The organism is Helicobacter pylori (assembly GCF_002832345.1).
Taxonomy (GTDB): domain Bacteria; phylum Campylobacterota; class Campylobacteria; order Campylobacterales; family Helicobacteraceae; genus Helicobacter; species Helicobacter pylori_CP.
On record NZ_PHLZ01000018.1, the window covers coordinates 1 to 43082 of the forward strand.

Annotated in this window: 41 protein-coding genes; 31 read left to right on the top strand and 10 right to left on the bottom strand. The window is 36.5% G+C overall.

The window, feature by feature from the left end; all coding sequences use genetic code 11:
* Nucleotides 1-376: 376 nt before the first annotated feature.
* From CXY28_RS05845 to CXY28_RS05860, 3 genes are all read right to left on the bottom strand, one after another.
* Complete coding sequence (locus CXY28_RS05845) at nt 377-1513, bottom strand: potassium channel family protein (RefSeq protein WP_100979916.1); 1137 nt, start codon at nt 1511-1513, stop codon at nt 377-379.
* Nucleotides 1514-1694: 181 nt separating this feature from the next.
* Entirely contained in the window at nt 1695-1883 is a 189-nt protein-coding gene (gene rpmB / locus CXY28_RS05855; protein WP_001119005.1) for a 50S ribosomal protein L28, read from the bottom strand.
* Between the two features lie 98 nt (nt 1884-1981).
* The gene (locus CXY28_RS05860) at nt 1982-2818 is read right to left on the bottom strand and encodes an HpaA family protein (RefSeq protein ID WP_100979918.1); all 837 of its coding nucleotides are present in this window, start codon (nt 2816-2818) and stop codon (nt 1982-1984) included.
* Nucleotides 2819-2937: 119 nt separating this feature from the next.
* Between CXY28_RS05860 and mraY the strand changes: the two genes are divergently transcribed.
* Nucleotides 2938-3999, top strand: coding sequence for a phospho-N-acetylmuramoyl-pentapeptide-transferase (gene mraY / locus CXY28_RS05865; protein ID WP_100979920.1), 1062 nt, complete (start codon nt 2938-2940; stop codon nt 3997-3999).
* Nucleotide 4000: 1 nt separating this feature from the next.
* Nucleotides 4001-5269: a UDP-N-acetylmuramoyl-L-alanine--D-glutamate ligase gene (gene murD / locus CXY28_RS05870; protein WP_100979922.1), complete on the top strand. Its 1269-nt coding sequence runs from the start codon at nt 4001-4003 to the stop codon at nt 5267-5269.
* On the opposite strand, the gene CXY28_RS05875 is transcribed toward murD, so the two are convergent.
* Both CXY28_RS05875 and ybgC read right to left on the bottom strand, forming a co-directional pair.
* Entirely contained in the window at nt 5266-5526 is a 261-nt protein-coding gene (locus CXY28_RS05875; protein WP_100972641.1) for an HP0495 family protein, read from the bottom strand. The two genes, murD and CXY28_RS05875, sit on opposite strands and share 4 nt — an antisense overlap.
* Nucleotides 5516-5917: an acyl-CoA thioesterase YbgC gene (gene ybgC, locus CXY28_RS05880; RefSeq protein WP_001203794.1), complete on the bottom strand. Its 402-nt coding sequence runs from the start codon at nt 5915-5917 to the stop codon at nt 5516-5518. The genes CXY28_RS05875 and ybgC overlap by 11 nt, the downstream gene beginning before the upstream one ends.
* Nucleotides 5918-6147: 230 nt before the next feature.
* On the opposite strand from ybgC, the gene CXY28_RS05885 reads away from it, so the two are divergent.
* The 18 genes from CXY28_RS05885 (at nt 6148) to cagG (ending at nt 26843) form a co-directional block, all read left to right on the top strand.
* Nucleotides 6148-7476 (top strand): sodium-dependent transporter, encoded by a 1329-nt coding sequence (locus tag CXY28_RS05885; protein ID WP_078269663.1) that lies wholly within the window; start codon nt 6148-6150, stop codon nt 7474-7476.
* A gap of 10 nt (nt 7477-7486) precedes the next feature.
* Nucleotides 7487-8815 carry a sodium-dependent transporter gene (locus tag CXY28_RS05890; protein ID WP_100972647.1) on the top strand — a complete coding sequence of 443 codons (1329 nt, stop codon included), beginning with the start codon at nt 7487-7489 and terminating at the stop codon, nt 8813-8815.
* Between the two features lie 14 nt (nt 8816-8829).
* Nucleotides 8830-9897, top strand: a complete 1068-nt coding sequence (locus CXY28_RS05895; RefSeq protein WP_100979923.1) for a phospholipase A — start codon at nt 8830-8832, stop codon at nt 9895-9897.
* 56 nt (nt 9898-9953) lie between these two features.
* Nucleotides 9954-11078, top strand: coding sequence for a DNA polymerase III subunit beta (dnaN, locus tag CXY28_RS05900; RefSeq protein ID WP_100979925.1), 1125 nt, complete (start codon nt 9954-9956; stop codon nt 11076-11078).
* Between the two features lie 12 nt (nt 11079-11090).
* Complete coding sequence (gene gyrB, locus CXY28_RS05905) at nt 11091-13412, top strand: DNA topoisomerase (ATP-hydrolyzing) subunit B (RefSeq protein ID WP_100979927.1); 2322 nt, start codon at nt 11091-11093, stop codon at nt 13410-13412.
* Nucleotides 13413-13457: 45 nt separating this feature from the next.
* Nucleotides 13458-14450, top strand: a complete 993-nt coding sequence (locus tag CXY28_RS05910; protein WP_100979929.1) for an adenine methyltransferase — start codon at nt 13458-13460, stop codon at nt 14448-14450.
* On the top strand, nt 14437-15192 hold the full coding sequence (locus CXY28_RS05915; RefSeq protein ID WP_100979931.1) for a R.Pab1 family restriction endonuclease: 756 nt from the start codon (nt 14437-14439) through the stop codon (nt 15190-15192). The genes CXY28_RS05910 and CXY28_RS05915 overlap by 14 nt, the downstream gene beginning before the upstream one ends.
* A gap of 207 nt (nt 15193-15399) precedes the next feature.
* Complete coding sequence (csd3, locus tag CXY28_RS05920) at nt 15400-16611, top strand: peptidoglycan DD-metalloendopeptidase Csd3 (protein ID WP_100979933.1); 1212 nt, start codon at nt 15400-15402, stop codon at nt 16609-16611.
* The gene (locus CXY28_RS05925; protein WP_078250544.1) at nt 16611-17249 is read left to right on the top strand and encodes an NUDIX hydrolase; all 639 of its coding nucleotides are present in this window, start codon (nt 16611-16613) and stop codon (nt 17247-17249) included. Before csd3 ends, CXY28_RS05925 begins: the two co-directional genes overlap by 1 nt.
* Nucleotides 17250-17259: 10 nt before the next feature.
* Entirely contained in the window at nt 17260-18609 is a 1350-nt protein-coding gene (gene pgbA, locus CXY28_RS05930; RefSeq protein WP_100979935.1) for a plasminogen-binding protein PgbA, read from the top strand.
* 1 nt (nt 18610) lies between these two features.
* A complete protein-coding gene (glcD, locus tag CXY28_RS05935; RefSeq protein WP_100979937.1) occupies nt 18611-19990 on the top strand; it encodes a glycolate oxidase subunit GlcD in 1380 nt (459 codons plus the stop codon).
* A 22-nt stretch (nt 19991-20012) separates the two neighbouring features.
* Entirely contained in the window at nt 20013-20777 is a 765-nt protein-coding gene (gene dapB, locus CXY28_RS05940; RefSeq protein ID WP_100979939.1) for a 4-hydroxy-tetrahydrodipicolinate reductase, read from the top strand.
* Nucleotides 20778-21246: 469 nt separating this feature from the next.
* Nucleotides 21247-21474: a cag pathogenicity island protein B gene (cagB, locus tag CXY28_RS05945; RefSeq protein WP_000428889.1), complete on the top strand. Its 228-nt coding sequence runs from the start codon at nt 21247-21249 to the stop codon at nt 21472-21474.
* Between the two features lie 142 nt (nt 21475-21616).
* Nucleotides 21617-21964 carry a cag pathogenicity island type IV secretion system protein CagC gene (cagC, locus tag CXY28_RS05950; RefSeq protein ID WP_100979941.1) on the top strand — a complete coding sequence of 116 codons (348 nt, stop codon included), beginning with the start codon at nt 21617-21619 and terminating at the stop codon, nt 21962-21964.
* A gap of 4 nt (nt 21965-21968) precedes the next feature.
* Nucleotides 21969-22592, top strand: coding sequence for a cag pathogenicity island type IV secretion system protein CagD (gene cagD, locus CXY28_RS05955; RefSeq protein ID WP_100979963.1), 624 nt, complete (start codon nt 21969-21971; stop codon nt 22590-22592).
* 8 nt (nt 22593-22600) lie between these two features.
* A complete protein-coding gene (cagE, locus tag CXY28_RS05960; RefSeq protein WP_100979943.1) occupies nt 22601-25552 on the top strand; it encodes a cag pathogenicity island type IV secretion system ATPase CagE in 2952 nt (983 codons plus the stop codon).
* Between the two features lies 1 nt (nt 25553).
* Complete coding sequence (cagF, locus tag CXY28_RS05965) at nt 25554-26360, top strand: type IV secretion system chaperone CagF (protein WP_100979945.1); 807 nt, start codon at nt 25554-25556, stop codon at nt 26358-26360.
* Nucleotides 26361-26414: 54 nt separating this feature from the next.
* Nucleotides 26415-26843, top strand: a complete 429-nt coding sequence (gene cagG, locus CXY28_RS05970) for a cag pathogenicity island type IV secretion system translocation protein CagG (RefSeq protein WP_000855883.1) — start codon at nt 26415-26417, stop codon at nt 26841-26843.
* Here the strand turns inward: cagG and CXY28_RS08815 are convergent.
* Entirely contained in the window at nt 26840-27040 is a 201-nt protein-coding gene (locus tag CXY28_RS08815) for a hypothetical protein (RefSeq protein WP_000562355.1), read from the bottom strand. The genes cagG and CXY28_RS08815 overlap by 4 nt on opposite strands.
* Here CXY28_RS08815 and CXY28_RS05975 point away from each other — a divergent pair.
* The 3 genes from CXY28_RS05975 to cagL are packed head-to-tail and all read left to right on the top strand — an operon-like array spanning nt 27027 to nt 29837.
* On the top strand, nt 27027-27971 hold the full coding sequence (locus tag CXY28_RS05975; RefSeq protein WP_001891399.1) for a hypothetical protein: 945 nt from the start codon (nt 27027-27029) through the stop codon (nt 27969-27971). The two genes, CXY28_RS08815 and CXY28_RS05975, sit on opposite strands and share 14 nt — an antisense overlap.
* Before the next feature lie 10 nt (nt 27972-27981).
* Complete coding sequence (gene cagI, locus CXY28_RS05980) at nt 27982-29127, top strand: cag pathogenicity island type IV secretion system translocation protein CagI (protein ID WP_100979947.1); 1146 nt, start codon at nt 27982-27984, stop codon at nt 29125-29127.
* Entirely contained in the window at nt 29124-29837 is a 714-nt protein-coding gene (gene cagL / locus CXY28_RS05985; protein ID WP_100979949.1) for a cag pathogenicity island VirB5 family T4SS-associated adhesin CagL, read from the top strand. The genes cagI and cagL overlap by 4 nt, the downstream gene beginning before the upstream one ends.
* A 65-nt stretch (nt 29838-29902) precedes the next feature.
* On the opposite strand, the gene cagN is transcribed toward cagL, so the two are convergent.
* Together cagN and cagM are read right to left on the bottom strand one after the other, a co-directional pair.
* Nucleotides 29903-30838, bottom strand: coding sequence for a cag pathogenicity island type IV secretion system protein CagN (cagN, locus tag CXY28_RS05990; RefSeq protein ID WP_100979951.1), 936 nt, complete (start codon nt 30836-30838; stop codon nt 29903-29905).
* A 14-nt stretch (nt 30839-30852) separates the two neighbouring features.
* Nucleotides 30853-31983 carry a type IV secretion system apparatus protein CagM gene (gene cagM / locus CXY28_RS05995; protein ID WP_000879901.1) on the bottom strand — a complete coding sequence of 377 codons (1131 nt, stop codon included), beginning with the start codon at nt 31981-31983 and terminating at the stop codon, nt 30853-30855.
* A gap of 425 nt (nt 31984-32408) precedes the next feature.
* Here cagM and cagP point away from each other — a divergent pair, with 425 nt between their 5' ends.
* From cagP to cagS, 4 genes are all read left to right on the top strand, one after another.
* On the top strand, nt 32409-32762 hold the full coding sequence (cagP, locus tag CXY28_RS06005; RefSeq protein WP_000828388.1) for a cag pathogenicity island protein CagP: 354 nt from the start codon (nt 32409-32411) through the stop codon (nt 32760-32762).
* Nucleotides 32763-33082: 320 nt separating this feature from the next.
* Entirely contained in the window at nt 33083-33262 is a 180-nt protein-coding gene (locus tag CXY28_RS08820) for a hypothetical protein (RefSeq protein ID WP_100973721.1), read from the top strand.
* Entirely contained in the window at nt 33199-33579 is a 381-nt protein-coding gene (gene cagQ / locus CXY28_RS06015; RefSeq protein WP_100979953.1) for a cag pathogenicity island type IV secretion system protein CagQ, read from the top strand. Before CXY28_RS08820 ends, cagQ begins: the two co-directional genes overlap by 64 nt.
* Before the next feature lie 436 nt (nt 33580-34015).
* Nucleotides 34016-34615: a cag pathogenicity island protein CagS gene (cagS, locus tag CXY28_RS06025; RefSeq protein WP_100977659.1), complete on the top strand. Its 600-nt coding sequence runs from the start codon at nt 34016-34018 to the stop codon at nt 34613-34615.
* Nucleotides 34616-34816: 201 nt separating this feature from the next.
* Here cagS and cagT read toward each other — a convergent pair whose 3' ends face one another.
* Complete coding sequence (cagT, locus tag CXY28_RS06030; protein WP_000776470.1) at nt 34817-35659, bottom strand: type IV secretion system apparatus protein CagT; 843 nt, start codon at nt 35657-35659, stop codon at nt 34817-34819.
* A 12-nt stretch (nt 35660-35671) separates the two neighbouring features.
* Complete coding sequence (gene cagU, locus CXY28_RS06035) at nt 35672-36322, bottom strand: cag pathogenicity island translocation protein CagU (protein ID WP_100979955.1); 651 nt, start codon at nt 36320-36322, stop codon at nt 35672-35674.
* Nucleotides 36323-36566: 244 nt separating this feature from the next.
* On the opposite strand from cagU, the gene cagV reads away from it, so the two are divergent.
* From cagV to CXY28_RS06055, 4 genes are all read left to right on the top strand, one after another.
* Nucleotides 36567-37325 carry a cag pathogenicity island type IV secretion system protein CagV gene (gene cagV / locus CXY28_RS06040; RefSeq protein ID WP_000900791.1) on the top strand — a complete coding sequence of 253 codons (759 nt, stop codon included), beginning with the start codon at nt 36567-36569 and terminating at the stop codon, nt 37323-37325.
* Between the two features lie 4 nt (nt 37326-37329).
* Nucleotides 37330-38937, top strand: a complete 1608-nt coding sequence (gene cagW, locus CXY28_RS06045) for a cag pathogenicity island VirB6 family T4SS protein CagW (protein ID WP_100979957.1) — start codon at nt 37330-37332, stop codon at nt 38935-38937.
* 52 nt (nt 38938-38989) lie between these two features.
* Nucleotides 38990-40558 carry a type IV secretion system apparatus protein CagX gene (gene cagX, locus CXY28_RS06050; RefSeq protein ID WP_100979959.1) on the top strand — a complete coding sequence of 523 codons (1569 nt, stop codon included), beginning with the start codon at nt 38990-38992 and terminating at the stop codon, nt 40556-40558.
* A gap of 14 nt (nt 40559-40572) precedes the next feature.
* Nucleotides 40573-43082 (top strand): CagY family CD-EC repeat-containing protein (locus CXY28_RS06055; protein WP_100979961.1); only part of this gene is annotated, 2510 nt, incomplete at its 3' end.

The window sequence follows — 43082 nt, forward strand, 5'->3', positions numbered from 1 at the left end:
TCACGCATAAATATGTATCGCAAATTTATTATAAAAAACTTTTAGTGGAAAACGCGAGCGGTATTTTGAGCTTGTATCATGGGTATTTTTACGGGAATATCAATTATTTTAATGAAGCGATTATAACGATCATATCAACAAAGAAGGCTTTAAAAGGGTTATAATTAACTCTCATTGAGCGTATGGGTGTGAGAAAAATAAGCCTCAAATCCGTTTAAATCTTGGATCGGTTCTCATCAAACATGAATGGCTAAAACTTTTTGACTAACGCCAAGCTCTTTGCTATTAATTATAAAAAATGTTTTTAGCATTTTAGATTTTATTATCCATATTTGATGAGAGCCAAGCTTTTTTTATTTAAAAAGGGCTGTATCAATCACAATGAAATGTAATCCACTTCTTTGGGTCTTTGATGGTTAGCGATGAGTTGCTTACAGGTCGCAACGCCTTCTGAAGTGCCAACCATTAATAGCTTGGCTTCGCTTGCAATGATCGTTTCTCCATCGGGCATGGGGATGTATTTGCCATCTTTTTGAGTGATGCCAATCACAAACGCTTTAGCGATCTCTTTAAAATGGGCTTCTTTTAATTTCCTTAACACAAGCCAGCTGGTTTTAGGGACAATCACTTCCTCTAAGTCTAAAAGCGTGTCTTTTTTATTGATAAAGCGCTCTAAGATGTTTTCCATATCCGGACGCACCGCCATAGCACTCACTCTCTGCGCCATGAGCTTTGTAGGGGAGACCACCATATCAGCCCCTAATTTTTTTAATTTTTCTAAGCCTTCATCGCTATGCGCGCTCGCAATGATGTAGTAAGGTTTGCGCTTCAATTCCTTTTCAAACAAGCGCACGCTCACCATTAACGCCACATTCACCGGTAAAATCTTAGACAACGCCACAACGCCCCTAGCGCTGCTTAAGTGGGTTTTTAGCATGGCTAAATTGGTGTGCGGATCGCCTATGATGTAGTAGGGGTATTTGTGCTTAATGGCTTCTTCTTCAAAACTAGGGTCATTATCCACGACCACAAAAGGGATTTGAGCGGAGCGGAACTGCTTGCTCAATTCAATGGTGTATTCATTGTGGTAACAAATCACATAATGATCCTTAAGGCGTGCGATTTTATAAATCATACCTTTCTCCTTAATCAATCTGGTAAGCGTGCCTTTATTAACCACGCTAACTAAAATAGCCACGCTAAAGGCAATAATTCCTGCCCCAAAAAACATTAAAATGGAAGTTAAAAAAATACTTATAGGCCCGAACTGGCTTTCATTTAAAGCACCAAACCCTGTAGCTGTCATGGTGTAAGTCGTTTGAAAGAAAGCTTGCATAAGGCTATAATTTTCTAGGGCGAAATATCCTAGAGTGCCTAAAAGCACAAGCAATTGGATTAAAATAAGCGGGAGTCTAAAGACCTTAAATTGCTCATAGATTTCAGAATTTAAATTGACTTCTGGCTGATTTTCATCGTCTTTTTTGATTTTAAAAAATTTCAACTTTTCAAACAAAACCAATTCCTAGATCAAAATAAATTCTTTTGAAAGCGTTTACCTCTAAATTTAATCAAAACGCTAAACCTAAGCTGTGTTTTAATCCCAAAAAGAAGTTTAGATTTAAGGGGAGTTTTAAAAAGGTTATCAAAAACACCAAAACCACCCCTACAATCAAAACGGACAGAAATTCTAAAAACTAAGCCCCTTTACGCATGGTTCTTAAAGTGGAAGCAGCCACTTTAATGCGTTTAGTCGTGCCGTCGTCTAATTGGATCTTAATCGATCGCAAGTTAGGGAGTAAACGGCGTTTGTTTTTGTTGTTCGCATGACTGACATGGTTGCCTATCATAGGCCCTTTAAAAGTTAAAGTGCATCTTTTTGCCATTGTGTATCCTTAATATTGAAATAAACTTTGCATTATACTTAAAATAGCCTTTAAAAAGACTGATTTTAAGGCTAATTTTTAAATGGTTCGTTTAAGAACTACTTTTTTTGAGGCATAGAACTTTTAAAGCCTTTCATTCTATCAATAGCGTCTCGGTATTTGGTAATATTTTCTCCTGTAAGTTCTGTTACAGCTTTTTTCATGACAACCGCATACATTCTGTTTAAGATCTTATGTATCGCATCTTCTTTATTCTTTTCCAAATCTTCATGGATAATGCTGTCTGAAGAATCAAACCCTCCAGAATTACTGTGTTTGTAAGTATAGGTCATTGCCTGAAAAGTCCCTACTTCCACAGCAAAATCATGGACTACACGATTGCTTTCTGGCTCATAAAAATTAAACCACACAGAGCCTGAGCTTTGATCCACTAGCGTGTCTAAATTAGGATTATTGGGATCTTTTACATTCATTTTCAAATCTTCTAAGATTCCTACCCACCCTTTCAAATCCAAAACAGAAAAAATCTTTTTCTTATCTTGCGCATTTAAAGCTTTTTCATCTTGAAAACGCAACACTTGATAGCCTCTTTTTTCAAAAATAGTTTGGATTTGATTGGCCAAAGCGTCTTGAAACTTATCAATATAGGGTTTTAGATTATCGCTCACTTGAATGCGTGGCGCTAAAATACCTACAACATGGTGGTTTTGTGGGGCTTGAGCAATATGTATCGGATAATTAAAATCTAGCGGCGTAACATGTTCAGAGCTTGTTTGTATTCTTTCATGAGTTTGAACTTGATTTTTGGCGTCATTTGGTGTTTTTGTTTCAGCGCTTGGATTCACCGCACAACCGATCAACACGCTTGAAAGCCCTAAAGCAACTAACATTTTAGAATAAATTCTAACTTTTTTAAAAATAAGCGAACGCTCCATAAAAAACTCCTAAAAATTAAAACAAGCTCCCATTTTACTCTATTCATGCTATTTTTAAGTAAATCAATTTGCGCTACAATTTTTTCTAAATTTCAAGCATGGCGGTTTTAGGGGATTTTATGCTCTATTCTTTACTATATGGCTATTTTAATATCAATCTTTTCCAGTATTTGACCTTTAGAGCAGGGTTAGGGTTTTTCATAGCCTTTTTCCTCACGCTTTTTTTAATGCCTAAATTCATTCTATGGGCCAAGGCTAAAAAGGCTAATCAGCCCATTTCAAGCTTTGTGCCAAGCCACCAGAATAAAAAGGATACCCCTACGATGGGGGGGATTGTGTTTGTTTTTGCAACCATTGTTGCGAGCGTGTTGTGCGCGTCTTTGGGTAATCTTTATGTGTTGTTAGGGATAATCGTGTTAGTGGGCTTTAGTTTTGTGGGTTTTAGAGACGATTACACTAAAATCAACCAGCAAAATAACGCCGGAATGAGTGCGAAAATGAAATTTGGCATGCTGTTTGTCCTTTCGCTTGTGGTGTCTGTTTTATTGAGCCTTAAAGGGTTAGACACTTTTTTATACGCGCCTTTTTTGAAAAACCCCTTGTTTGAAATGCCCACGATGTTAGCGGTTGGTTTTTGGGTGTTGGTTTTTTTATCCACGAGCAATGCGGTGAATTTAACCGACGGGTTAGACGGCTTAGCGAGCGTGCCTAGCATTTTCACCCTTTTAAGCTTTTCTGTCTTTGTGTATGTGGCAGGGAATGCGGAATTTTCTAAATACTTGCTCTATCCTAAAGTCATAGATGTGGGGGAATTGTTTGTTGTCTCGTTGGCGTTAGTGGGATCGCTCTTTGGCTTTTTGTGGTATAACTGCAACCCGGCAAGCGTGTTTATGGGCGATAGCGGGAGTTTGGCTTTGGGGGGGTTTATCGCTTATAACGCTATTGTTTCGCATAATGAAATCTTACTCGTTTTAATGGGATCTATTTTTGTGGTAGAAACTTTGTCGGTGATCTTGCAAGTAGGGAGTTATAAAACCCGTAAAAAACGCCTTTTTTTAATGGCACCCATCCATCATCATTTTGAGCAAAAGGGTTGGGCAGAAAACAAGGTGATCGTGCGTTTTTGGATCATTTCTATGCTGAGTAATTTAATCGCTCTTTTAAGCTTGAAGGTGCGTTAAAATGAAAATCTCTTTATTGGGGCATGGCAAAACCACTTTAGCCCTAGCGCGTTTTTTTAAAAAAAACCACAACGAAGTCAAATTTTTTGATGATCAATTCACTTCATTTTTTAAGGATAGAGAGGGTTTTCTTTGCTACCCCAGTAAGGATTTTAACCCTAATGATTCCCAACTGGAGGTAGTCAGCCCTGGCATTAGTTTCACGCACCCTTTAGTCATGAAAGCCAAGCATTTAGTGAGCGAATACGATTATATTGACAGCTTGTTTGATTTGGTTTTCACGCCTACTATAATCAGTATTAGCGGCACTAACGGGAAAACCACCACAACCGAAATGCTCACCATGCTTTTAGAAGATTTTAAGGCTGTGAGTGGGGGGAATATCGGCACGCCCTTGATTGAATTGTTTGAAAAACAATCGCCCTTGTGGGTGTTAGAAACAAGCTCCTTTTCTTTGCATTACACCAATAAAGCTTACCCCTTAATCTACTTGCTCATCAATGTCAAAGCCGATCATTTGACTTGGCATTGCAATTTTGAAAATTATTTGAACGCTAAACTCAAGGTTTTAACATTGATGCCCAAAACTTCGCTCGCTATCCTCCCTTTAAAATTCAAAGAACACCCCATTATTCAAAACTCGCAAGCGCAAAAAATCTTTTTTGACAAAAGCGAAGAGGTTTTAGAGCGTTTAGAAATCCCTTCTAACGCTCTTTTTTTTAAGGGAGCGTTTTTATTGGACGCGGCCTTAGCCCTTTTAATTTATGAGCAATTTTTAAAAATAAAGAATTTAAAATGGCAAAATTATAAAGAAAACGCCCTTAAAAGACTGAACGCTTTTAAAATCGGATCGCATAAAATGGAAGAATTTAGGGATAAACAAGGGCGTTTGTGGGTAGATGACAGCAAGGCCACGAACATTGATGCCACCTTACAAGCTCTAAAAACCTTTAAAAACCAAAAAATCCATTTGATTTTAGGGGGCGATATTAAAGGGGTCAATTTAACCCCCCTTTTTGAAGAATTTAAAAACCATGAAGTAAGCCTTTATGCGATAGGATCAAGCGCTTTTATCATCCAAGCCTTAGCGTTAGAATTTAATGTTTCTTGTCAGGTTTGTTTGGAGTTAGAAAAAGCGGTTCAAGAAATTAAAAGCGTTTTATTGCAAAATGAAATCGCTTTGCTTTCACCCAGCGCGGCCAGTTTGGATCAATTTTCTTCGTATAAAGAAAGGGGTGAAAAATTTAAAGCGTTTGTTTTAAAGGATTAAAGCGTTTGAACCACTCCGTCTACTTGTGAAATTCTTTGAAAAATCTCGTTCCGTTCTGCTTCGTTTGAAACTTCCATAGAAACATTAAAGCTATAAAATTTAGCGTTTTTAGAAGTGTTCTTTAATTCCAATTTAAAGGGGCGTTGGTAGGTTTCTAAAAGCTCTTTTAACACGCTTTCATCTTTAGTGGTCATAATCACCCTATAATCCCAAAGGCAAGGGTAAATAATGGTGGGTTTTTTTAAATCAGACGGCATTGAATAGATCCTTAAACAATTTAGGAATGGCAATAGGGCTGTATGTGGAGCGATTGACAAAGCCAAACTTGATTTCTGAAGCAAAGACTTTAAAAGGCTTCATAGGCTCTAAAGAAGCGTTTTGGATACAATAAATTTCTTGAAAAAGCACCACAAAAACCTTTCTTAATTCTTTAATTTGCGTTCTTATTTCTAAGACCTGGCCAAGGCTTGCGGGGGTGAAAAAATCCGCTTTGATAGAGCGGATAACAAACACGCCTTCTTCATTTTCGGGCAAGACATTCTGTTTAAAAAAAAACTCGCTCCTAGCCCTTTCGCAATATTTCAAATAATTCGCATGATAGACCACGCCTTCAGAGTCGGTATCTTCGTAATATACCCTACAGCGCATTAATTCCCCTTACTTAAATAATGAAATTTTCTTAAAATTATACAATATGTAACTTAATTATAGTATAATCTAGGGGCGTTGCTTTATAATTTTAAGGTATTTTTGAAGCGGGTTTTTTCTTAAATCTTAAGATCTTTAAAGATTTCAAAAAACTAATACAGCAATAGTTGGACGATTAAAGACATTGCTCCTTAATTTTAATCATTGACAAGGAGTTTGGTAGTTAAGATATGGGTAATCATTTTTCTAAATTAGGATTTGTTTTAGCGGCTTTAGGGAGCGCGATAGGTTTAGGGCATATTTGGCGTTTCCCCTATATGACTGGGGTGAGCGGTGGGGGTGCTTTTGTTTTATTGTTTTTATTTTTATCCTTAAGCGTTGGCGCGGCGATGTTTATCGCTGAAATGCTATTAGGACAAAGCACGCAAAAAAATGTAATAGAAGCTTTTAAAGAGCTTGACCTTAACCCTAAAAAACGCTGGAAATACGCAGGGCTTTTGCTTATTTCTGGGCCATTAATACTGACTTTTTACGGCACGATTTTAGGCTGGGTGCTTTATTATTTGGTGAGTGTTAGTTTTAATTTGCCTAACAATATCCAAGAATCTGAACAAATTTTTACTCAAACTTTGCAGTCTATAGGGTTACAATCCATAGGGCTTTTTAGCGTTTTATTCATAACCGGATGGATTGTTTCTAGAGGGATTAAAGAAGGGATTGAAAAACTCAATCTAGTCTTAATGCCCTTACTCTTTGCCACTTTTTTTGGTTTGCTTTTTTATGCGATGAGCATGGATTCTTTTTCTAAAGCTTTCCATTTCATGTTTGATTTCAAACCAAAAGATTTGACTTCTCAAGTGTTCACTTATTCCTTGGGGCAGGTTTTCTTTTCTTTAAGCATCGGTTTAGGGATCAATATCACTTACGCTGCGGTTACTGATAAAACGCAGAATTTGCTTAAAAGCACGATTTGGGTGGTTTTATCAGGGATTTTAATTTCTCTTGTGGCAGGGCTTATGATTTTCACTTTTGTGTTTGAATACGGGGCGAATGTCTCACAAGGCACAGGGTTAATTTTCACTTCTTTACCGGTGGTTTTTGGCCAAATGGGAGCGATAGGCGTTCTTGTTTCAATTCTTTTCTTGCTCGCGCTCGCTTTTGCTGGCATCACTTCTACGGTGGCTTTATTAGAGCCAAGCGTGATGTATCTTACCGAAAGGTATCAATACTCTCGTTTTAAGGTTACTTGGGGTCTTGTAGCGCTCATTTTTATCGTAGGCGTGGTGTTGATTTTCTCGCTTCATAAAGATTATAAAGACTATCTCACTTTCTTTGAAAAAAGTCTTTTTGATTGGTTGGATTTTGCATCAAGCACCATTATCATGCCTTTAGGCGGGATGGCAACCTTTATTTTTATGGGCTGGGTTTTGAAAAAAGAAAAATTGCGTCTTTTAAGCACGCACTTTTTAGGCCCTAAATTGTTTGCAACTTGGTATTTCTTGCTTAAATATATCACCCCTTTAATTGTGTTTTCTATTTGGTTGAGCAAGATTTATTAAAACATTTAGCATGGGAAAATTTTCTAAATTAGGCTTTATTTTAGCCACTTTGGGTAGCTCTATCGGTTTAGGGCATATTTGGCGCTTTCCTTATATGGTAGGTCATAATGGGGGGAGCGCGTTTGTGCTTTTATATCTGGTGCTAACCTTGAGTTTAGGCATTGCTATGCTTTTAGTGGAAATGCTGATTGGGAATTTGGGTAAAAAAGATGTTGTTTCTAATTATCAAATCTTAGATCCTAAAAGGAAAAAATATTACCCTTTCACTTCTTTTTTTATTTTAGGCGGCCCTCTCATTTTATCCTTTTATGCGGTGGTGTTAGGCTGGGTGCTTTACTATCTTTTTGTAGTAACTTTTGATTTGCCTAAAGATTTAGAGCAAGCCAAAATGCAATTTAGCATGCTCCAAAATGGCAGTTTAATTTGGCCTGTTATTGGCTTTAGTGCATGCTTATTGCCGACAATATGGTTTGTTTCTAGGGGGATTGAAGAGGGGATTGAAAAATTAAATGTAGTGCTGATGCCGTTGTTGTTTGTTATTTTCATAGGGCTTTTAATCTATGCGATGACTTTAGAAAGCATGCCTAAGGCTTTGCACTTTTTGTTTAATTTTGAGATTCAAAAGATTGATTTTAAGGTTGTTATGGACGCTTTGGGGCAGATGTTCTTTTCTTTGAGTTTGGGGGTAGGCACGATTATTACTTATTCAGCTTTCACGCCCAAAAAAGAAAATCTATTCAAAAGCTCTTTATTTATTGTCTTACCCGGTATTTTAATCTCTTTGATTGCTGGGGTGATGATTTTCACCTTTGTGTTTGAATACCATGCAGATGTGTCTCAAGGGCCAGGGCTTGTTTTTATTTCCTTGCCTTTGACTTTCGCTAAAATGGGCATGAGCGGGCAGATTGTCTCGCTTTTTTTCTTTATGGCACTTGTTTTTGCCGGGATCACTTCCACGGTTTCTTTGATAGAGCCTTTAGCGCTTTATTTAATCAATCGTTTTAATTTTTCGCGCATTCAAGCGTCGCTATGGATAGGGGTTGTTGTGTATGTTTTAGGCGTTTTAGTCATTCTTTCTATGAATGAACGATACGCTAAGTTTTTAAGCTTCGCTCATAAGAGCGTGTTTGGGTGGCTGGATTTCATCACTTCTTCATTTTTAATGCCTTTGGGAGGCTTGTTTTCAGTCTTATTTATAGGATGGATTTTAAATAAAAAGCGTTCTTTTTTAGCCACGAAGCATTTCTTTAATGCAAACGCTTTCAAAGCGTGGCATTTTAGCGTTCGTTTTATCGCGCCTGTAGTGATTTTAGCGATTTTCATCTTGCAATTTAAGTGAAATAAAGATACTTGATGAAAAGCATTTTGATCTTTATGATTTTTGTAGTTTGTCAATTAGAGAGCAAAAAATTTTCACAAGATAATTTTAAGGTGGATTATAACTACTATTTGCGCAAACAGGATTTGCACATCATTAAAACGCAAAACGATTTATCTAATTCTTGGTATCTCCCTCCACAAAAAGCCCCCAAAGAACATTCTTGGGTGGATTTTGCTAAAAAATATTTAAACATGATGGATTATCTAGGCACTTACTTTCTGCCTTTTTATCATAGTTTCACCCCCATTTTTCAATGGTACCACCCCAATATCAACCCGTATCAACGCAATGAGTTTAAGTTCCAAATCAGTTTTAGAGTGCCTGTATTTAGGCATATTCTTTGGACTAAAGGCACGCTGTATTTGGCTTATACCCAAACTGACTGGTTTCAAATTTACAATGACCCCCAATCCGCTCCCATGCGAATGATCAATTTCATGCCTGAACTCATTTATGTTTATCCTATTAATTTTAAACCTTTTGGGGGTAAAATAGGGAATTTTTCTGAGATTTGGATAGGTTGGCAGCACATTTCTAATGGCGTGGGAGGCGCGCAATGTTACCAGCCTTTTAATAAAGAAGGTAATCCTGAAAACCAATTCCCAGGAGGGCCTGTAATCGTTAAAGATTATAACGGGCAAAAAGATGTGCGCTGGGGGGGGTGTCGTTCGGTGAGCGCGGGGCAACGCCCTGTGTTTCGTTTGGTGTGGGAAAAGGGAGGCCTAAAAATCATGGTCGCTTATTGGCCCTATGTCCCTTATGATCAATCCAACCCTAATTTGATTGATTATATGGGGTATGGTAACGCTAAAATTGATTACAGGAGAGGGCGCCATCATTTTGAATTGCAACTTTATGATATTTTCACGCAATACTGGCGTTATGATCGCTGGCATGGAGCTTTCCGCTTAGGCTATACCTATCGCATTAACCCTTTTGTGGGGATTTATGCGCAGTGGTTTAACGGCTATGGCGATGGCTTGTATGAATACGATGTTTTTTCCAATCGTATAGGGGTAGGAATACGCTTAAACCCTTAAAAAAGCGTTCTTTTATGCTATAATTAAGACCAAAAATTCAAGGGGATTATTCAGCTATGAAAATCAGTGTTAGTAAAAACGATTTAGAAAATGCTTTGCGCTACTTGCAAGCTTTTTTGGATAAAAAAGACGCTTCTTCTATCGCTTCACACATCCATTTAGAAGTCATTAAAGAAAAGCTTTTTTTAAAAGCCAGCGATTCAGATATTGGGCTAAAAAGCTATATTTTTACGCAATCCACCGATAAAGAGGGCGTAGGCACGATCAACGGGAAAAAGTTTTTGGATATTATCTCATGTTTGAAGGACTCCAATATTATTTTAGAGACTAAAGATGACAGCTTGGTGATCAAACAAAATAAAAGCTCTTTCAAACTCCCCATGTTTGACGCTGATGAGTTCCCTGAATTCCCTGTTATTGAGCCAAAAGTGAGTTTGGAAGTCAATGCCCCCTTTTTAATAGATGCGTTTAAAAAGATCGCTCCTGTGATTGAGCAAACTAGCCATAAAAGGGAATTAGCCGGTATTTTAATGCAATTTGATCAAAAACATCAAACCCTTTCAGTGGTAGGCACGGATACCAAACGGCTCTCTTACACGCAGTTAGAAAAAATCTCTATCCATTCCACTGAAGAAGACATCTCTTGTATTTTGCCTAAAAGGGCTTTATTAGAAATCCTTAAGCTTTTTTATGAAAATTTCAGTTTTAAAAGCGATGGCATGCTAGCGGTGGTTGAAAACGAAACGCACACTTTTTTCACCAAGCTTATTGATGGGAATTACCCCGATTATCAAAAAATCCTCCCCAAAGAATACATTTCTTCTTTCACTTTAGGCAAGGAAGAATTTAAAGAGAGCATTAAGTTGTGCAGTTCTTTAAGCTCCACCATTAAACTCACTTTAGAAAAAAATAACGCTTTGTTTGAATCTTTGGATTCTGAGCATAGCGAAACGGCTAAAACCTCTGTTGAGATTGAAAAAGGTTTGGATATTGAAAAAGCCTTTCATTTGGGCGTGAACGCTAAATTTTTCCTTGAAGCCTTAAACGCTTTAGGGACAACGCAATTCGTTTTAAAATGCAATGAGCCTTCTTCACCTTTTTTGATCCAAGAGCCTCTTGATGAAAAGCAAAGCCACTTGAACGCTAAAATCTCCACTTTGATGATGCCAATCACACTATAAAGGCTTGATTGAATGCAAAATTACCAGAGCCATAGTATTAAGGTTTTAAAAGGCTTAGAGGGGGTTAGGAAACGCCCTGGAATGTATATTGGCGATACCAATGTGGGTGGGTTGCACCACATGGTGTATGAAGTCGTGGATAACGCTGTAGATGAGAGCATGGCGGGCTTTTGCGATAGGATTAATATCACTTTGACTAGTGAGGGGTCATGCGTTGTAGAAGATAACGGGCGAGGCATTCCTGTAGATATTCACCCCACGGAAAAAATCCCCGCTTGCACTGTGGTTTTAACGATTTTGCATGCGGGGGGTAAGTTTGATAATGATACTTATAAGGTTTCAGGCGGTTTGCATGGCGTGGGCGTTTCGGTTGTGAACGCTTTGAGCAAACGCTTGATTATGACCATTAAAAAAGAGGGTCAAATCTATCGCCAAGAGTTTGAAAAGGGTATCCCCATTAGCGAGCTTGAAGTCATTGGCAAGACTAAAAGCGCTAAAGAAAGCGGCACGACTATTGAATTTTTCCCTGATGAAAGCGTGATGGAGGTCGTTGAATTTCAAGCGGGTATTTTGCAAAAGCGCTTCAAAGAAATGGCGTATCTTAACGACGGCTTAAAAATTTCTTTCAAAGAAGAAAAAACCCAACTGCAAGAGACTTATTTCTATAAAGACGGCTTGAAACAATTCGTGAAAGACAGCGCTAAAAAAGAATTGCTCACCCCCATTATTGCGTTTAAAAGCATGGATGAAGAAACGCGCACTTCTATAGAGGTCGCTTTGGCGTATGCTGATGATTACAATGAAAACACTTTAAGCTTTGTGAATAACATTAAAACTTCTGAGGGCGGCACGCATGAGGCGGGCTTTAAAATGGGCTTGTCTAAGGCGATTTTACAATACATTGACAATAATATTAAAACTAAAGAGTCGCGCCCCATCTCTGAAGACATTAAAGAGGGCTTGATCGCTGTTGTGAGCTTGAAAATGAGCGAGCCGTTATTTGAAGGGCAGACTAAATCCAAACTCGGCAGTTCGTATGCGCGCGCGTTGGTTTCAAAATTAGTCTATGATAAAATCCATCAGTTTTTAGAAGAAAACCCTAACGAAGCTAAAATCATCGCTAATAAAGCCCTACTAGCCGCAAAAGCCAGAGAAGCCAGTAAGAAAGCCAGGGAGCTTACAAGGAAAAAAGATAATTTGAGTGTCGGCACCTTGCCTGGAAAATTAGCCGATTGCCAGAGCAAAGACCCCTTAGAGAGTGAAATCTTTTTAGTGGAGGGCGATAGCGCGGGCGGGAGCGCTAAACAAGGGCGCGATAGGGTTTTTCAAGCGATCTTGCCCTTAAAGGGTAAGATTTTAAATGTGGAAAAAAGCCATTTGTCAAAGATCCTAAAATCAGAAGAAATTAAAAACATGATCACGGCTTTTGGGTGTGGCATTCAAGAGAGCTTTGATATAGAAAGATTGCGCTATCATAAAATCATTATCATGACCGATGCTGATGTGGATGGGAGCCATATCCAAACCTTGCTGATGACTTTTTTCTATCGTTATTTACGCCCGCTGATTGAACAAGGGCATGTTTATATCGCTCAAGCCCCTCTTTACAAATACAAGAAGGGCAAAACAGAAATTTATCTTAAAGACAGCGTCGCTTTGGATCATTTTTTAATTGAGCATGGCATCAATTCGGTGGATATTGAAGGGATTGGCAAGAACGATTTGATGAATTTGTTAAAAGTGGCGCGCCATTACCGCTACGCACTTTTGGAATTAGAAAAACGCTACAATTTGCTAGAAATTTTACGCTTTCTCATTGAAACTAAGGACGCCTTAAGCCTTGATATGAAAGTTTTAGAAAAAAGCATTTTGGAAAAATTAGAGGGCTTGAATTATCAGATCTTACGCTCTTTTGCTACTGAAGAAAGCTTGCATTTGCACACGCAAACCCCTAAGGGCTTGGTGGAATTTAACCTAGATGACAACCTCTTTAAAGAAGTGTTGTTTGAAGAAGCGCATTACACTTATCAAAAGCTTATGGAGTATAATTTAGATTTCTTGGAAAATAAGGATATTTTGGCGTTTTTAGAAGAAGTGGAAAATCACGCTAAAAAGGGAGCGAATATCCAGCGCTATAAGGGGCTAGGCGAGATGAACCCTAATGATTTATGGGAAACGACCATGCATAAAGAAAACCGCAGCTTAATCAAACTCAAAATTGAAGATTTGGAAAAAACCGATGCAGTCTTTTCGCTTTGCATGGGCGATGAAGTAGAGCCTAGAAGAGCCTTTATCCAAGCGCATGCTAAAGACGTGAAACAACTAGATGTGTAAGGGATTTTAATCGCCACTCCCAAACATTTAACCAAACAAGAGAGCGTGAATTTAGGGGCTTACTACACGCCCCCTTATTTAGTGGATTATGCTTACAGGCTTTTAAAAAAGCATGTTGGTATTGAAAACTACACGCTTTTAGACACCGCATGTGGCAATAAAGAGTTTTTAAAACTCCACCACCCTAAAAAAATAGGAGCGGATATTGACCCTAAGTGTGGTGCTTTAATAATAAACGCTCTAGCCAATCCTAAAAGAGAAAATTATGGCGTTAGCCAAGATGAGCCTTTAATCATCGTGGGCAATCCCCCCTATAACGATAGAACTTCCTTTATCAAACAAGATATTAAAAATAAAGATTTCATTTTTGAGATAGACAACGATTTGAAATCTAGGGATTTAGGGATAAGTTTTTTAAAATCTTTCGCAATTTTAAAGCCGGCGTTTATTTGCGTGTTACACCCTTTATCTTATCTCATCAAAGAGGCTAATTTTAAGCAATTAAAGCTATTTAAGGATCATTACAGGCTTTTAGACGCTTTGGTTGTTTCTTCTAAATCTTTCACTAAGAGTAACGAATTTCCTATTGTGATAGCTTTATATGAGCGAGGGCGAATGGACTATGCAGGTATTAGGCGTTTTATTTTTCCAACTGATTGCGATACGACGCTATGCTTAAACGATTTTGACTATATAGCCAATTATGTGGATAAATACCCTAACGCTAAAAAGGTTGGGGCATGCGTGGGCTATTTTTTCCCTATGCGAGACATTAACGCTCTCAAACGCAACAAAACTTTTTTAAACGCGCCAAGCGCTAATGCGGTGCGAATCAGTCAAGATAAATTGATTTATTACCAATATATCCATTATTTTAAGGAAATCGCCCCTAAAATCCCTTATTATTTTGGTAATTTGGATATTATTATTGATCATTTTGCTTTTTTAGAAATTAAAGACGCTTTTTTAAAAGATAAAAGAGTGCGTTTAGAATACTTTAAAAAATTGTTTCAAGGACACCCTTGTGAGTTTGATTAAAATTAACCATGATGAAAAAGTGATTGAGGTTTCCATTCCTTTAACTTCAATTTCAGGCAAAGTGCGTGTGAAAATCAGACATGCCTTTAGCGATTATGGTGTTTCAACAGCGACTAGAAAAATCCCTTTTAGCTTAAAGCATTATGTAGAGTGGCAAATCGGTTATGATGTCCCCATTAAAGATAAAGAAAAATTTGAACTCACTACTTTAAAAGATGAAAAATATCATTTTTTAGGGGCTAATAATAAAGTAAAAACTCTTTATGAATTGAGCGAAATGATTTATTACGCTAAGCAATTAGGTTTAATCAGTTTAGAAAATTTAGAAAATACTTTAAAATATTTAGAAAAACAAAAACAATTTATAGAAGATAATTTTATGATTACAAGAGAAAGATTTAGATCGCATCAATTTGGTGGCATGGATTTTGAACTTTCACGCATTTCTTACCCTTTACTCATTCATTCTTTCAACGATAATCAGTTGAGCGAAATCGTTATTAGAGAGCAACAATATGGCTCTAAAACTCAAGCCATGCTGTATTTTTGCTTTTCTATTTTGGAATTAAAAACCGCTACTCCCTTATTAAATAGAACGGCTATGCTCAAAGAACATGCTTTTTTAACCATCAATAAAACCAACGCTCTCATGTTTTTAGAAATGCTTAAAATTTTTGGACTTTTAAGCCAAGCGCACCATAAAGATGTGTTAAAGATTTTAGAAAAAATACTTCAAAATTAACAATGATACGGATTGTTAGAAAGGGAATATCCAACGCTATAAAGGTCTAGGTGGGATAAAACCATTTATGAGAAACCACCATGCATCAATAAAACGCGCTTCATAAAGCTATAAAAACAAGGTTAGGCTTTAAACTTGTCGTTTTTCTTTAATGGCTTATGTTATACTAATAAAATACAGATTCAATTGAAGGCATTAAACAACTGCATGGTATTTTTTCATAAGAAAATTATTTTAAATTTTATCTATTCTTTAATGGTTGCTTTTTTATCCCATGGGGTTCTTTTAAAAGCCGATGGAATGGCTAAAAAGCAAACTTTATTGGTGGGTGAAAGGCTTGTATGGGATAAGCTCACGCTGTTAGGGTTTTTAGAAAAAAACCATATCCCCCAAAAACTTTACTACAACCTGAGTTTTCAAGATAAAGAATTGAGCGCTGAAATCCAAAGCAATGTTACCTATTACACTTTAAGAGATGCTAACAACACGCTCATTCAAGCCCTTATCCCTATAAGCCAGGATTTACAAATCCATATTTATAAAAAAGGGGAGGATTATTTTTTAGATTTTATCCCCATTATATTCACTCGTAAAGAAAAAACTTTGCTTCTTTCTTTACAAACTTCGCCCTATCAAGATATTGTCAAAGCCACCAATGACCCCCTTTTAGCCAACCAATTGATGAACGCGTATAAAAAAAGCGTGCCTTTTAAACGCTTAGCAAAAAACGATAAAATCGCTATCGTTTATACAAGAGATTATCGTGTGGGGCAAGCGTTTGGCCAGCCGACTATCAAAATGGCAATGGTTAGCTCTCGCTCTAACCAATACTATCTCTTTTCCCATTCAAACGGGCGTTATTACGATTCAAAAGCGCAAGAAGTGGCAGGGTTTTTACTAGAAACCCCGGTGAAATACACCCGCATTTCTTCGCCTTTTTCGTATGGGAGATTCCATCCTGTTTTAAAAGTCAGACGGCCTCATTACGGCGTGGATTATGCGGCTAAACATGGCAGTTTGATCCATTCTGCTTCAGATGGTCGTGTGGGTTTTATAGGGGTTAGGGCGGGGTATGGGAATGTGGTTGAAATCCATTTGAATGAATTGCGCTTGGTGTATGCTCACATGAGTGCGTTCGCTAAGGGGTTGAAAAAAGGCTCGTTCGTTAAAAAAGGGCAAATCATAGGAAGAGTGGGAAGCACCGGTTTAAGCACCGGACCGCATTTGCATTTTGGCGTGTATAAAAACTCCCGCCCGATTAATCCTTTAGGCTATATCCGCACCGCTAAAAGCAAATTATACGGCAAGCAAAGAGAGGTTTTTTTAGAAAAAGCTCAGCATTCTAAGCAAAAATTAGAAGAACTTTTTAAAACCCATCCTTTTGAAAAAAATTCATTTTATCTTTTGGAGGGTTTTTAATGTCTTATTTTAAGAATGCTTTCAATCAAAAATCTTTAATAGATGATTCCAGTGTGTATTTAGAGCCTTGTTCTAGCTCTAATTTCATAGAATTAAAACGCATGCATTATAATGAAGAGAATACTAAGAAAACATGGGATATTATTAAGTCTTTAGACAGCGTGGCGGTTTTACTCTATGAAAAAGAATCCGATTGCTTTGTGATTGTGAAACAATTCCGCCCAGCCATTTATGCGCGCCATTTTCATTTTAAGCGCGATCAAGATCAAAATATTGACGGATACACTTATGAATTGTGCGCGGGGCTTGTGGATAAAGCTAATAAGAGTTTAGAAGAAATCGCTTGCGAAGAAGCGCTAGAAGAATGCGGTTATCAAATTAGCCCTAAAAATTTAGAAACCATAGGCCAATTTTATAGCGCGACTGGGCTGAGCGGGAGTTTGCAAACGCTCTATTACGCTGAAGTGCATAAGAATTTGAGGGTTTCAAAGGGTGGGGGGATTGATACAGAAAAGATTGAAGTGCTGTTTTTAGAGCGATCAAAAGCTCTTGATTTTATAATGGATTTTCAATACGCTAAAACCACCGGATTGTCTTTAGCTATTTTGTGGCATTTAAAAAAGTTTAAAAATGTTTAAAAGGAATTGTATGTTAAGGCTTTTGATAGGACTTCTTTTAATGAGTTTTATAAGCTTGCAATCAGCCTCTTGGCAAGAACCCTTAAGAGTGAGTATAGAATTTGTGGATTTGCCTAAAAAAATCATTCGTTTTCCGGCTCATGATTTGCAAGTGGGGGAGTTTGGTTTTGTCGTTACTAAACTTTCAGATTATGAAATCGTTAATTCTGAAGTGGTCATTATCGCCGTTGAAAATGGCGTCGCAACGGCTAAATTCAGAGCGTTTGAGTCTATGAAACAAAGCCATTTACCCACTCCAAGAATGGTCGCTAGAAAGGGCGATTTAGTCTATTTTAGGCAATTTAATAACCAAGCGTTTTTAATCGCTCCTAATGATGAAATCTATGAGCAAATCAGAGCGACTAATACTGATATTAATTTTATTAGTTCCGATTTGTTGGTTACTTTTTTGAATGGGTTTGACCCAAAAATCGCTAATTTAAGAAAAGCGTGCAATGTTTATAGCGTTGGGGTGATTTATATTGTAACCACGAACACGCTCAATATTTTAAGCTGTGAGAGTTTTGAAATTTTAGAAAAAAGAGAGCTGGATACAAGCGGCGTTACTAAAACTTCCACGCCGTTTTTTTCTAGGGTTGAGGGCATTGATGCAGGCACGCTGGGGAAACTTTTTTCAGGCAGTCAGTCTAAAAACTACTTCGCTTACTATGACGCTTTAGTGAAAAAAGAAAAACGCAAAGAAGTAAGGATTAAAAAGAGGGAAGAAAAGATTGATTCTAGAGAAATTAAACGAGAAATCAAGCAAGAGGCTATTAAAGAGCCTAAAAAAGCCAATCAAGGCACAGAAAACGCTCCTACTTTAGAAGAGAAAAACTACCAAAAAGCAGAGCGAAAACTTGATGCTAAAGAAGAAAGGCGCTATTTAAGAGATGAAAGGAAAAAAGCCAAAGCCACCAAAAAGGCTATGGGATTTGAAGAAAGAGAAAAAGAGCATGATGAAAGAGACGAGAGAGAGACTGAAGGAAGAAGAAAAGCTTTAGAAATGGATAAAGGCAATGAAAAAGTCAATGCCAAAGAAAATGAGCAAGAAATCAAGCAAGAAGCCATTAAAGAGCCAGATAATGGAAATAACGCCACCCAACAAGGCGAAAACAAAAACGCTCCTAAAGAGAACAACGCTTCTAAAGAAGAGAAAAAACCAAATTCTAAAGAAGAAAAACGCCGCTTGAAAGAAGAAAAGAAAAAAGCCAAAGCCGAACAAAGAGCGAGAGAATTTGAACAAAGAGCGAAAGAGCATCAAGAAAGAGATGAAAAAGAGCTTGAAGAGCGAAGAAAGGCGCTAGAAGCGGGTAAAAAATAACATGTTAGAGAAACAACACATCCAATACTTTAAAAACCTAGTAGGGGGAGAGGATTTTTTCACTGATTTAGTGCATTTGAACGCTTATTGCTATGACGCTACCAAAGAAAGGCATTTGCCTAGCGGTGTGATTTTCCCTAGAAACGAGCGAGAAATCAGCCAGATTTTAAAATATTGCAACGAGCATCGCATCATCGTTGTGCCTAGGGGGGCTGGGAGCGGTTTTACAGGGGGGGCGTTGAGCGTGAGCGGAGGGCTAGTTTTAAGCGTGGAAAAGCATTTGGATAAGATTTTAGAGATTGACACTAAAAATTTAATCGCTAGAGTCGAACCGGGCGTGATTAACAAGCATTTCCAAAACGAAGTGGAAAAATTGAATCTCTTCTACCCCCCAGATCCAGCGAGTGAAAATCAAAGCACTTTAGGGGGGAATGTCGCTGAAAATGCCGGTGGCATGCGCGCGGCTAAATACGGCATCACTAAAGACTATGTCATGGCTTTAAGGGTGGTTTTAGCGAATGGTGAAATCATAAGGGCAGGCAAAAAAACGATCAAAGATGTCGCCGGCTTTAATGTTGCAGGGCTGATGATCGCTAGTGAGGGGTGTTTGGGCGTGATTTCTGAAATCACTTTAAAGCTTTTAGCCAAACCGCCCCTAAAACAAAGCGCAATGGGGGTTTTTAACCATATTGAAGACGCCATGAACGCTGTTTATAAGACAATGAGCAGCGGCGTTACGCCTGTGGCGATGGAATTTTTGGATAATTTGAGTATTAAAGCGGTTGAAGAGCGATTTTCTAAAGGCTTACCCAAAGACGCTGGAGCGATACTCATCACTCAAGTGGATGGCGTGGTTAAAGAGCAGATTGCATGGCAACTCAATGAGATAGAAAAGCATTTCAAAGCCAATGGTTGCGTTGGTTTTAAGATCGCTCAAAACGAACAAGAAGAGCAAGATTTATGGTTTTCAAGGCGTAACGCTTCTCAAAGTATTAGCGTTTATGGTAAAAAGAAATTGAATGAAGACGTGACCGTTCCTAGGGCTAGTTTGCCGAGTTTGTTACAAGAAGTCGCTAAAATAAGCCAAAAATACGGCTTTAAAATCCCTTGCTTTGGGCATACGGGCGATGGCAATGTGCATGTGAATATCATGCTAGAAGATCCTAAAAAAGATTTAGAAAAAGGCCATAAGGCTATGGAAGAGATTTTTCAGGCCGCCATTAGTTTGGAGGGGACTTTAAGCGGGGAACATGGCATAGGCTTGTCTAAAGCCAAATTCATGCCTTTAGCGTTTAATCATAGTGAAATGGAGCTTTTTAGGAACATTAAAAAAGCCCTTGATCCTAATAATATTTTAAACCCTTTTAAAATGGGGCTATAAAATTTAAAAGCAAGGAAAGTGCATGAAAATCGGTGTTTATGGAGCGAGCGGTCGTATAGGGAAACTGCTTTTAGAAGAATTAAAAGGGGGGTATAAGGGATTAGCACTATCTAGCGTGTTTGTCAGACAAAAATGCGAAACAGATTTCAGCTCTTTTTCACACGCCCCTTTAGTAACCAATGATTTAAAAGCGTTTGTGAGGGCTTGCGAATGCGTGATTGACTTTTCTTTACCTAAAGGCGTGGATCATTTGCTAGAGGCTCTTTTAGAATGCCCTAAAATTTTAGTTTCTGGCACAACCGGTTTAGAAAAAGAAACGCTAGAAAAAATGCAACAATTAGCCTTAAAAGCGCCGCTTTTGCATGCGCACAACATGTCTATAGGGATTATGATGCTCAACCAATTAGCCTTTTTAACTTCTTTGAAATTAAAAGATGCGGATATTGAAATTATAGAAACGCACCACAATCTCAAAAAAGATGCCCCAAGCGGCACGGCGTTGAGTTTGTATGAAACTTGCGCTAAGGCTAGGGGGTATGATGAAAAAAACGCTCTCACCACTCACAGAGAAGGTTTGCGCTCTAAAGAAAGCATTGGCATAGCCGCTTTAAGGGGGGGCGATGTCGCCGGGAAGCACACGATAGGGTTTTATTTAGAGGGCGAATACATAGAGCTTAGCCATACGGCGACTAACCGATCTATTTTTGCTAAAGGGGCTTTAGAAGTGGCCCTGTGGCTTAAGGATAAAGCCGCTAAAAAATATGAAATCAGCGAAATGTTTGGTTGAATGTTTTAATTCTTTTTGTATAGATGCACGCTTCTATAATGAAATCACCGCCCTTTATTAGCCTTATTAAAGGGCTTTTACTGCTATAAGGGATATTGCTGACAATCAAGCTGTATTGGAAGAGTTTGTTTTGTAAGGATTATCTTGCCTTGGGTCAGTAACATATTTGGCATTTTTTCATTAATATTGAAAAAAGCCCGATCGTTGCAGGCGTCTAAAGGCTAGGAACGATTCACATTTTACCCACAATTAACAAAAATTTGCTAAAATGAACGAATTTTAACAAGAACAAGAAATAAGAAATGAGTCTTTTTGAAGAAATCAAATGCAACGCTAAAGATGGTTGGAGAAATGGTTGGACAAGGTGAGTGCATGAAGCGTTCTAAAAATAGTTTGGTTTGTGTGTGTCATGCTTACCATTAAGTATATATTTGCAATTAAGCGTTTGTGATCCACATTGGGAAATAAAATGGAAAACAAATCAATAGGACAGATTTTCAAAGATAGTCTCAAAAAAAGTTTCTTTAGTGGTCTATGGAGTTGCTTGAAATGGAGCTTTATTCTCACTCTGATCAGCTTGGGTTTGTTTCTGCTTGTTTTTAGGTTTCAACCTGAGACGATTAAAAAATACATCAAAGATCCTAAAGATCTGCAATTCTACAACGACTTGAGAAAGAAAAATGGTTGGGACAAGTAGGTTTATTGTTCCTGAATGATGTCAATTGTCAAACAAAAGCGTCGGTTTTGATTTAAATTATGAAGTAGCACTTGTATGAATAGTATAAAAATACTTTTTTTTGGTATACTCAAGCGATTGATTTCAATTTGAAAGGAAACGCATGAAATTTTTTACAAGAATCACTGACAGCTACAAGAAAGTTGTAGTAACTTTAGGGCTAGTGATAACGACCAATCCTTTAATGGCGGTCACCAGTCCTGCAACAGGCGTTAGTGAAACTAAAACTTTGGTGATTCAGATCATTTCTGTTCTAGCGATCGTAGGTGGTTGCGCTCTAGGGGTCAAAGGCATAGCAGATATTTGGAAAATCTCTGATGACATCAAAAGAGGTCAGGCGACTGTTTTTGCTTATGCGCAGCCCATAGCTATGTTAGCGGTGGCAGGTGGCATTATCTATTTGAGCACTAAGTTTGGCTTCAATATTGGCGAGAGTGGAGGAGCTAGCTAAATTGATCAACAATAATAATAGTAATAAAAAACTAAGAGGCTTTTTTTTGAAAGTTCTCTTAGGTTTCGTTGTTTTCAGTTCGTATGGGTCAGCAAATGATGATAATCAAGCCAAAAAAGAAGCGCTAGAAAAAGAAAAAAACACTCCCAACGGGCGTGTTTATACGAATTTAGATTTTGATAGTTTTAAAGCGACTATCAAAAATTTGAAAGACAAGAAAGTAACTTTCAAAGAAGTCAATCCCGATATTATCAAAGATGAAGTTTTTGATTTCGTGATTGTCAATAGAGTCCTTAAAAAAATAAAGGATTTGAAGCATTACGATCCAATTATTGAAAAAATCTTTGATGAAAAGGGTAAAGAAATGGGATTGAATGTAGAATTGCAGATCAATCCTGAAGTGAAAGACTTTTTTACTTTCAAAAGCATCAGCACGACCAACAAACAACGCTGCTTTCTGTCATTGCGTGGGGAAACAAGAGAAATTCTATGCGATGATAAGCTATATAATGTTTTATTGGCCGTATTCAATTCTTATGATCCTAATGATCTTTTGAAACATATTAGCACCGTAGAGTCTCTCAAAAAAATCTTTTATACGATTACATGTGAAGCGGTATATCTATAAAGAGAGGGGTGTTTGTGGCAAGCAAACAAGCTGACGAACAAAAAAAGCTAATCATAGAGCAAGAGGTTCAAAAGCGCCAATTTCAAAAAATAGAAGAGCTTAAAGCAGACATGCAAAAGGGTGTCAATCCCTTTTTTAAAGTCTTGTTTGATGGGGGGAATAGGTTGTTTGGTTTCCCTGAAACTTTTATTTATTCTTCTATATTTATATTGTTTGTAACAATTGTATTATCTGTTATTCTTTTTCAAGCCTATGAACCTGTTTTGATTGTAGCGATTGTTATTGTGCTTGTAGCTCTTGGATTCAAGAAGGATTATAGGCTTTATCAAAGAATGGAGCGAGCGATGAAATTTAAAAAACCTTTTTTGTTTAAGGGCGTGAAAAACAAAGCGTTCATGAGCATTTTTTCCATGAAGCCTAGTAAAGAAATGGCTAATGACATCCACTTAAATCCAAACAGAGAAGACAGGCTTGTGAGCGCTGCAAACTCCTATCTAGCGAATAACTATGAATGTTTTTTAGATGATGGAGTGATCCTTACTAACAACTATTCTCTTTTAGGCACAATCAAATTGGGAGGCATTGATTTTTTAACCACTTCCAAAAAAGATCTCATAGAGTTACACGCTTCTATTTATAGCGTTTTTAGGAATTTTGTTACCCCTGAATTCAAGTTCTATTTCCACACTATTAAAAAGAAAATCGTTGTTGATGAAACCAATAGGGACTATAGCCTTGCTTTTTCTAATGATTTTATGCGGGCCTATAACGAGAAGCAAAAGAGAGAAAGTTTTTATGATATTAGTTTTTATCTCACCATAGAGCAAGATTTATTAGACACTCTCAATGAACCCGTTATGAATAAAAAGCATTTTGCAGACAATAATTTTGAAGAGTTTCAAAGGATTATTAGAGCCAAGCTTGAGAACTTCAAGGATAGGATAGAGCTCATAGAAGAGCTATTGAGTAAATACCACCCCATTAGATTGAAAGAATACACTAAAGATGGCGTTATTTACTCCAAACAATGCGAGTTTTATAATTTTTTGGTGGGAATGAATGAAGCCCCTTTTATTTGCAACAGAAAAGACTTGTATCTCAAGGAAAAAATGCATGGTGGGGTGAAAGAAGTTTATTTTGCCAATAAGCATGGAAAAATCTTAAATGATGATTTGAGTGAAAAATATTTTAGCGCGATTGAGATCAGTGAATACGCCCCTAAATCACAGAGCGATTTGTTTGATAAAATCAACGCTCTAGACAGCGAATTCATCTTTATGCATGCTTATTCGCCTAAAAACTCACAGGTTTTAAAGGACAAACTGGCTTTCACCTCTAGAAGAATTATTATTAGTGGAGGCTCTAAAGAGCAAGGCATGACTTTAGGTTGCTTGAGCGAATTAGTGGGTAATGGTGATATTACGCTAGGCAGTTATGGTAATTCTTTAGTGTTGTTTGCTGATAGCTTTGAAAAAATGAAACAAAGCGTTAAGGAATGCGTCTCTAGTCTTAACGCTAAAGGTTTTTTAGCCAACGCAGCGACTTTCTCTATGGAAAATTACTTTTTTGCCAAACATTGCTCTTTTATCACGCTTCCTTTTATTTTTGATGTAACTTCTAATAATTTTGCTGATTTCATCGCTATGAGGGCTATGAGTTTTGATGGCAATCAAGAGAATAACGCTTGGGGCAATAGTGTGATGACGCTAAAAAGCGAAATCAATTCGCCTTTTTATCTGAACTTCCACATGCCTACTGATTTTGGTTCAGCTTCAGCGGGACACACTTTGATACTTGGCTCAACCGGTTCAGGTAAGACAGTGTTTATGTCAATGACCTTGAACGCTATGGGACAATTTGTTCACAATTTTCCTGCTAATGTCAGCAAAGACAAGCAAAAACTCACTATGGTCTATATGGATAAAGATTATGGCGCTTATGGGAATATTGTCGCAATGGGTGGGGAGTATGTCAAGATTGAGCTAGGGACAGATACGGGATTAAATCCTTTTGCTTGGGCGGCTTGTGTGCAAAAATCCAATGCAACAATGGAGCAAAAACAAACAGCTATTTCTGTTGTCAAAGAGCTTGTGAAAAACTTAGCAACCAAAAGCGATGAAAAAGATGAAAATGGCAACAGCATCTCTTTTAGCCTAGCAGATTCTAATACGCTTGCAGCGGCAGTAACCAACCTTATCACAGGAGATATGAACCTAGATTATCCCATCACTCAACTTATTAATGCTTTCGGAAAAGACCACAATGATCCTAATGGGCTTGTTGCGCGATTAGCGCCTTTTTGCAAATCAACCAATGGTGAATTTCAATGGCTTTTTGACAATAAAGCAACAGATCGCTTGGATTTTTCAAAAACGATTATTGGCATTGATGGGTCAAGTTTCTTAGACAATAATGATGTTTCGCCCTTTATTTGTTTTTACCTTTTCGCTCGTATTCAAGAGGCAATGGATGGGCGTAGATTTGTCTTAGATATTGATGAAGCTTGGAAATATTTAGGCGATCCAAAGGTCGCTTATTTTGTAAGAGACATGCTAAAAACTGCAAGGAAAAGAAACGCTATTGTCAGGCTTGCGACTCAAAGCATCACTGATCTTTTGGCTTGCCCTATTGCTGATACTATTAGAGAACAATGCCCTACAAAGATTTTTTTGAGAAACGATGGGGGCAATCTTTCTGATTACCAAAGATTAGCTAATGTTACAGAAAAAGAATTTGAAATCATCACTAAGGGACTAGACAGGAAAATTCTCTACAAACAGGATGGAAGCCCTAGCGTTATCGCTAGTTTTAATTTGAGAGGCATTCCTAAAGAATATTTGAAAATTTTATCCACAGATACTGTATTTGTCAAAGAAATTGACAAGATTGTCCAAAACCATAGTATCATAGATAAATATCAGGCCCTAAGGCAAATGTATCAACAAATAAAGGAGTATTAAAATGAAACAAAGTTTGCGTGAACAAAAATTATTGAAAATTTTAGAAAATGATGTCTTGACGATTTTGGATAGTTTTTCTAATTATCTTTTTGAACTGAAAGAAGAATTGGACTTCATAGAAGAAGAAATGGAGGGCGAAATCACTGAACAAAACCTTACCACTCTTTATGATTTTTCCAATTTCTTAGAAGACCATGTTAATGTGTTTTATGAGAATGTTTTAAATATAGATGATGTCAAAACAGAACACCTTTATTCAGGTCTCATAGATAGTCTCAATGCTAATCTCCATTTTGTCAAGTCATTTCTCAGTAATCAGGATCTAGACTTCCGCTTTTTTAAAGAAATAAACGATGGGCAAGATCCCCAAAAAACATTATCAAGATTAATTTCTCTTCAAAGTGGGAAAAATGACGCAAGCTCATTTAAAGCCAATAATTCTTTTGTCTCATTAGTTTATGTTTATGTTTACTTCATGCTAGAAACTATCATGCAGTCGTATAGGATTCTCAGATTACTAGAAAAACCTATCAATAACAACATAAGCGAGGATATGCAGAGCGATATAGAGAATTTTTTTGTTCAAGCGAATTTTTTAGAATACTATGTTCAGAACAAAATATACCCAACCAATCATGCCTATGACTTCACGCATTTAATCATGGACTCCATTATTCCTAATTGGATTCAAATTGATATGAGCGTTGAAGCTAAAAAGAAAGAGCTTTTTGAAAAGTATTTTCAAAACATTGATGAAGTAACAAACAAAATGCTCGATCAAAAAAATCAAAACAAAAACAACGATTGAGTGGTGTTAATGCGCTAGAATAGTGCTAAAAATAAGAATAAAGGAGTCAAAAGTATGAAAACGAATTTTTATAAAATTAAATTACTATTTGCTTGGTGTCTTATCATTGGCATGTTTAATGCTCCGCTTAACGCTGACCAAAACACTGATATAAAAGATATTAGTCCTGAAGATATGGCACTAAATAGCGTGGGGCTTGTTTCTAGAGATCAACTAAAAATAGAGATCCCTAAAGAAACCCTAGAGCAAAAAGTGGCCATACTCAATGACTATAACGATAAGAATGTTAATATCAAGTTTGACGACATAAGTTTAGGGAGTTTTCAACCTAATGATAATCTAGGTATCAATGCGATGTGGGGCATTCAAAATCTTCTCATGAGCCAAATGATGGGCGATTACGGTCCAAACAATCCTTTCATGTATGGTTATGCACCAACATACTCAGATTCATCGTTTTTACCACCGATCTTAGGGTATTAACTAGGGGGTATTAACATGGCAGGTACACAAGCTATATATGAATCATCTTCTGCAGGATTCTTATCGGAAATTTCCTCAATCATCTCAAGCACAAGTGGTGTTGCAGGGCCATTTGCAGGAATAGTAGCGGGTGCTATGTCAGCAGCGATTATTCCTATTGTTGTGGGATTTACTAATCCGCAAATGACCGCTATCATGACCCAATACAATCAAAGCATCGCTGAAGCCGTAAGCATGCCTATGAAAGCCGCTAACCAACAATACAACCAATTGTATCAGGGTTTTAACGATCAAAGCATGGCTGTGGGGAACAATATCTTAAATATCAGCAAATTAACAGGGGAATTTAACGCACAAGGCAACACGCAAGGTGCACAAATTAGTGCTGTTAATAGTCAGATTGCAAGCATTTTAGCGAGTAACACCACCCCTAAAAATCCTAGCGCTATTGAAGCTTATGCGACGAATCAAATCGCTGTTCCTAGCGTGCCAACAACGGTTGAAATGATGAGCGGTATCTTAGGCAATATTACAAGCGCAGCACCAAAATACGCCCTAGCTCTACAAGAGCAACTGCGTTCTCAAGCAAGCAACAGCTCAATGAATGATACAGCCGATTCCCTTGATAGCTGCACCGCTTTAGGTGCACTTGTTGGCTCATCAAAAGTGTTTTTTAGTTGCATGCAAATTTCTATGACGCCCATGAGTGTTTCTATGCCCACTGTTTATGCCAAATACCAAGCGTTAGCCACTAATGCCCTAACTTCAGGCACTAATCCTATGACCACTCCTGCATGCCCTATTGGGGACAAAGTTCTTGCTGTTTATTGCTATGCTGAAAAAGTAGCAGAAATTTTGAGAGAATACTATATAGAATTTGTGAAAAACAATACCAATTTGTTGCAAAACGCTTCTCAAATGATACTTAATCAATCAGGATTAGCTACTAGCACCTATGACACTCAAGCGATTTCTAACATAAGCTCGCTATATAATTACAATATAGTAGCGAATAAATCTTTTTTGAAATCGCATTTGACTTATCTTGATTACATCAAAGACAAACTTAAGGGGCAAAAAGATAGCTACTTAACAGAAAGGGTGCAAACTAAAATAATCGTGAAGTGAGGAAAGAGATGTGAAATGTTTTTTAAGCATATTTTCTTTCTTAACTTTTTGTGGCTTGTCTTTAAATGGTGCAGGGGCAGTAATAACGCTTGAACCCGCCTTAAAAGCCATTCAGGCGGATGCACAGGCCAAACAAAAAACCGCTCAAGCCGAATTAAAAGCTATAGAGGCTCAATCTAGTGCCAAAGAAAAAGCCATTCAAGCGCAAATAGAGGGAGAATTGAGGACTCAGCTTGCAACCATGAGCGCTATGTTAAAAGGGGCTAATGGCGTTATTAATGGTGTCAATAGCATGACAGGGGGGTTTTTTGCAGGTTCAGACATCTTGCTTGGCGTCATGGAAGGGTATTCAAGCGCGCTTAGCGCATTGGGAGGGAATGTCAAAATGATCGTGGAAAAACAAAAAATTAATACCCAAACAGAAATCCAAAACATGCAAATTGCGCTCCAAAAAAATAACGAAATAATCAAGCTCAAAATGAACCAGCAAAACGCTCTCTTAGAAGCGTTAAAAAATAGCTTTGAACCAAGCGTTACCCTAAAAACACAAATGGAAATGCTTTCTCAAGCTCTGGGAAGTTCTTCTGACAACGCTCAATACATCGCTTACAATACGATTGGTATCAAGGCGTTTGAAGAAACCTTAGAAAGTTTTGAAACATGGTTGAAAACAGCTATGCAAAAAGCGACCCTTATTGACTATAATTCCCTAACGGGTCAGGCTTTGTTTCAAAGTGCCATCTACGCGCCTGCTCTTAGTTTTTTTTCAAGCATGGGCGCACCATTTGGAATCATTGAAACATTCACTCTAGCACCCACAAAATGCCCCTATCTTGATGGGCTAAAAATTTCAGCATGCCTTATGGAACAGGTTATTCAGAATTACAGAATGATTGTAGCCCTTATTCAAAATAAACTGAGTGATGCAGATTTTCAAAATATCGCTTATTTGAATGGGATCAATGGAGAAATCAAAACCTTAAAAGGATCAGTAGATTTGAACGCGCTCATAGAAGTTGCTATCTTAAACGCAGAAAATCATTTAAACTATATAGAGAATCTTGAAAAAAAAGCCGACCTTTGGGAAGAACAACTGAAATTAGAAAGAGAAACGACAGCAAGAAACATTGCTAGCTCTAAAGTTATTGTCAAATGAAAACACTCGTGAAAAATACCATATCTTCTTTTTTGCTCTTGTCTGTTTTGATGGCAGAAGATATAACAAGTGGCTTAAAGCAACTTGATAGCACCTACGAAGAGACCAACCAACAAGTGCTCAAAAACCTAGATGAGATTTTTTCAACCACTAGCCCTAGCGCTAATGATAAAATAGGTCAAGAAGATGCTCTAAACATCAAAAAAGCGGCCATTGCTTTGAGAGGAGATTTAGCGTTATTGAAAGCCAATTTTGAAGCGAATGAGTTATTTTTCATCTCAGAAGATGTGATTTTCAAGACTTATATGTCTAGCCCTGAACTTTTATTAACCTATATGAAAATCAATCCCTTAGACCAAAACACTGCTGAGCAGCAATGCGGAATATCCGATAAAATTTTAGTTCTTTATTGTGAGGGGAAGCTGAGAATCGAGCAAGAAAAACAAAATATAAGAGAGCGTTTAGAAACTTCTCTAAAGGCATATCAGAGCAACATTGGAGGTACAGCTTCCTTAATCACTGCTTCACAGACGCTTGTAGAAAGCCTAAAAAATAAAAATTTCATCAAAGGAATCAGAAAGCTTATGTTAGCTCACAACAAGGTCTTTTTAAATTATTTAGAGGAGTTGGACGCATTAGAAAGATCCCTAGAACAAAGTAAGCGGCAATACCTACAAGAAAGGCAATCAAGTAAGATCATTGTTAAATGATTTTTCTGAGACGATAGGCTATGATTTCTAACCTTTGGGATTTGTTTCTCTAGTTGTTTTTTGAGCTAATAATTTGGATCGCTATTTTTTCCATGAGCGATACTTTGTTCTATTTGATTAATGACGCTATTGGGCAGTTCAGATTTAGAGCGATTGTTTGAGAATGCTGCATCTTTTGCTTCATTTTCTTTTGTATCAGTAGCTCCAAACTCACTTGCATTTGTAGTATCTTGGTAGTTATTTTCTTGCTCCATTTCTTTTTTTCTCTTCTCACAAATAGCACACGAAGCTATAAGAAAAGTTCTATTGTTGCTGTTATTAAGAGCGAGTTTTAAACCACTCAAGTGTTGTCTAGAAAACTTGTTATTTTCTGTCTCTATTTCTTGAATTTTTTCTAATAAGGGGGTAAGAATTTTTTGATCCTTGATGCCTTTGATCAAACACTTTCTTAACCCATCGTAATCGTTGCTTGAAATAATACACTCATTGATAATGATTTCAATTTCAGGCGTTCTCCACTCATCAGGCACAAGCGGAGCAACAGGTTTTACAAAAGATTCATTCACCTTATTGATCATCTCATCAAAGTTATCATCTTTATTAGATTTGGTTTTAGTGGAAGAATTGCCATTAGGGTTGTCATTCAAAGGGTTAGCGTTAGTTTCGTTTAATTCTTGCAATCCTCTGTGCTTAGCCGCTTTTTTTTGAACAGAAGAGTTGTTCTTTTTTTCAAACGCTTCAATATTCTTTTGAATTTGCTCTGCTCTCGCCCTATCATTCCGTAATTTTTCTCTCAAAGCGTTAGTGGCGAATTCTTTTTCCTCTTTTGTAATTTCTTTGCCGTCATGTCCTTGATGGAGTGTTGTGATTTTTTTAAAGCCTAAAGCCACCAATTTTTTGTATTCACTCGGTAACAATGCTGTATTGATAGCGTTTAAGCCCCCATAAACAACTAAAGAATAAAGAGCGACAGAACCTAATTTTTTGAAGATACTTTTCAAGAGCGTCTCCTTTCTTATTCAAAGGGGTTATTCTTGGCAACATTGTTTCGGTATGCAGAAACCACTGTTTTGAAGAAATTAAATATCTTGTAGTGTTCTTTTTGCATAGTGGTTTTGTCATGCATCATAGGATCGCTATCTACAAAGATATTGTATTCATTAGTCTTTTTTAATATAGATTTTTTGGATTGGGTATCAAAATTGAAGCTGTCTAAAACCAACAAACACAATTTTTGTTTTTGTGCGAAACTCAATTTTTGGTTGGTGAAGTTTTTAGTCAGAGTATTCAATTCCACATCATCTTTGACATTTTTCAACAAGTTAGAAAAAGCCTCATAGCCCCTTAAGTATTTCTCATTAATCTTATCAATCGCCATGCTAAACGCCAAGCGTTCCGAGTTAAAAATAAGCGTGTTAGTAGCTTTTTGAGCAATATCTTTTGCTTTGGAGTCAAACTTGTTTCTTTCAAGCTGTAAGTAATAATCTATATTATCCAATTCTTTTCTGCTCAATAAATTAGAAACGTTATTGGAATATTCTTCAATCGCTTGCTTGTAAGATAAAGCTAATCGGCTCGCTTTTTTGTTTTGTTCTTCATCTAAAGAAAACACACCCATTTGAAGCAAAGCCTGAGCCTTATCTTTAGTGGTAGCGGTGGTTTTTTTAAAAATACTGCTCGTTTTCACCTGGGGGTAGTAATAACTCAAACGATCCTTATCTTCTTTGGTGAATGTTTCTTGGTTTAAAACATAGGCATAAGGGTTAGGAAGAAGTTTCCTATAGAGAGGGTTATCTTTTAAGGCTTGCTCTAGATCCCCATAAGCCTTTGACTTAGCAGTAAGGATTTTACCTCTTGTCTCTTTCTCTAGAGCCTCTTTTTCTTTTTTGTATTTGTTTTCTAAGTCTGAAAGAACTTTAGCTCTATGATCCATAAGCTCTTTGATTTTTTGTTTTCTAAAAATCAAGTCTTCTAAGAAATCATGCGTATTGTTTAAGAGCTTCTTGCGAGCCTTAAGAGCGTCTTCTTTTGCAGCCACTTCTTCTTGTTCTTTTTTTATCTCGTTAAAGAATGAACCAAACTGCTCCACATTAGCCGACAAAACTCCAAACGCAACCAACGAGCTAAAAACGATTTTTGCAAGCATCTTATAGTTTTTGTAACCTTAAAATTTCAAAAAATATCAATACATTTTACCACAATTTTTACAAAACTATGAATCAAAATTTTTCCATATCCAAAAGGTAAGTAAAATCTAGGTTTTATGGTGTTATGTTTTTCTTGCTTGTATGCGGCTTGTTGGTATTTTTTAAGTTTCTCTTAAGATTATTTCTATATAATAGATTTGTGTTTTTTAGATGGAAAACTCCTTTATTCTTTAACAGATGTTTTCTGTTCTTTTTTTGGCATAAACAAACAAATCGTTGGTTTGTGCTATACCGCACGTTAGTATCAGCAAGTGGGGTATTCTTTGAGATTTGGAGTTAGATTAGGGTGGTTTTGTAAAATACTTATTGTTTCCTATGCTCCTTTATAGGTTCACCGCCTTGAATTAGTTCTTTCAAAACCAAAATGAAACGACCGATTAGCAAATTAAGCAAATTAAAACAAAACTTTTTACAATTCAAACATTCTTTCAACAAACATTTAGATAAATACAGCCTTTATTATAGGCTGTTCAATATCAGCTCTATCGTTATAGGTTTTTTAATAGCGCTTTTTTCTTATGGGGCAGGGGTGATTTTAGTTTATCCAATATTATTCTTGTTTGCTCTTATAATAAAACCTAGCTTTTTTTATTACACTACTTATCTTTTGCTACTCGTTTCTCTCAGTATAATAAGCAAATACTATCTCTTAAGCCACGCAAATTTCACAATGAAGCTAATCATGCTTATGACTCAATGGCAAAATTGGTTCTTATGATTCGTTCAAAAATTTCTCAAGACTTGATCAAGACTTGATCTAGAGAAATTTCCTTATTTCCAAACATTAGCATAAAACCTTACTGACTAAAAACTAAAATCTTTTTAAGCGCATACCCAAAGCTAGCTTATTTGAAAAAACAATCGATTTTTGGTATTCAAATCCTAAAACCCCATGATTTTAAATTTAAAGGAGTGTTTTTTAAAAATAATTCTGCATCTAGTGTGTTAGTAATTTGTTTTTGATATGGTGGTGGTTTTCCAAATTAATATTGAGAAAAATTTGCTATAATTAGGAGATAAAAACAAAAAGGATATGGCTTGTTTGGTGGCAAAATATTTGATTTGTTTGCGATTGGTTGTTACTTATCGCTTGATTTCATGAGTAATCTTAGATTCAAGAATTTTCTTAGTAGCTTTAGGTGTGCTATTGTGAAATGCTTCCTACTAAAACACGCATTAGAGATCCGAACAAGCAAGAACTTACACAACCAAAAATAAAAGGACTGATCATGGGAAAAATTTTAGCTTCTTTGTTGGGTGGCGGAACAAATCTTTTTACAAGTTTATCCAGTGATTTGTTTTCTATGATATTAAATTTTTTGTTCTTTCTGATGTTAATGATGGGACTTAATGAAGCATTAGGGAAAAAATTTAATTTGCCTATGGACAATATCAAGAATTTTATGGCAGAAGTGCTGAAAAATGGATTCGATAGTATCAAAAACATGGGATCTGCTTTGGTTGGTAATAGTTTTGGTAGCAGCAAATCAGACAAAACCGCTAATAAAATGAGTGTCTCTCAAGTAAGACTCTAGTGGTGTATTAACTATCTAAAGGTGAAATTTTTTCATCTTTCACGCAGAGCTTTGTTTGATCAACAAGGCAATAGATTACTAGCTGAACATTATGATTTTATTACTTAAGACTCCTTTTTGAAAGTTGAGTTATCTTGACCATTTAGTTGTAACGCATTTTTACGACCGATCTTGCTTTTTAAAAATAATATATAGCATTAAAACTTTTTTAAATCGGTTTTTAGAGCTATTTGTGAAAGCGTTTTTTGTAGGTTTTGAAAAATAGATATAGGAGTGGTTGAAACAATATTTTATGGTTAAAAAATAGTTTCTTGCTCTTTGAATTATGACCGCTCTGAAATTTTCACACAACAGATATTGTATAATTTCAATATAAACTTTTACGATCTGAACAATCTAAAGAGAAACCAAATCCATTGAAAGGATCAAGAGCGATATGAGTAATAACATGCGAAAACTCTTCTCAATGATTGCCAACTCAAAAGATAAGAAAGAAAAACTTATTGAGAGCTTGCAGGAGAACGAACTTTTAAACACTGATGAAAAAAAGAAAATCATAGATCAAATAAAAACCATGCATGATTTTTTCAAACAGATGCATACAAACAAGGGAGCGTTAGATAAGGTTCTAAGAAATTACATGAAAGATTATCGCGCTGTTATCAAAAGTATTGGTGTTGATAAATTTAAAAAGGTTTATCGATTGCTTGAGAGTGAGACTATGGAGCTGTTGCATGCCATTGTAGAGAATCCTAATTTCTTATTCTCCAAATTTGATCGATCAATTCTTGGAATATTTCTGCCTTTCTTCAGTAAGCCCATCATGTTCAAGATGAGTATTAGAGAAATGGACTCGCAAATAGAATTGTATGGCACTAAGCTCCCGCTATTAAAATTGTTTGTGATGACAGATGAAGAAATGAATTTCTACGCTAATCTAAAAACCATTGAACAATATAACGACTATGTTAGGGATTTGCTGATGAAATTTGATCTTGAAAAATACATGAAAGAAAAAGGAGTGCAAAATGCTTGATGCAGAAAACGAACAAAAAATCTCGGTGTAACTAACAAAATTCAGTTTGAAAAGTATTCGTCTCAGGCAGAGACAGGATTAAAAAATGATGAGTGCTTTAAAAAGATTACCTAATTGATCGCCTTACCTATCAAGTAAGGCTAACGCCTATTGGCGTTTCTCTCTACCCTTAGAAAAATCTACTCTCTCCTTTTCTTTCAATCACTTACCACTGAGCAAACTTCTGATCTGATTGCGCAAGTATTCATTCTCTCTTTCTTCTTGTAGCTTCTCCCTAACTTCTTCCTCTTTGGCTTGCATGTTCAAGTTGCCATTCTTAAAAATCTCAGAACTAATCACATTCTGTCTCATTTGATAACCTGCACGATTACTCAATGTTTCTAAAATTTCTCGTTGGTTATTTTTCCTAGTGGTATATTCTTGTTCCTTGTCTTGTAAGAGAGTTTTGTAATACTGATTGATTTTTTCCAGCTGGGCTTTTTCTCTTGCCACTTCATTGATCACTTGCTTGTTGTTTGCTCCACTCACATCATAGCCATGCAAGTTTTTTGTGTTAGCTCCTAGCATTGGCTGACTTCCTTGCAACACATCAAAGGTCTGTGGTTGTTCTTTGTTGTTAGGATTATCATTATAGTTACTCGCTATCATCACCACACCCTTTTGATTTAAAGTAGGCTGCAAGTAAAAATCAATGTCAGATCTTGCTCCATTAGCTTGGAAGTAATTCTTGTATTGAAGGATCTTATTGGCATCGCCTATGAGCGTAATCTTTTTAGAATGATGAACAAGTTTGAAAGTTAGTACAACTTGTTTATTATCCAACAAATAGTCCTTGTAATTTGGCAACTTCACTTGCACCATGAATGGTGTGTCTTTGAGTTTGTCATTTAAGGGTATCTCACTATACTTCTCTATCAGTTCATTATACACAGGCGTATAAACATGGTTCTTTTGTTTCACCACTTTTTTCGCATAATTACTGCACGCGCTTAAAGTTAAGCACAGAATTGTCGCACCGATTAAAACACTTGCTCTCAGTTTCATTGTTGTTTCTCCTTATTGCTCTTGTTTCTTTGAAGTGAAAAGACCATTGATAAAATTTTTTATACCAATAACCTTAATAACTTTATAAATCAAATAACCCATACCTATGAAGCAAATGTTTTTCAAAACAAAGAGCACCTTGTCGTTAGTGCTACCAATTCCTAATATATATAGTTCATAAATAGATCTAATTGTTTCTAATCCAAAAAACAAAACCGCACCTACACCAAAGGCATAGTAAAAATACTGAAGTTTTAGTTTTGTTTTTAGACTTTCCACTAGCTCCATGTTTTTGCTAGTTCTTAAAAATACAAAATAGATTGCAAACAAAACAAATATCCCACCCATACACAATCCTAACAGATGCTCTAGTCCCCCTATATATCCTAAGAATGAATGAGCGTATGCTTCCATTATTCTTTGTTTGGCTTGTCCTATCTGCATCAGAAGTTCATACCTTTTTTCTTGCGGTAGCTTTTCTATTTCTATCAGGATATTTTTCAACTCTTCTTGATTCTTTAAAGCTTCGTGAAATCTTTGCTCCCCTAAACTCCCTTTGGGATATAACGAGTCTAGCAAATTTAAAAGATCATTGCTCTGTGAGTTGCTAGGTAATGGGGCGTTTAGCGCATTGGATCCATGATGCTCTGTTGTAGCGTTCATGAAACTCCTTTCAAGAATTAAATTGAGAAATTGTTTTGTTATTATACCATTCTCTCTCTAGAGTTGTGATTGTCTTATCTCTTTAAATTAGGCGCTTCTAAAATTTCATTACTGAAAGGTTTTTTCAAATATATGTTTTTACAGAAATTTTGCTATAATCGAGATTATTTTAAGGGGTTCTTAATGAAAAAATTTCTCAAGTTCTACAACCAACAAACTAATAACTAAACAATAAAGCTGTCGCATGTTAGGGAAAAAAAACGAGGAAGTCTTGATTGATGAAAATTTGGTTGGGGGTGTGATAGCCCTTGATAGATTGGCAAAACTCAATAAGGCCAATAGAACTTTCAAAAGGGCTTTTTATCTCTCTATGGTGCTCAATATCGCCGCTGTAACGAGTATTGTGATGATGATGCCTTTGAAGAAAACGGATATATTTGTTTATGGCATTGATCGATACACAGGAGAATTTAAAATTGTTAAACGCTCCGATGCTAGACAAATTGTCAATTCTGAAGCTGTTGTGGATAGCGCAACTTCAAAATTTGTCTCATTGCTGTTTGGTTATAGCAAAAATTCCTTGAGGGATCGCAAGGATCAACTAATGCAGTATTGCGATGTGAGTTTCCAAACCCAAGCAATGAGAATGTTCAATGAAAATATCAGACAATTCGTAGATAAAGTCCGAGCAGAAGCTATCATTAGCTCTAACATACAAAGAGAAAAAGTCAAAAATAGTCCCTTAACGAGATTAACATTTTTCATTACCATCAAAATCACACCGGATACAATGGAAAATTATGAATATATTACTAAAAAACAAGTGACTATTTATTATGATTTTGCTAGAGGTAACTCTTCTCAAGAAAATCTTATCATCAATCCTTTTGGATTCAAAGTGTTTGACATTCAAATCACAGATTTACAAAACGAACAGACGGTAAGCGAAATTTTGAGAAAGATTAAAGAAGTGGAATCAAAAAATAAGGCGTTAAAGCAATAAGAGCATGTTTAATATTAAAAGGACTTTTTTAGTAACGATCATAAGTTTTTTTCTCATTGTTCCTAATTGGTTAAAAGCTATTGATTTGCCCATTGTTTCAAATCTCAAAATTTACCAAACAGTTTATTGCATGCTGATACCGAGTTATGTTTTAACCAACAAAAGTTTTGCAGATATTTTGACGGGCTATACATCTATTGGTGCATCAGGGAGTGGAAAGAGTTCAGGGCAGGGTGTGATCGAAGCGCTTAGCACACCATTAGCCACAAGTTTAGCCGCTAGCAATCTGGTGAAATATTTGAATACTTTAGGTCCTTTATGGGGATCGGCATGGGCAAGTGTTGCTACGGCTATACAAGGTTTTGCTCTAACGCCATCAAGTGGCTGTAATTTTGGTTGGAACGCATTGATAAATAAAAACATAGATGTATCCATGGATAGCGTGCTAGACAATTTGAGCAACAAGATTCAGAATTTTACCAAAGGCGGTGTTGAGGACAATGTGAAAGGCAATATTCTTTTACAAATAATTAGCTCAATAACCGCTCAAGCTTCTACGAATATTACAGCTGATGGTTTAATTTGGCTGATTGGTAAAGAATTCACTGCAAATAAACTGCAAAACAACACTACAGCCATGCTTGCTTTTGCCGCATTAGAATCTGTTGTCAAAGGAGCGGACGCTGCTGTTCTTCCTGCATATGGTGTAGTCAATCTGCCTGATATTATCATAGGGCAAGGGTCATATCTTGATTTTGTTTCTTACCTGATTTATATTGTTTTTGGGATTTTTGTTTTTATTTCTTTTATGAAATTGAGGGATATTTCAAACGGCATTCAGCTTAACATAGGTTTTGAATACATGCGATTTATTGGGGGGACATTATTCAAAATGGCGATGGTCTCTTTTATCGCCTATGCAGGTTTTGGTTATCTTTATAAAATCTCTTATTCTATTTATTTTGGTTTAGCAGGCGCTTTTGGACTGAATCAAGTTCTTTTTTGGGCTTTAGATTTAGTGCTGAATTACACTGTTAATTCAATTTTACCTGCAGTAAGAGCTGTTTTTTCTAATGTTGGCAACAACGCTCCTAGTTTGTTACAAGGCTTGCAAGTGGCAGGTATTTCTTTATTCGCCATTTTCATGCAAGTAACTATCATTATGAGAATAAGCACTGTGGTTGTGAAACCTTTGATAGCGGGGGCTTTTAGCGGTATTGTGTTCCCTATTGCGGTATGTTTGATTGTGCTAGATTGGTTCAAAGATTCTATGAAAAATATATTGATATGGTTTATTAATAATTTGTTTATCTTGGTTCTAGCCATTCCTATTTTGCTCTTTGGTGTTTTGGCATTATTGGCATTCAATTTGACCATAACGCCCTCTGTTGCTATACAAAACATCAATCAAGGGGGACTAGGTATCGATTCAACTATTGCGAGTTTGATCACTCTATTTATTTTAAAAGGTTTCATAGAGACGATTATTGAGAGTATCAATGCGATCGTTAATACCATTTTCAGCTCTGTCTCTATAGATGGTAGCAGGATGGACAGAGAAAGAGATACCTTAATGGTGGGAAGAGTTGGTGGAGCTATGTTTAAAGGATAAGCCACTTTATTCTTGTGTTACAATTACAAATATTTTTTAAGAGGAATTGTTGATGGAGCAGGCATTTTTTAAAAAAATTGTTGGCTGTTTCTGTCTTGGTTATTTATTTTTATCTAGCGTAATAGAAGCAGCAGCACCTGACATTAAAAATTTTAATCGTGGTAGGGTGAAAGTGGTGAATAAGAAGATTGCTTATTTGGGCGATGAAAAACCTATTACGATTTGGACTTCATTAGACAATGTTACTGTGATCCAACTTGAAAAAGATGAAACTATTTCTTACATCACAACAGGTTTCAATAAAGGTTGGAGTATTGTGCCTAATTCTAATCATATATTCATTCAACCTAAATCGGTAAAAAGTAATCTCATGTTTGAAAAAGAAGCAGTGAATTTTGCCCTAATGACAAGAGATTACCAAGAATTTTTAAAAACAAAAAAACTTATCGTAGATGCGCCTGACCCTAAAGAATTAGAAGAACAAAAAAAAGCTCTAGAAAAAGAAAAAGAAGCTAAAGAACAGGCGCAAAAAGCACAAAAAGATAAAAGAGAAAAAAGAAAAGAAGAACGTGCAAAAAATAGAGCCAATTTAGAAAATCTCACTAACGCTATGAGTAACCCACAAAATTTGAGCAATAACAAAAATCTTAGCGAATTGATCAAGCAACAACGAGAAAATGAATTAGACCAAATGGAACGACTAGAGGACATGCAAGAACAGGCTCAAGCTAATGCGCTCAAACAAATTGAAGAACTCAACAAGAAACAAGCTGAAGAGACAATCAAGCAAAGAGCCAAGGATAAAATCAGTATTAAGACAGATAAACCTCAAAAAAGCCCTGAGGATAATTCCATAGAATTATCTCCTAGTGATAGCGCTTGGAGAACCAATCTTGTTGTGCGGACCAATAAAGCCTTGTATCAATTCATTTTGAGAATAGCTCAAAAAGATAATTTTGCTTCAGCGTATCTAACAGTTAAATTAGAATACCCACAAAGACACGAAGTTTCTAGCGTTATTGAAGAGGAATTAAAAAAGAGAGAAGAAGCAAAGAGGCAGAGAGAATTGATTAAGCAAGAAAATCTTAACACCACAGCCTACATTAATAGAGTAATGATGGCGAGCAATGAACAGATTATCAATAAAGAAAAAATAAGAGAAGAAAAACAAAAAATTATCTTAGATCAAGCAAAGGCGCTAGAGACCCAATATGTGCATAATGCGTTAAAAAGAAACCCTGTGCCTAGAAACTACAATTACTACCAAGCGCCTGAAAAACGCTCTAAACATATTATGCCCTCTGAAATTTTTGATGATGGCACATTCACTTATTTTGGTTTCAAAAACATCACTCTCCAACCTGCTATTTTTGTGGTTCAACCTGATGGGAAATTGAGCATGACTGATGCTGCCATTGATCCTAACATGACCAATTTAGGATTGAGATGGTATAGAGTCAATGAAATTGCAGAAAAGTTTAAGCTCATTAAAGACAAAGCCCTTGTAACAGTGATCAATAAAGGCTATGGGAAAAATCCATTGACAAAAAATTACAATATCAAAAATTATGGTGAATTGGAGCGTGTGATTAAAAAGCTCCCTCTTGTCAGAGATAAATAAAAAGGCGTTAAGACATGAATGAAGAAAACGACAAACTTGAAACTTCTAAAAAAGCCCAACAACATTCACCCCAAGATTTATCCAATGAAGAAGCGACAGAAGTCAATCGCTTTGAAGATTCTTCAAAAGAATCCAAAGAAAGCTCAGATCATCATCTTGACAACCCCACAGAAACTGAAACCAATTTTGATGAATACGAATTAAAAGAAACCCAAACTCAAATAGATTCTGGTGGTGATGAAACTTCAGAATCTAGCAATGGCAGTCTAGCAGACAGGTTATTCAAAAAAGCCAGAAAATTAGTTGATAATAAAAGACCTTTCACTCAGCAAAAAAATTTAGATGAAGAAACCCAAGAACTGAACGAAGAAGACGATCAAGAAAATAATGGGTATCAAGAAGAAACTCAAATGGACTTAATTGATGATGAAACTTCTAAAAAAACCCAACAACATTCACCCCAAGATTTATCCAATGAAGAAGCGACAGAAGTCAATCATTTTGAAGATTCTTCAAAAGAATCCGAAGAAAGCTCAGATCATCATCTTGACAACCCCACAGAAACTCAAACCAATTTTGATGGAGACAAGTCAGAAGAAATAACTAACGACTCTAACGATCAAGAGATTATCAAAGGAAGCAAAAAGAAATACATTATTAGTGGCATTGTAGTCGCTGTTCTTATCGTGATTATCTTATTTTCTAGAAGCATTTTTCACTACTTCATGCCTTTGGAAGATAAAAGCTCTCGTTTTAGCAAAGACAGGAATCTTTATGTCAATGATGAAATCCAAATAAGGCAAGAGTATAACCGATTGCTGAAAGAACGGAATGAAAAAGGCAATATGATCGATAAGAATCTTTTCTTCAATGACGATCCCAATAGAACCTTATACAACTATTTAAATATTGCAGAAATTGAGGACAAAAACCCATTGAGAGCCTTTTATGAATGCATTAGTAATGGCGGCAACTATGAAGAATGTTTGAAGCTTATCAAAGACAAAAAACTTCAAGATCAAATGAAAAAGACTCTAGAGGCTTATAATGACTGCATCAAAAATGCTAAAACTGAAGAAGAAAGGATCAAGTGTTTAGATTTAATCAAAGATGAAAACCTGAAAAAAAGCTTACTGAACCAACAAAAAGTTCAAGTGGCGCTGGATTGTTTGAAAAACGCTAAAACCGATGAAGAACGAAACGAGTGCCTAAAACTCATAAATGACCCTGATATTAGAGAGAAATTCCGTAAGGAATTAGAGCTTCAAAAAGAGCTTCAAGAGTATAAGGATTGTATCAAAAACGCCAAAACAGAGGCTGAGAAAAATGAATGCTTGAAAGGCTTGTCTAAAGAAGCTATAGAAAGATTGAAACAACAAGCGCTAGATTGTTTGAAAAACGCTAAAACCGATGAAGAACGAAACGAGTGCTTGAAAAATATTCCCCAAGACTTGCAAAAAGAACTACTAGCTGATATGAGCGTCAAGGCTTACAAGGACTGCGTTTCAAGAGCTAGGAATGAAAAAGAGAAACAAGAATGCGAGAAATTACTCACGCCTGAAGCGAAAAAAAAGTTAGAACAACAGGTTCTAGATTGTTTGAAAAACGCTAAAACCGATGAAGAACGAAAAAAGTGTTTGAAAGATCTCCCTAAAGACTTACAAAGCGATATTTTAGCTAAAGAGAGTCTGAAAGCTTATAAAGACTGCGCATCTCAAGCCAAAACTGAAGATGAGAAAAAAGAGTGTGAGAAATTACTCACCCCTGAAGCGAAAAAACTTTTAGAAGAAGAAGCCAAAGAGAGCGTTAAGGCTTATTTGGATTGCGTATCTCAAGCCAAAACTGAAGATGAGAAAAAAGAGTGTGAGAAATTACTCACCCCTGAAGCGAGAAAACTATTAGAAGAAGCTAAAAAAAGCGTTAAAGCTTATTTGGATTGCGTATCTCAAGCCAAAACTGAAGATGAGAAAAAAGAGTGTGAGAAATTACTCACCCCTGAAGCGAAAAAACTTTTAGAGAATCAAGCGCTAGATTGTTTGAAAAACGCTAAAACCGAAGCTGAGAAAAAAAGGTGTGTCAAAGATCTCCCTAAAGACTTGCAGAAAAAGGTTTTAGCTAAAGAGAGCGTTAGGGTTTATTTGGATTGTGTATCAAGAGCCAAAAACGAAGCTGAAAGAAAAGAATGTGAGAAATTACTCACGCCTGAAGCGAAAAAACTATTAGAAGAAGCTAAAAAAAGCGTTAAAGCTTATAAAGACTGCGTATCTCAAGCCAAAACTGAAGATGAGAAAAAAGAGTGTGAGAAATTACTCACGCCTGAAGCGAGAAAACTATTAGAAGAAGCTAAAAAAAGCGTTAAAGCTTATTTGGATTGCGTATCTCAAGCCAAAAACGAAGCTGAAAGAAAAGAATGCGAGAAATTACTCACCCCTGAAGCGAGAAAACTTTTAGAAGAAGCTAAAGAGAGCGTCAAAGCTTATAAAGACTGTCTCTCCCAAGCTAGAAATGAAACTGAAAGGAAAGC

Excerpts from the sequence above, each read along its gene's own strand:
- rpmB (WP_001119005.1), bottom strand. The coding sequence starts at position 1,883 with ATGGCAAAAAGATGCACTTTAACTTTTAAAGGGCCTATGATAGGCAAC.
- CXY28_RS05860 (WP_100979918.1), bottom strand. The coding sequence starts at position 2,818 with ATGGAGCGTTCGCTTATTTTTAAAAAAGTTAGAATTTATTCTAAAATG.
- mraY (WP_100979920.1), top strand. The coding sequence starts at position 2,938 with ATGCTCTATTCTTTACTATATGGCTATTTTAATATCAATCTTTTCCAG.
- murD (WP_100979922.1), top strand. The coding sequence starts at position 4,001 with ATGAAAATCTCTTTATTGGGGCATGGCAAAACCACTTTAGCCCTAGCG.
- CXY28_RS05875 (WP_100972641.1), bottom strand. The coding sequence starts at position 5,526 with ATGCCGTCTGATTTAAAAAAACCCACCATTATTTACCCTTGCCTTTGG.
- ybgC (WP_001203794.1), bottom strand. The coding sequence starts at position 5,917 with ATGCGCTGTAGGGTATATTACGAAGATACCGACTCTGAAGGCGTGGTC.
- CXY28_RS05885 (WP_078269663.1), top strand. The coding sequence starts at position 6,148 with ATGGGTAATCATTTTTCTAAATTAGGATTTGTTTTAGCGGCTTTAGGG.
- CXY28_RS05890 (WP_100972647.1), top strand. The coding sequence starts at position 7,487 with ATGGGAAAATTTTCTAAATTAGGCTTTATTTTAGCCACTTTGGGTAGC.
- CXY28_RS05895 (WP_100979923.1), top strand. The coding sequence starts at position 8,830 with ATGAAAAGCATTTTGATCTTTATGATTTTTGTAGTTTGTCAATTAGAG.
- dnaN (WP_100979925.1), top strand. The coding sequence starts at position 9,954 with ATGAAAATCAGTGTTAGTAAAAACGATTTAGAAAATGCTTTGCGCTAC.
- gyrB (WP_100979927.1), top strand. The coding sequence starts at position 11,091 with ATGCAAAATTACCAGAGCCATAGTATTAAGGTTTTAAAAGGCTTAGAG.
- csd3 (WP_100979933.1), top strand. The coding sequence starts at position 15,400 with ATGGTATTTTTTCATAAGAAAATTATTTTAAATTTTATCTATTCTTTA.
- CXY28_RS05925 (WP_078250544.1), top strand. The coding sequence starts at position 16,611 with ATGTCTTATTTTAAGAATGCTTTCAATCAAAAATCTTTAATAGATGAT.
- pgbA (WP_100979935.1), top strand. The coding sequence starts at position 17,260 with ATGTTAAGGCTTTTGATAGGACTTCTTTTAATGAGTTTTATAAGCTTG.
- glcD (WP_100979937.1), top strand. The coding sequence starts at position 18,611 with ATGTTAGAGAAACAACACATCCAATACTTTAAAAACCTAGTAGGGGGA.
- dapB (WP_100979939.1), top strand. The coding sequence starts at position 20,013 with ATGAAAATCGGTGTTTATGGAGCGAGCGGTCGTATAGGGAAACTGCTT.
- cagB (WP_000428889.1), top strand. The coding sequence starts at position 21,247 with ATGGAAAACAAATCAATAGGACAGATTTTCAAAGATAGTCTCAAAAAA.
- cagC (WP_100979941.1), top strand. The coding sequence starts at position 21,617 with ATGAAATTTTTTACAAGAATCACTGACAGCTACAAGAAAGTTGTAGTA.
- cagF (WP_100979945.1), top strand. The coding sequence starts at position 25,554 with ATGAAACAAAGTTTGCGTGAACAAAAATTATTGAAAATTTTAGAAAAT.
- cagG (WP_000855883.1), top strand. The coding sequence starts at position 26,415 with ATGAAAACGAATTTTTATAAAATTAAATTACTATTTGCTTGGTGTCTT.
- CXY28_RS05975 (WP_001891399.1), top strand. The coding sequence starts at position 27,027 with ATGACCGCTATCATGACCCAATACAATCAAAGCATCGCTGAAGCCGTA.
- CXY28_RS08815 (WP_000562355.1), bottom strand. The coding sequence starts at position 27,040 with ATGATAGCGGTCATTTGCGGATTAGTAAATCCCACAACAATAGGAATA.
- cagL (WP_100979949.1), top strand. The coding sequence starts at position 29,124 with ATGAAAACACTCGTGAAAAATACCATATCTTCTTTTTTGCTCTTGTCT.
- cagM (WP_000879901.1), bottom strand. The coding sequence starts at position 31,983 with ATGCTTGCAAAAATCGTTTTTAGCTCGTTGGTTGCGTTTGGAGTTTTG.
- cagP (WP_000828388.1), top strand. The coding sequence starts at position 32,409 with ATGAAACGACCGATTAGCAAATTAAGCAAATTAAAACAAAACTTTTTA.
- cagQ (WP_100979953.1), top strand. The coding sequence starts at position 33,199 with ATGCTTCCTACTAAAACACGCATTAGAGATCCGAACAAGCAAGAACTT.
- cagS (WP_100977659.1), top strand. The coding sequence starts at position 34,016 with ATGAGTAATAACATGCGAAAACTCTTCTCAATGATTGCCAACTCAAAA.
- cagT (WP_000776470.1), bottom strand. The coding sequence starts at position 35,659 with ATGAAACTGAGAGCAAGTGTTTTAATCGGTGCGACAATTCTGTGCTTA.
- cagU (WP_100979955.1), bottom strand. The coding sequence starts at position 36,322 with ATGAACGCTACAACAGAGCATCATGGATCCAATGCGCTAAACGCCCCA.
- cagV (WP_000900791.1), top strand. The coding sequence starts at position 36,567 with ATGTTAGGGAAAAAAAACGAGGAAGTCTTGATTGATGAAAATTTGGTT.
- cagW (WP_100979957.1), top strand. The coding sequence starts at position 37,330 with ATGTTTAATATTAAAAGGACTTTTTTAGTAACGATCATAAGTTTTTTT.
- cagX (WP_100979959.1), top strand. The coding sequence starts at position 38,990 with ATGGAGCAGGCATTTTTTAAAAAAATTGTTGGCTGTTTCTGTCTTGGT.